The sequence below is a fragment of the Sphingobium sp. AP50 genome, assembly GCF_900109095.1.
Taxonomy (GTDB): Bacteria; Pseudomonadota; Alphaproteobacteria; order Sphingomonadales; family Sphingomonadaceae; genus Sphingobium.
This window is the reverse complement of sequence record NZ_FNYZ01000009.1, coordinates 168,455-220,151: the sequence shown is the minus strand read 5'-3', so window position 1 is coordinate 220,151 and position 51,697 is coordinate 168,455. Positions and strand designations below refer to the sequence as shown.

Here is a 51,697-nt window from a genome sequence, read left to right as displayed (position 1 = left end):
GTCCGCAGCGTATCCTGCGCCTTCGCCACACCGATCGACACCGCCACGACCTCGGTCGCCACGCCCTTTTCCTTCAGGCGAATGGCTTCCTCGACTGCGATCTCGTCAAACGGGTTCATGCTCATCTTGACGTTCGCAAGCTCCACGCCCGTCCCGTCAGACTTCACGCGCGGCTTCACATTATAGTCAATCACCCGCTTCACGGGCACAAGGATCTTCATGGGGCCTCCATTTCCTAATGGTCGGACCATTAAGAATATCGATGGGACTGTCAATAGGGTTCGGTCCGGCCATTGCACCTTTGAAGACGGCCATTATAGATTGGCGCTATCATTTGGAGCTCATGCCATGGCGCCCACGCCTTCGACCAAACCCAGTTTCGCCCCCATCAAGACGCAGCGGGCGTTTGAAATCATCTGCGAACAGATACGGGCGCAACTGGCTGCGGGCACGTTGAAGACAGGCGATAAATTGCCGGCCGAACGGGAACTGGCAACAGAATTTCAGGTCAGCCGCAGCGCCCTGCGGGAAGCGTTGCGCAGTCTGGAGGTCGCGGGCATCATCCGCAATGTGAAGGGCGTGAAGGGCGGGGCCTTCGTGCAGACGGCCGAGCCGGATCGCATCGTGCAGGCGATGCAGGATTATGTGCATCTGGGCGATATCTCGCTGGCCGAACTGACAGAGGCACGGCTGGCGCTTCAGGATATCATCGTGCGACTGGCATGCGAGCGGGCGTCCGAGGCCGATCTGGCCGATCTGGAAGCGATCGCCGCGCGGACGAAGCAGGAAAGCGATGTCGAAGCGCGCTATCAATGTGCGGTGGAATATTATGCGGTGCTGGCCCGTGCGACGGGGAACCGCATTTTCGGCATTTTCGTGGATTCGCTCTCTGCGATCCTGCACGAGTTTGTGCAGGGGCCGGATTATGAGATGCTGCAACAGTCGCTGATCGAATCTCGTTTCAAACTGGTGCGCCATCTGCGCGCCAAGGACAGCGATGCAGCCGTCGCGGAAATGCGCAAGCATCTGGAGCGCGTGCATCGCCATGTTCGCAAGAACAGCAAGGCAGCCAGGGGCTGATAGCCGCCATAATCCAGTAATCGGGCTTGGGCCTTTCCGTACCGCCATCTGGCAGTTGACCCGTCTCGCGCCTCATGTGATAGGTAGGACCATTAAATATTAAGTCCTAATCATGGGTGAGGATATGGCGGAAAACGGGATGGCGGTCAGCACAGGGGCATTGGACGGGGTGCGCGTGCTGGATTTTACCAGCGTCATGGCGGGGCCCTTCGCCACGCGGATGCTGGCCGATCTGGGCGCGCAGGTGATCAAGGTGGAGTCGCTGGAGGGGGATCAGGTGCGGGCGCGGCCGCCGCTGCGCGAAGGGTTCAGTGCCTATTTCGGCAACCTCAATGCCGGCAAGCAGAGCATCGCCTGCAATCTGAAGTCGCCCGAGATGGTGGCGCTGATCAGGCAGATGGTTGCAACCTGTGATGTGCTGGTGGAAAATTTCAGGCCCGGCGTGATGCAGCGGTTCGGGCTGGATTATGCCAGCCTGCGGGACATCAATCCCCGCCTCATCTATTGTTCCATCTCCGGCTATGGCCAGACGGGGCCAAAGGCGCTGTTTCCGGCCTATGCGCCCGTCATCCATGCGGCCAGCGGCTTCGACATGGTCAATCTACGCTATCAGGACGGAGCGGACCGACCGGCGACCAGCGGCATATTTGTCGCGGACGTTCTGGGTGGCACCCATGCCTTCGGCGCGATTCAGGCCGCTCTCTATCAGCGCGAGCGGACGGGCAAGGGGCAGTATATCGATGTTTCCATGTTGGAAGCGATGGTCGGCATGCTGGTGTTCGAAACGCAGGAGGCGCAATTTCCCGGCGACGCCCGGCGTCCGCTCTATACGCCGCTCAAGACGCGCGATGGGTTCATCATGGTTGCGCCGACATCTCCGCGCAATTTCGAACAGCTTGCCGATGCGGTGGGCCATCCGGAATGGAGGGACGATCCGCGCTTCCGCACCAATGCCGATCGTAACGCCAATTGGGCAGCCCTGCTGGCCTTGACCGAAAAATGGACGGAGCAGCATCTTGCCGAGGAAGCGGAAACGATCCTTTCGCGCCACGGCGTCCCCTGCGCGCGCTATCGCGAGATAGGCGAACTGCTGGACGATCCGCAACTGGCGGTGCGTGGCGCCTTTGCCGAGATAGGCGATGGCGCCGGGCGCTACAAAGTGTCCAATCCGCCCTTCCGCATGAGTGGTTCCCGGGTCGAGGCGCGCGATCATGTGTCATGTCTGGGGCAGGATGGTGCAGCGCTTCTGGCCGGGCTTGGGCTGGATGAAGGCCGGATCGCAGCCTTGCGAGAGAAGGGCGATCTGCTCTGACAGGAAAAAAGGGCGGGGATATCCCGCCCCCCGTAAAGATCGAATGGCGGGAGGCGTTGCGCGTCCCGCCCTTCATTTTATCGCAGCAGTTCGCGCGCGATCGTGTTCTTCTGGATTTCCGAAGATCCTTCATAGATGCGGGTGATGCGAATGTCGCGATAGAGGCGTTCGACCGCAAAGCCCCGGCAATAGCCGGTGCCGCCGAAGATCTGGACCGCCGTGTCCACTGTGCGACTGCCCGCTTCGGTGGCGAATAATTTGGCCATGGACGCCAGTTCGCGGCGCTTCTCGCCCTGATCATAACGCCAGGCGGCGTCGAGCAGGATCAAGCGAGCGGCCCGCATGTCGGTTGCCATGGTGGCGATATAGTGGCGGATCGCCTGGAAATCGGAAATCACGCCACCAAAAGCCGGGCGTTGCTTCGATTCCTCGATCGCCAGTTCCAGCGCATATTCGCCCATGCCCACCGCGGTCGCGCCGACATTCATGCGGCCTTCGTTCAACCCTTCGAGCGCATAATGAAAACCGCGCCCCAGTTCGCCGATCAGGGCGTCGGGGCCGACCTGGCATTCATCGAAGCTGAGTTCGAAGACGCCCGGTGTTGCGGTGCCCATCAGTTCGATCGTACCGGTGACCGAGAAGCCGGGCGTGTCGGCCGGCATCAGGAAGGCGGAGATGCCGCCGCGTGCGCCTGCCGATTTGTCCGTATAGGCATAGACGATCACATATTTGGCCTTCTTGCCATTCGATATGAATGTCTTGCTGCCGTTGATCACCCACCCGTCGGCGTTGCGGACGGCGGTGGTGCGCATCGAACCCGGGTCCGAACCGCTATTGGGCTCGGTCAGGGCGAAGGCGATCGGAATTTCGCCGGTTGCCATGCCGGGCAGCAGGGCTTCGCGCTGCGCTTCCGATGCATGATACATGATATTCTTGGCGCCCGGCCCCATCAGCGGGCGCAGTTCGGTCCAGAATTGCGGAGGCAGGCGCGCAAGTTCGATCTGCACCGCCGCCTGCGCGAGGGCGCCAAGGCCAAGCCCGCCATATTGTTCGGGCAGGGCCATGCCGAAATAGCCATTGTCGACCAATGTCTGGCGGACGATCGGCGGGACATTGCCGGTTTCCTGAAATTCGATCTCATAAGGCAAAAGGTCGCGGACGATAGTGCGCGTCACCTCGCAAAATTCCCGGACATCGTCTGGCAGTTCAAAATCCATGGGCAACCTCCTTGTCACTCGAATCCGCAGCATGGCTATGCTGTTGTTCGAAATGGTCCTACCATTTATCAAATGGTCAGTCCATTAAAAGCTTTGATGCTATTGGCGGGTGCGAAATCATCCTCTAGGAGTCGTAGGCAAGCCTGACAGCCCGGAAAGGGCGCGGGTGGAGGGTAACAAGAGTAAGCGGCATGGCGACCGATCCGTTCGACCTCAATCTGCGGCACCTGCGCGCTTTGCTGGCAATACGCGAACATGGCAGCATCACGGCCGCGGCCGATGTCGTGAGCCTGTCCCAGCCGGCCCTGACCCAGGGATTGGCCAAGCTGGAGCGGCAGTTCGGCTATAGTTTTTTCGAAAGGCGATCGGGCGGAATGGTCCCCACGGCGATGGGGGAGATCGTCATCGAGCGGGCCAGCGCAGCGCTGGACCATTTGTCGCAGGCGGCCAAGGGTCTGTCAGGCGTGTTTCAATATCCCGAACGGCTGATGACGATGACGCAGTTGCGGGCATTTCTGGCGCTGGCAGAAGCGGGCAGTTTTGCGGCGGCCGCCCATGGCAGCACTTTGTCGCAAACGGCCGTGCACCGGGCCGTCGGCGATCTGGAACATATGATCGGCGGCAAGCTGGTGGAACGGCGGGGGCGGGCGGTATGGCTCAATTCTGCCGGCAAGAAGCTGGCGCGCGGTACGCGCTTGGCTGTCGCGGAGATCGTGGCGGCGCTGGCCGATATCGGGCGGGATAGTGGCAGCGGCAGTGAATTGATCGCCTTTGGTGCCCTGCCGCTGTCTCGCCCCTATCTGGTGCCGGCCGCCATGGCCCGGATGGCGCGAAGCGATCCGCGCGCGGCCTTCAAGGTGCTGGAAGGCAGTTGGCGTGAACTGGTCGAACCGCTGCGCGATGGCGTGATCGACATCATCGTCGGCGCGTTGCGTCCTTATGAGATCGCCGACCTTTATCAATTGCCGCTGACGGAAGATCGGCTGGTGATTGCGGCCGGCAGCCAGCATCCGCTTGCCGGCGTGGAGAAGCCGAGCATGGAGCAACTGGCGGCCTATCCCTGGATCGTCGCGCCCGCCAACACGCCGCTGCGCGAGCAATGGGAGACGCTGTTTCCCGAAGGGATGATGCCCGCCACGCCTGTCGAATGCGGATCGGTCATGATCATCGGCCGATTGCTGACCGAAGCCAATTTCCTGACATTGCTCTCGCCGGATCAGGTCGCGCTCCAGATCCGAAGCGGATTGCTGACGCAGGTCGGGCCGGCGCTGGAAGGCACGAAGCGCGTGGTGGGCATCACGACCCGGCGCAGTTGGCGGCCCACGGCCACCCAGCGTCGGTTTCTGGAAATGCTGGGCGATGCGGCCAAGGGCGAACGGGCGGAGGGCTCTGGTCCCGATCTGCGCGAGTCCGGCTGGGTCTAACTCACCGGGGCGCAGATCAGAAAGTCGGTGTCAGTCGAGCTTCATCCAGACAGCCTTGGTTTCCAGATAATCCTCAATATGGTGCGGCCCGGATTCCCGGCCAAAGCCGCTCATCTTGTAACCGCCGAAGGGCACCGCCGGATCAAGCATCTGATAGCAATTGACCCAGACCGATCCTGCGCGAATGCCGCGCGCCATGCGATGCGCCGTCGCCAGATCGCGGGTCCACACGCCGCTGCCCAGGCCGAATTCCGTCGCATTGGCGCGGGCCAATACCTCTTCGATCGTGTCGAAGGTGAAGGCGGACAGGACCGGGCCGAAAATTTCCTCGCGCGCGATGGTCATGTCGTCCGCGACCCCGGTGAAGATGGTCGGTTCGATGAAATAGCCGGCATCATAGCCTGCGCCGCGCATGCGGTTGCCGCCGGTCAGCGGCTGCGCGCCTTCCTTGTGCGCGCTGTCGATGAAGGCCAGAATCTTGTCCATCTGCGGGGCAGAGACGACCGGGCCGATCTGGGTTTCCGGATCGAGCGGATCGCCGACACGGATCGTTTTGGTATAGGCGGCGAGGCGCTCCATAAATTCGTCATGGATCGTGGATTGCACGAAAAGGCGCGTGCCGGCCGAACAGATTTGCCCGGCATTGGCGAACACGGCCATGGCGGCGGCGGGAACCGCCTTGTCCAGATCGGCATCGGCAAAGACGATGTTAGGCGACTTGCCACCCAGTTCGACGGTGACGCGCTTCATGGTCGGTGCGGCGGCATGGAGGATTTTCTCGCCGACGCCGGTAGAGCCGGTGAAGGCGATCTTGTCGACATCGGGGTGGCTGGACAGGGCTGCCCCGGCATCGCCCAGTCCTGTGACGATGTTGATGACCCCTTCGGGCACGCCTGCCTCCAGGCACAATTCACCAAAGCGCAGGGCCGACAGTGGCGTCTGCTCGGCGGGCTTCATGACAAGGGTGCAGCCGGTGGCCAGAACCGGCCCGGCTTTCCAGACGGACATGCCGATGGGACCGTTCCAGGGGTTGATCGCGGCAACGACGCCGATCGGTTCCTTGAGCGTGTGGGAGATGACATCGCCCGGTGCATTATTGTCGATGGTGTCGCCGGTGATCAGCATCGCCTGCCCCGCATAATAGCGCAGCAGTGCGCCGGCCCGTGCCTTGCCCATGATGGTGCGGCTATAGGGCGCGCCAAGGTCCAGCGTGTCGAGCATCGCCAGTTCCTCGAAATGCTCTTCGACCAGATCGGCGAGGCGCAGCATGATGCGTTGGCGCTCGACCGGCTTCATCCGGCGCCAGGGGCCTTCAAAGGCAGCACGGGCAGCCTTTACCGCACGATCGACATCCTCTGCGCCACCTTGCGCCACCGTGCCGAGCAATTCACCCGTGGCGGGGTTGCGGGTCTCGAAACGCTTGCCGGACAGGGCGGGCACACGCTTGCCGCCGATCAGCATATCTTGCTGCGGTGTGTCGAGCAGGGCTGGGCGGGGCGGGATGGTCATCATGTTCATGGCATTCTCTCCGATGCCGCGATCAGGCGGCGATATTCGATTGATGGGCGTCTTCCAGAATGAAGCGCGCCGCCCGCTCCGCGATCATCATGGTGGGCGCGGATGTGTTGCCGCTGATGATCTCCGGCATGACCGAGGCATCGACCACGCGCAGGCCGGCCACACCGCGGACGCGCAGGCGCCCGTCGACCACGGCCATGGGATCGTTGTCCGGTCCCATCTTGCAGGTGCCGGTCGGGTGGTAGGCGGTGTTGACGATCTTGCGCAGGGCAGCGTCAATTTCCGCGTCGCTTTGATATTGCGCGCCCGGTTCGATCTCCGCGCCGGTCATGGCGGCGAGCGCAGGCTGGGCGAAGATGCGCCGGGCTTCGCGGAAGCCGGCGATCAGGGTCTTCATGTCATAGGGATCGGCGAAGAAATTGGGATCGATCACCGGCTTGTCTTCCGGCCGGTTGCTGGCGAGGCGCACCGATCCGGCGCTTTTGGGGCGAAGCAACTGGATCAGCGCCATATAGCCGTGGCGGCGGGGAATAGCGCGAGCGTCGATCTTCAGCCCGACCAGAAAGGTGATCTGGATGTCAGGCCGACCGCTCCCGTCGGTGCAGAGGAAACCGCCGCATTCGGCGACGTTGGACGCCAGCATGCCGGTGCGGTTGGCCAGATATTTCAGCGGGCTGGCAAGGATGCGGGGCAACGCCTTGGCCGAGATGGCGTAGGATTCTCCCGAAGGATTTTCCATCGCGACATGGACTGTCGGATGGTCCTGAAGATGCTGCCCGACACCGGGCAGATGGTGGACCAGATCGATCCCCATGTCCTTCAGATGGTCCTGCGGGCCGATGCCGGACAGCATCAGCAGTTGCGGCGAATTGGTGGCGCCAGCGCACAGGATGATCTCTCGCCGGGCGCTCACCGTGCGACGCGCGCCGTTCTTCTCGATCTCCAGGCCGACGGCCCGGCCGCGATCGAACAGGATGCGGCGCACCATGGTTTCGTCCAGAACCGTCAGGTTGGCGCGTCCCAGCGCGGGATGCAGGAAAGCGCGCGCGCTCGACAGGCGCGTGCCGTTGCGCTGGTTGAGGTCATAGCGGCCAAAGCCGTCCTGCCGTTCGCCCGCAAAATCCTCGTTGTGATGATGGCCTGCCTGCGCCGCCGCATCGACGATGGCGCTTGCGATCGGATTCCAGCTTTTGGGTTTCTGGACGTCCAACTCGCCACCCTTGCCATGCCATGCTTTGTCAGGCCCGGCATAATTTTCCACGGCCTTGAAGGCGGGAAGCACGTCGGCATAGGACCAGCCGCCATTGCCGGCATCGGCCCAGGCGTCATAGTCTGCCTTCTGGCCCCTTATATAGACGCCGCCATTGATCGCGCTGCACCCGCCGAACAGCTTGCCGCGCGGGAAATTGATCTGGCGGTCGTGGACGGCGGCATTGCCGGACAGCGACTGTTTCCAATTATATTTCTCATGGGGCAGCAGGAAGATATTCCCCACCGGCATGGCGGTCTTGATGTTGACCGGCCATTTCCTGTCGGACGGTCCGGCTTCGATCAGGGCGACGCGATTGGCTGGATCGGCGGACAGGCGATTGGCCATCAGGCTGCCGGCTGAGCCGGAACCGATCACGATATAGTCGAAGGCGTCGCTCATATGTGCATGTCCTTGCGGCCGAGCCGGGGGATATGGCCCCGCACGGCGATGAAACCCAGGGCGTTGACCAGCATCAATGCGGCCAGGGCGCCAAAGAAGCCCAGATTGCTCCAGCCGATCAATAGGGCGCCGGCTATCGCGCTGACGATCGCGCCTGCCCGCCCGGCCGCGCCCATCAGCCCAAGGCCCCGCGCGCGCAAGGCGGTGGGAAAGGCATGGGCGCCGACCGCGAACATGGCGGATTGGGCAGCGCTGGCGAAGAGGCCGAGCGCACCGAGGCAGGCGAGTACCGCCGCTTCATTGCGACCGCCATCGATCGGCAGCAGGGCCAGTGTCGCGCACACGCTCGCGCCGACGACAGCCATCAGGATCAGGACCGGGCGCGACCCGAAGCGGATGATGGCAAGGCTGGCGATCATAGCGCCGATGGTGCCGCCCATGTTGAAGCTGGTCAGGCCAAGGCTGGCCGTCTGAAGGCTGAACCCCGCGCTGGTCAGCATCGTCGGCGCCCAGTTGAACATCAGGTAGATCATGAACATGCCCGAAAACATCGCGATCGACAGCGCCATTGTATCGCGCAGCAGCGCCGACCCGAACAGGTTACGCATGGGTTCGTAATGCGCGGCTTCGCGCGTTGCGTGCGCCTGATGCGCGACCGATGCCGGATCGGGATGACCGATGCGGCGCAATATATGGTCCAGTTCGTCGGCACGATCAGGGCGTTGCATGAGATAGCGGGGCGATTCCGGCAGCACCGACCATAGCCAGGTAACGAAAATCAGCGTCACCGTGCCACCAATGTAGAAGAGCCAGCGCCAGCCAAGGCCGGGCAGGATCAGGGCGGCGGCGATCCCGCCCAATATCCCGCCGATGGAGACGCAGACGACGCCGAATGTCACGGCGATGCTGCGCCAGCGAACCGGGGTGAATTCCGCGATCATCGCGCTCGCCGTGCCCGGCACGCCGCCCAGTCCGACGCCTGCCAGCATCTTGAGCATCGCCACCTGCCACAGAGCATCGGTGAAGCCGGTCAGCAGCGTGGCGACGCCGAAGATGGCGACACCGATGATCAATGCACCGCGTCGCCCGAACCGGTCACCGACCCAGCCCGACGTCAAGGTGCCCACGGCCATGCCGACAAACCCCAGCGCAAACACCGATCCCAGCGCTTCCCGACCGATGCCCCATTGCTTGAGCAAAGACGGCGCAGCCAGACCGAGCATCTGGTTGTCGAGCCCGTCGAGGATGACGGTGGCGGCAATCATCAGCACCGACCATAGCTGGAAAGCCGACATCGGCAGGTCGTCCAGCATGGATTGCGGGCTGCTGCTGTCTATCGTGGCAACCGCCAAGACATTCTCCTTACACTTGGGCCGTTTTCGACCGCTTATTCATTTTCTGGTCCGGCATTTGAAAACCGGAATTTCGATTTTTAGATGTCGAGCACTAGCGTTGCGGTTTTGGAACCCGAACAGCAGACCATGATCGATGTGTTGGCGGCCTTGTCCTCATCGGTCAGGAAATGGTCGCGATGGTCGGGGACGCCGCCCAGCACCCTTACTTCACAGGTGCCGCAAATCCCCTCGGCGCAGGCAAAGCCGATATCGACCCCGGCGCTCAGCAGAGCGTCCAGCATGGTTTCGCCTTCATCGACACTGATGGTCTTGCCGCTCTTGGCCAGTTCCAGTGTATAGCCGCCCTCGGTGGCGACTTCCGTTTCTGCGGAGAAATATTCGATATGGGCATGGCCCTTGGGACGGTCGCAATTGGTGGCGACGAATGCGTCGAGCATGCCGCCGGGGCCGCAGCAATACAGATGCGCATCGGCAGGAGCGGCGGCACAGATGGCGGCGAGGTCCAGCCTGCGGCCACCGGGGATGCCGTCATAGGCGATTTCCACCCGATCATGGTCGGACAGGCGATCGACATAGGCCGCACGATCCGGGCTGGCGGCGACATAATGGAGTTCCCAGCTACGCCCCAGCTTTTCCAGCCGGGCGATCATCGGCAGCATCGGGGTAATACCGATGCCGCCCGCGATCATCACCGTGTGGCTGGCATCTTCCACCATCGGGAAATTATTCTTCGGGTCCGAAATGTCCAGAATCTGGCCGACGCGCCATTGTTCATGAATGTGGCGCGATCCGCCCCGGCTGTCGATCGCATGATGCACCGCGATCTCATAATAGCCGCGAATGGCCGGGTCGTTGACCAGCGAGTAGCTGCGGGCGAGGCCGGCTGACAACTGGACATCGACATGGGCACCCGGTTCGAATGCGGGCATCAGGCCGCCGTCCACGGGTTCCAATATATAGCTGTTGATCCCTTCCGCTTCCCAACGGATGTTCTTCAATCTTGCGCGCATCTGCCTCTCCATCCGGTGCGATGCGTGTCTTGGCAGGGCCGGACCGTCATGGATCGACGGACCGGACAAGCCGCAAAGCATTTCGTCACCCTCATATCCTTGTTCAGGAGGCCGGCGCATGGATCGCGCCGACCCCGATTGTCATTCTATTCCGCCGCCTCGACCTGTTCGGGCCAGCGCACCGCCTTGGCCAACGCGGCTTCATAGGCGTTGGCAAGCGTGTCATTGGGATCATGCAGGAAAGATCCGGCACGGGCACGATAGAAGATGCTCGGATCTTCGATGCCCGGCGGCAGGATGCCCTTGTTCGCCAGCGCACGGGCCGCCAGCAGCACACGGCGGCGCACACGCGCGATCATCTGGTCGGTCGGGGCCAGATTTTCGAAACTATGGTCCGTGATCGGTCCCATGCTCTCCGTCACCGCCTGATCCTGCATGGTGATATTGGGGATGCCGGTGAACTGCGTGCCGTTGCGCTGCGATTCCCGATCGATGGCCCAGTCATTGGCCTGGCTGTCGGGCGATCGCCAGCGGCCATACCAGTCGGTCGTGTTGGGCGCATATTCCAGCGGCGCGAACAGTGGCGTCCCGTCCTTGAGCGTCGAGGTGTAGGCCGGATTGCCGGCATCGACGCCACAGGTGATGTCGAACAGCATGGAATGCTCGTCGTCCATCGGCACCCAGGCGCGGGCAATGGCGCGGGTGTGGAAGCGGTTGTTGGGTGTCTGCGTCCAGAAGGGAAACATATAATGGGCGACGCGCCAGCTCATCTGGCCATCGTCGTTCGGGCGATAGCCGCCATACATCACGCCCCAGTCGGACTGTGCGACCTCATATTCCGGTGCGCGGTTGAGCACGGTCGGGCGCATCGGATGATCTTCATCCAGATCGTCCGCCTCAAGCGAACCGACATGGAGGAAGCCGACATGGCTGGTGTCGATGTCGCCCTCCAGCGCCTGAAGCCAGTTGCAATCGCGTTGCAGGCACCAGATTTCCGCGTCGGGATGCATGGTCGCCTCGATTTCGGGCAGCGGCGGCGGGCTGGCCTGATTTTCGCCCATATAGACCCAGATCAGGCCATTGGCCTCATAGGTCTTGTAAGCCTTGGCATGCACCTTTTCTTTGAAATCCATGCGCGCCGGGACGGACGGCATGTCGACGCATTTGCCGTCCACATCGAATTTCCAGCCATGATAGACGCAGCGAATGCCATTCTGCTCGTTGCGACCGATGAACAGCGATGCGCAACGATGCGGGCAGCGATGGTCCATGATGCCGACGCGGCCTGAACTGTCTCGGAAAGCGATCAGCTTTTCGCACAATATCATCAGGCGGACCGGGTCGCCATCCGCCGTCACTTCGGACGACAGGCAGGCTGGCAGCCAATATTGACGCATCATCGTGCCCATGATCGTTCCCGGTCCCACCCGGGTCATGTCGGCGCTATCACTGGACTGCATGGCTCAGCCTCTTCCTTGTCTTTGTTGTTGTACCCTGGCCGTGATCTTGCTGGGTCACGACACATGAAATCTTGTTCCTCCTAGCTAGAGGGTCGCTCGCGGTGACCCCAATCGGAATGTGGTCGGACCATTCAATAATCGGGACGATGTTATTGCACGTCTCTTCCTTTTGCTGCTTCACGGTGCCCAGGCGGCACCAAGCCGCGTCGTTAAGGGAGAGTATGGGTATGCCTTTCAGCTTCAAATCCTCGGTCGCAGCATCGGCCATCATTGCCATGATGGTCGCCGCGCCGGCCTGGTCACAGACGGATCAGGGCGCGCCGCAGGATGCCGCCCCGCAGGCCAATATGCTGCCCGAAGATATTGTCGTGACGGCGGAGCGTCGCGAATCGACCGTGCGTGAAGTGCCATTTTCGATTGCTGCCTTTGGCGGGGAACTGCTGCGTCAGTCGCAGGTGTTCAGCCCCGCGGCGCTGACCCAGCAGATGCCCGGCATCACCGTGAACACGGCGGACAAGTCGCTGTCGATCGTCGCGATCCGCGGCAATGTGTCGACCTTCCGCACGGCCACGCTCGATACGCCGGTCGCCTATTTCATGGACGACGTCTATTATGTCTTCAACAATGACCTGAACGCCAATTTCTTCGACACGCAACGGGTCGAGGTGCTGCGCGGGCCGCAGGGTACGCTGTTCGGTCGCAATGTCGTGGGTGGTGCGATCGCCGTCATCAGCAATAATCCGGAGATGAAGGAAGACTGGTTCGGTCAGGTAACGGCAGGCAATGGCGCCTATGTCCGCACCGAAGGCATGGTGAACGGCGTGCTGGTGGACGACAAGCTGGCCTTTCGCGCGGCATTCAGCACGGAAACGTCGAACGGGTTGATCGATACGCCCAACCAGAAGGGCAGCTATGGCAAGACCGATGGCGTCGCGATGCGCGGCAAATTGCTGTTCCAGCCGACCGATACGCTCAAGATCGTCCTGTCGGGGGACTATAGCTATACGCAGGGCAATGGTGGCGCGATCAGCCTGGGCATCGGCGGCAATCAGGTCGTTCCCGCCACCTTTGGCGACTATGACGACAGCAAGTGGACAAATAACGACTTTGCCCGCTCGCCTTATCGACAGCGGCTGCGCGGGGGCTATCTGCGCGGCGATCTGGATCTGTTCGGCGGCACGCTGACGTCGATCACAGGCTATCGGATGAATGATAGCCATGCGATCAACGACGATGTGCCGGTCGCCACGCAGGTTCCCGTCTTCGATCGTCGTCAGGTCGTGAAGAATCGCAGTTTCACGCAGGAAGTCCGCTTCGCCTCCGCGCCGGGCCGCCTGTCCTATGTGGTGGGCGCCTATTTCCTGTCGGCGGATGTCTCGACCACGAACATCTTCTACTACAGCCCGCTGCCCGGATCGGCCGTCAACGCGACTGTCCGGCGCAATCCGGGCGTGACCAACATCACGCGCGAGCAGGAAGGCAATGTGCGCAGCCTCGCAGCTTTCGGTGAGGCGACGTTCGAGGTCACCGACGGCCTGTCGCTGGTTGCGGGTGGACGCTACACGTCGGATCGGAAGAAGATCGACTATCACGCCTTCTCCACCACCGACGCGGGCGCGATTCCCGGATTCGGCTTCCCCGGCGAAGTGTTCGCGTCGGGCGGCAAGACATGGAATGCCTTCACGCCGCGGGTGACGGTCAAATATCGTCCGATGCAGAATGTGAATCTCTATGCCACCTGGGCAAAGGGCTTCAAGTCGGGCGGCTTCGTCGACAATGCCTATCGCAACCCGACGATTCCGCTGGAGCCGGAAAAGGCGCAAAATTACGAAATCGGCGCGAAGACGCGACTGTTCGACAATATGCTCGATTTCAACGTCGCGCTGTTCAAGCAGAAGACGAAAAACCTCCAGAATTTCTCCGGCGCGGGTGGCATTGCCCATACCTATAATGGCACGTTGAAGATGAAGGGGATCGAGGTTGAATCCGTGCTCCGGCCGGTCGACGGTCTGCGCCTGACCGGCAACTGGACGCATCTTGTCGGCACTTACAGCGACTTGCGCGATCCGCTGGTCAATCTCGATTATTCCGGCAATCCGGCGAAATTCGCGCCGCGGGACAGCTTCACGGTCGGTGCCAGCTATGATCTGGCGATGGCGAACGGTGCCAAGATCACGCCGCAGGCCGATTTCAACTATTCCGCGCGCATCTCGACCGACGACGCCAATACGCTGCGTCTTTACGACAGTCTCTATAATGACACGAAGGGGCGGACGCTCAACGCGCGGCTGAACTATGAAAGTGCCGACGGGCGCTGGACGGTCGGCGTCTGGGGCAAGAACCTCACCAACAATTATCAGATCGTCAATGCAGACGACATCACCGCCTTTCTGGCGGTGCCGGGCAACGGCACGACTTATTGGAAAATCTTCACCAACACGCCGCGCACCTATGGTGTGACGCTGTCGCTGCGCCCCTGACGCCGATGCAATCGGGGAGGGGCCTTGGCCTCTCCCCTCCATTTTACAGGATGAACGATGGCCGAAAATTTCGAACTTCCCGCCAATGGCAGCTTCTCCTTTGCCGGGCGGGCTGCGCTTGTCACGGGAGGCGGACGGGGCGTCGGCGAAGCCGTGGCGCGGGAAATCCATGCCGGCGGCGGGCGGGTCGCGGTCAGCGATGTGGACAGTGACGTGGCGCAGGCCGTTGCCCACTCCCTCGATCCGTCGGGAGAGACGGCGATAGCGCTGAAGCTGGACGTGCGCGAAAAATCGAATTTCCTGGCGGCCAGGGACCAGATCACGGCGCTCTGGGGCAAGACCGATATAGTGGTCAACAATGCCGGCTTTGCCAAGCGGACGCCGACGCAGGACATCAGTCCGGAGGAATTTGACCTGATCGTCCAGATCAACATGCGCAGCGTATTCCTGAGCTGCCAGATATTTTCCGAACATATGCGCGAAAATGGCTATGGGCGGATCGTCAACATCACTTCGCTCGCCGGGCAGAATGGCGGCACCGTGGCCTCGCCCCATTATGCCGCGTCAAAGGCCGGGGCGATCATGCTGACCAAATATTTCGCGCGCTATCTGGCCGGGACTGGCGTTACAGTAAACGCCATCGCGCCGGGGCCGATCGACACGGCCAAGGCGCGCCTGTCCCCCGAACAGATTGCCAGGGTCGAAGCGGAAGTGCCGGTGGGGCGCTTCATGGCCGTGGGCGAAATCGCAGCCGCCACGGCGCTGCTGGCATCCGACCGGGGCGGCTTCTTCGTCGGGGCGACGCTGGACATGAACGGAGGCCTCTATCTGCGCTGATCCCGGTTCGCGACGTTCGTTTCCCGTTTTTCTTATGGCTTTATGGCATTGCGATTGGCGCCCGCCGCTTGGGCCTCCATAATCGCAACCAACAATAGGGTAGCGCCGGAACCGTCGAACGGGCCGGCCGAACAGATGGAGAGCTTATGTTCATTTACAACGCCTGGTATGTGGCCGCCTTTGCCGCCGATATCGAGCCCGGCAAGACGCTGGGACGCAGGTATCTGAACAAGGCGGTCGTGCTGTTTCGGACCGAAGATGGCGAGATCTCGGCGCTGGAAGATCGGTGCAGCCACCGGGCCATGCCTCTGTCCGCCGGCCATGTCGAAGGCAATATCCTGCGCTGCTGCTATCATGGCGTGGAATTTGACGGTCGCGGCACCTGCACCCGTATTCCCAATCAGGCCCGTATTCCGGCATCTGCCAATGTCCGCCACTATCCCGTGGTCGAAAAGGATCATCTGATCTGGATCTGGATGGGCGAACCGGCGCTGGCCGACCCCAGCGTGATCGTCGACAGTCCCGAACATAATGATCCGGCCTGGACCTGGCGGCCCTATACTTTCCCGGTGAAGTCGAACTGGCAGTTGATCATCGACAATATCATGGACCTGACCCATGTACCCTATATCCATGCGCGCACGATCGGGGGCAATCCGGAGCAACATTATAACGCGGATACCAAGGTCGAATTTGACGGCCGCCGCGTGACCTTGCTGCGCAAGATGCCCAATTCGATCCCGCCCAAATCCTATATCGATGCCGGTGGTTTCAAGGGGCGCGTCGATCGCTGGCAGGAAGTGCGGTTCGAACCGGGTATCGGCATGACCTGCCGGGTCAATGCCGGTGGCTGCGATGCGGGGACCGGCGCCTATGAAGGGCGTCGCGACAACGGCTTCATGTTGGCGAACAATCATTTCATCACGCCGGAAACGGAAACGACCAGCCACTATCTCTGGACGATCTGCACGACTGCGCCGAAGGAAAGCGGGGTGCCCGCCACGCTGTTCGATCAGTTTTTCGATACCATCACCGAAGATGAGGAAACGCTGGAGGCGCAGCAGCGCCGGATCGATGATGAGCCCGGACGGCCTTTCGTCGGCATCGCCAGCGACGGCGCGGTCAACCAGGCACGTCGCCTGCTGAGCAATATGCAGGAAGCGGAAGAAGGTGGAAAGGTCGCGGCCTGATGCCACGCCCTTGCGTATGTCGCTAACATAGTGGCTTGCTCCCGCCGCTGCCCCATGCTGTAGCGCATCTATGAAGATGCGCGAGCTGGAGCAGCGGACCGGGGTCCACAGGGAAACGATCCGCGTCTATCTTCGCGAAGGATTGATTCCAGAGCCGGAAAGGCCACGCAAGACCGTCGCCGACTATGGCGAGGAGCATGTGCAGGCCATATTGGCGGTGCGGCGGTTACAACGCGAAAACCGGCTGACCCTGGCACAGATCAAGGCGATCATCGCGGGGGAAGGCACCGAGGCACGGGTAGAGGCCAGCGCCTTCGACCAACTGGAACAACTGGTCGCGCACCGGGTCGGGGCTGACGGGCCGCCGGTGACCGTCGCCTCTCTGCTCGATCGCTATCCCCATGCGGCAGAGGATGCGCGCACGCTGGCGAAGATCGGCATATTGGACATCATCGATACCGAACAGGGGGAAGCGCTCAGCATCACCTGCGCGCAGCTCGTGCGGCTATGGGGCGATATGCGCAAGGCCGGGTTCGACCAGCAGCTCGACTATAGGCCGGACATTCTGGGCTTCTACACCGAGGCTGCGGATTTCGTCGGGCGATGGGAAGCGACCACCTTCATGGAGCGGGTCGAAGGGCATATCGATGTCGAAAAGGCTGCGACCATGGTCGAGCATGCTTTGCCGCTCATGCTCGATTTCTTCGGTCTGATGCGTCAGCGCGCTTTCTTCCGCCATGTCGAGGCGATCCGTGCCGGCGAAGAAACGGATCGCCCCACACAGGGCATCAGGCCATCGTCAGGACAGCCTTGACGCACCGCCCGGCATGCTGGTCGGCCACGGCCTGGTTGATATCCTCCAACCGGTAGCGAGTGATCAGCTTTTCGAACGGGAAAAGCCCCTTTGCGTTAAGGGCAACCAGTTCGGGCAGGAATGTCTGCGGATCGGCATTGCCTTCCGTCACGCCGCAAATGCTGATGCCCAGGGACAGCATGTGCAGGATGTTGAGGCCGATCGCTGCGTCGAGCGTTTTGGGGACGCCGACCATGGCCAGGCGCCCCAGGGGGGCAAGCGCCGCTATGCCGGAATGGATGGCCGGGACGACACCCGACGTGTCCAGCACGCAATGGACTCCCTGTGGCTGGACCGCGCGTAATTGTTCGGCAGTGTCGCCCGCCGTCACATCGATTGTGCCGGTCGCGCCCAGATCGACGGCCATGGCGCGGCGACTCTCCAGAGGATCGGCCACGATGATCTGGCCGGCGTCCAATGCCCTGGCGGCCATGACGGCGCTCAGGCCGACCGGACCACCGCCGATGATGAGGATCGATTCGCCCGCTTGCAGCTTGAGCGCGTGCATCACCGCCCCGGCGCCCGTCATGATGCCGCAGCCTAGCGGACCCAGCAGTTCCAGCGGCGCGTCGGTCGGCATTTTCACCAGATTTTGCGCGGCTATGATGGCGTAGGTGCCGAAGGAGGACTGGCCGAAGAAATGGCTGCTGACGGGGGTCTGGCCGTCATGCAGGCATGTTGATCCGTCAGTGCGGTGGCCGCCGAAATTCAGCGGGGCGAAGTCGCGGCAATAGGCAGGCTGACCGGCATCGCATTGCGGGCAGGCGCGGCAGGCGGCAAACCCCATGACGACAGCATCACCCGGCGCAATCGATGTCACGGCATCGCCCACAGCCTCCACGATACCGGCTCCTTCATGCCCCAGCACGGCGGGCAGGGGCACCGGCAATATCTGGTCGCGTACGACAAGGTCGGTATGGCAAAGGCCCGTCGCGACGACGCGCACCAATGCCTCGTTTGGGCGCAATTCTCCCAGTGTCAGACGTTCGACACTGAAGTCCCCGCCTGCGGTCCGGGCGACGGCTGCCTCTATTTCCATGTACATCCTCCTATTCAAACTTGGTGTCGTCCATTCAAATGCAGGGACGGATAAGGGATGACTGATGGATGTGATCCGCAGAAATCCGTCATTTCCGTTCGCCGAAAGCCTGAATGGTCGGACCTGTTTTTACGATTGACCGACACCCTTGTCCACTATTACGTAATAGGCATACGCAATACGCAAATGTCCTGAGAATGGCGTAACCGGAGAGGGTAGATTCATGGCGACTTCGCTGGATGCTGACACGCGTCCCATCATTCCAGACGATATCGCGCGGATCGTAATCGCGCCGAAAAGCTACACGGATGACGCGACCATCTATCGCGCGTTCAAATGGCTTCGCGAACATATGCCTTTGGGGATTGCACAGGTGCCCGGCTATGACCCGCTCTGGATCGTGACCAGGCATGCCGACATTCGAGAGATTGAGCGGAACGCCAAGCTGTTCCACAATGCCGATCATAACCCGGTTCTGAACGATCAGGCATCCGATGCCTTCACGCGGGAAATCACCGGCGGCACGACGCGGCTCCTGTCGTCGCTGACCTATATGGACCCGCCCGAACATGCCTCCTACCGCATGCTGACGGCCAACTGGTTCCTGCCCGGCAAGGTCAGCAAGCTGGAAGAGCAAATCCGGGTGCTGGCGCGCCAGTCGGTCGACAATCTGCTCAGCTTTGACGGCGAGTGCGATTTCGTGCGCGACTTTGCGCTGCATTATCCGCTGCGGGTTATCATGACGCTGTTCGGCGTGCCGCCCGAAGACGAACCGAAGATGTTGAAGCTTACGCAGGAATTTTTCGGCGTCCATGATCCGGAGGAGCAGCGTCCGGAAATGGCGGCGGACCCGGTCGTCGCGGCCAGACAATGGGCGGCTTCGATAGAGGATTTCTACGTCTATTTCGACAAGCTCAGCGCCCAGCGCCGCGAGCAGCCAACCGACGATCTCCTGTCGCTCATCGCCAATTCCCGGATCAACGGCGCGCCGATCCCGCGCGATGAAGCCAATGGCTATTATGTGGCGATTGCGACGGCTGGCCATGACACGACATCGTCGTCCACGGCGGGCGGCCTGCATGGCATGATGGTCTATCCGGAAAATTGGGCGAAGGTGAAGGCCGACCCCGGCCTCATACCCGGTCTTGTCGACGAAGCGATCCGCTGGACCAGTCCGGTCAAGCATTTCATGCGCAACGCCACTGCCGACACGCAGGTTCGCGGTATGGACATCCGCTCCATGGAACGGCTGATGATCTGCTATCCGTCCGGCAACCGCGACGAGGATGTCTTCACCGACGCCGACCGGTTCGACATCACCCGCTCGCCCAATCCGCATATCGCCTTCGGCTTCGGCCCGCACATGTGTCTGGGCCAGCATCTTGCCAAGCTGGAGATGCGTATCCTGTTCGAGGAATTGCTGCCGCATTTGCAGTCGGTCGAGATGGCGGGTGATCCCCGACTGGTCGAGACCAATTTTGTCGGCGGTTACAAGGCGCTGCCGATCCGTTTCAAGAAAGCCTGATTTTTCAAGGCCGGGACATCGCTCAGGCGGGACCGGCACATGGCCCAGGGGTGGAATATCCGGGCGACAATGGGAGGAGTCTGAAATGCACAACAGGATGATCTTGCTGGTTGCGAGCGTATCGGCGGTCGCGCTGCAATCACCGGCCTTTGCACAGGCCGATACGGTGCCCCAGGCGCAGCAGCCGGTGGGCCTGGGCGATATCGTCGTGACGGCCCAGAAGCGGGAGCAGGCCATCAACGACGTGCCGCTCTCGATCACGGCGGCATCGGGCGAAAAGCTGGCCAGCCAGGGCGTCGCCAATGTCGCTGATCTGGTGAAGATCGTGCCCGGCTTCAACTATACCGAAAGCGCCTTTTCCACGCCGGTCTATACGCTGCGCGGCATCGGCTTCTACGACACCAGCCTTGCCGCGAAGCCGACGGTCAGCATCTATCAGGATCAGGTGCCGATCCCCTTTTCGATCATGACGCGCGGCGCGACGCTGGATCTGGAACGGGTCGAGGTGCTGAAGGGACCACAGGGCACGCTGTTCGGATCGAACGCGACCGGCGGTGCGATCAACTATATCGCGGCCAAGCCGACTTCAACTTTCAAGGCCGGGCTGGATGCCGGGGTGGACAGTTTCGGACAGGTCAGTGGTGGCGGGTTCATCAGCGGACCGATCAGCGACACGCTGACCGCGCGGGTGGCGGTGCGAACGGAGCAGGGCGGCGCCTGGCAGCGCAGCTATACCCGTGATGAAAAGCTGGGCGATCGCAATTTTACCACGGGTCGCATCCTCCTCGATTTCGAGCCATCGGACGGCGTGCGGTTTTCGCTGAACCTCAATGGCTTCATCGACAAGAGCGATGGGCAGGCTGGGCAGTTGATCGGCGTGGTGCCCCTGGGCAATCCCGCGCGACTGGGGCCGCTCGCCACCTATCCGATCGCGCCACGCAACAACCGCGATGCCGACTGGACGCCGGAGCAGAAGCCCAAACGCGACGACTGGTTTTATCAGGCCGCTTTCCGCGGTGACATCGACCTGACCGATGACATCACCCTGACGTCGATCAGCAGCTATTCCCAATATCATAACGATCAGGACATCGATCCTGATGGCGTGGCGCTGCGCGATTATTTCTACAACACCACGGGCAAGATTACGGCGCTGTCGCAGGAATTGCGGTTGCAGGGCCGTGTCGGCGGCCTGACCTATATTCTGGGCGGCAATTATGCGCGGGAAAAAACCTATCAGCAGGATGATGCCGGTCCCTATGATCAGTCCACGCCGGCCTATAATTTCGTCGATGCCGGCCTTGGCATCCCTTTCTTCGTCTATAGCCAATATGCGCGGCAGAAATTCGTGAACAAGGCGGTGTTCGCCAATCTCGATTATGACATTGGCGACACGATCACCCTGCATGGCGGGGTGCGCTATACCAAGACCAATATCGATTTTGTCGGTTGTACGGCCGATCGCGGCTTTGCACTGGGGCAGGGCATCCAGAATCTGGTCAACTTCATTCGTAGTGGCGCAGGGCTGGCGCCCATCTCCATCGCGGAAGATGCGTGCGTGACCATCGACGGGTCGACACTGACCGTGGGAGAAGTGCAGCGCACGCTGAACGAGGATAATGTCTCCTGGCGCGCGGGTATCGATTATAAGCCGAGCAAGGATGTCCTGCTCTACGCATCGGTCAGCAAGGGCTACAAGTCCGGCAGTTTCCCCATGCTGTCGGCCAGCGATGCGAACCAGTTCAATCCGGTCACGCAGGAATCCATCACCGCCTATGAAATTGGCGCGAAGCTGACGGTTCTGGAAAATACCGCCCAGATCAATGGTGCGCTCTTCTATTATGACTATAGCGACAAGCAGTTGAAGGGGCGGGTGATCGCCAATCCCGACGTGTTCGGGCCGCTGGAAGCTCTGGTAAATGTTCCCAAAAGCCGGGTGCAGGGCGCGGAACTGCAACTGGATCTGGCGCCCACGGATGGATTGCGCGTCAGCATCGGCGCGACCTATCTGGACACCAAAATCAAGGGCAGTTTCGTCAACTATGACAGCTACGGCAATCAGGTCGATTTCGGCGGCTCGGCCTTCCCCTATACGCCCAAGTTCCAGATCGTGACCGACGCGCAATATGACTGGGCTTTGAGCGACGATGTGGAGGCCTTTGTCGGCGCGAACCTGAATTTCCAGAGCGATACCAAGGCCGTTCTGGGTAATGCCCGCGCCACGCCATCGGCCGATCTTTCCGCGCAGGGCGGACTGACGATCGAGGATTACACGCTGATCGATCTCCGGGCGGGGCTTTCGTTCGACGACAAGCGCTACAAGATCAGCGCCTTCGTCCGGAATCTCGGCAACGCCTATTACTGGACCAACGCCACGCGCATCACCGACACGACGGTCCGCTTCGCAGGGCGCCCGCGCACCTTCGGGGTCAATCTGTCGGCGCGTTTCTGAACGCTCTCCCCTGGGCCGCGCCATGAAAGGCGGCGCGGCTCCTTCTTGTTTGCTGGAGAAAAGACGATGAATGCACCCATGTTCGCCGCCCATCGCCTTCATGGTGACGTCGGGCATCAGGTTCGCCTGCCCACGACCCGCATGCTGATCGGTGGCGATTGGGAAGAGGCGGCGGATGGGCGTAGCATCGATGTCGAGGACCCTGCGACCGGACAGATATTCGCCAATGTGCCGGCGGGCACCGCAGCGGATGTAGACCGGGCCGTGAAGCGCGCGAGGGCCGCGTTCGAATCCGCCGCATGGTCGCGCATGCGGCCGCTGGATCGGGGCAGGATCATCGAGACGATCGCGCGCAAGATCGAGGAAAATGCGCAGGAACTGGCGCTTCTGGAAAGCTATGATAATGGCAAGGCGGTGCATCATGCGCTGGCGGTAGACGTGCCGGCGGCCGTGGATATCTTCCGCTACATGGCGGGATGGACGTCCAAGATCCATGGGCAGGTCAATCCTATTTCCGGCGATGGCCGCCAATATCACAGCTATTCGGTGCGCGAACCGATTGGCGTGGTCGGCCAGATCGTGCCCTGGAATTATCCCCTCGCCATGGCCGCGTGGAAGATCGCCTCGGCGCTCGCGGCAGGCTGTACCATCGTGCTCAAGCCTTCCGAAGTGACGCCCCTCACCGCGCTGCGACTGGCGGAACTGGCGCTGGAGGCAGGGCTGCCCGAAGGCGTGCTCAATATCGTGACGGGCTATGGCCATGAGGCCGGACAGGCCCTGGTGGAGCATCCAGGCATCGACAAGATTGCCTTCACCGGATCGACCCGTGTGGGCAAGCAGATCGTGCAGACCGCGGCACGAGATCTGAAGCGCGTGACGCTGGAACTGGGCGGAAAATCGCCGTCGCTCATCTTCGCCGATGCGGATATCGAAAAGGCGTCACTGGGCGCAGCGCTCGCCATATTCTTCAATTCCGGGCAGGTCTGCCTTGCCGCATCGCGCCTCTATGTCGAACGGTCGGTGTTCGATCAGGTCGTGGACGGCGTGGCGCAGGCGGCGAAGCAGTTCAAACTGGGGAACGGTCGTGATCCCGACACGATGCTGGGCCCGCTGGTGTCGCGGGCCCAGCAGGGCAGGGTGCTCGACTATATCGAACAGGGGCGGGCGAGCGGCGCGGAACTGGTGACGGGCGGCAAGGTCGGCGCAGATGCCGGCTATTTCGTCGAGCCGACGATCTTCGCCAATCCATCAGCGGACGCATCGATCGTGCGCGAGGAGATTTTCGGTCCCGTGCTCGTCGCCACGCCCTTTGACGATGTCGAGGAAGTCATCAGGACGGCGAACGATACCCGCTATGGTCTGGCCGCCAACATCTGGACCCGCGATCTCTCACGCGCCCATCTGACCGCGCGCAAGTTGCAGGCCGGCACAGTGTGGATCAACACCCATGGCATGAATGATCCCTCCGCCCCCTTTGGCGGCGTCAAGGAAAGCGGCTGGGGGCGCGAAGTCGGCGAAGAAGGGGTTCTCCACTATACCGAAACGAAGACCGTCACGGCACTTCTGGCTGATTGACTGACCATAGAAGGTCCAGACTGACCATAATGCTCAATGTCATTGTTCTTGTCGGCGGGAAGCCCGCTGTGACTTGCCGATAAGTTTCAGCAGATATCTCGCGCAGGCAGATTTGGAACCGGTGGCGGCTGATGGTGCATTTCTGAACGCAAGGCTCGAAGGGAGAAACCTCCCTTTGCCCGTTTCGATCGAGGCTTGATCAAGAAGAAACGGTGATTGGCGCAATTGCCGATAGTATCACTGTGGCGAGCATGGGATGTCCCGTGCGCAGATATGCATGAAAGGGCAGGGGCTTGAGCCATTCGGTGCCGTCATGGCGTCGAACAAATCGGACTGGCTCTGCGGCGAATGGAAACCGCGTCATCAGTCAGGCGCAAACATCCCGGTTTCATGAACTGAGATCATAACCTCGTCCGCAAATCATGATCTAATCGGGCGCTGACCGCTGCCCTAAATGGGGACGACATAACGCATTTCTCATCGGGAAGAAGCAATGCCCGTCTCGACATTGGCTCGCGATACCGTGCTGCCTGATCAATCGCCTGCCACTGTGATCCGCTACCCCCTCCGGATAATGGCCGTTCTCACAGGGCTGCTTGCTGCACTGGCAGGCTGGACGGGCTGGGGCGGCCTTGTCGGCCTGTTTTCCGCTGCTTGGCTTCAGTGCACTTAATGGCCTAATCGTTGCCAATTCGCTCGCTGGTGCGCTGGCTGTCTGGCCCGATCGGGCCGGCGCCGCTTCCGCGCTGGTCGGATCGATTCAATATGGCAGCGGCATCATCGGCTCTGCACTGGTCGGCCTGCTTGCAGATGGGACGCCCTGGCCGCTTGGTCTGGTCATCGGTGGTGCTGGCATTGGCTGCATGTTCTGCACATGCCTTCTGCCCAGAGACTGATCAATTTCCAGAAACAGGGGCAACTGCATCGTTCAATGAAAGGAACAGGCACATGAAAACACGTCAATTGGGCACCAGCGGACTGCATGTCTCCGCGCTCGGTTTTGGGTGCATGGGGCTGGATTTCAGCTATGGTCACAAACTCAGCCGGGACGAGGGCATCGCCCTGATCCGCCAGGCGGTTGATCGCGGCGTCACATTCTTCGACACCGCAGAAATCTATGGTCCCTTAACGAATGAGGATATGGTGGGCGAGGCGCTGGCGCCGGTCCGCGATCAGGTGGTCATCGCCACCAAGTTCGGCTTCGACATCGATCCGGCTACCGCGCAGGTCAATGGTGTCTCCAGTCGGCCGGAAGGCATTCGGGCAATCGTAGAGCGCTCACTCAAGCGACTGGGGATCGAGACGATCGATCTTCTGTACCAGCATCGCGTCGACCCCAAGGTGCCGATCGAAGATGTTGCCGGCGCGGTGAAGGCGCTTGTCGACGAAGGCAAGGTCAAGCATTTCGGCCTATCCGAACCGGGCGCCCGGACATTGCGTCGGACCCATGCGGTCCTGCCGGTTGCGGCGGTTGCATTCCGGGAATATTTGTCTGAACCGCTGATCGCGGCGATTCCTGTTGGAAATGACCTTCTATTGAAATCAGAAGTCGTCATCAGCGATATCGATGATCAGCCATTCATCATGTATTCCCCCGATGCTGCACGATATTTTCATGATATTATTACCGCGCTTTTCGATCAGTCCCAAATTGCGCCGCGCGTGGCGCACCAGATTGGCCAGATGCATTCGATGCTGGCGCTTGTCGATGCCGGTTTCGGCATGGCGCTCGTGCCAGAAGTGGCTTCCCGCCTTCGTTTTCCCAATGTGGCCTTCCGCCCCATCCCATCGATTGCCCAATGGCCCGCGAAGCTGAATCTCATCTGGCGGGAGGACAACGAAAATCCGGCGCTTAAGCGTTTCATGGATAGTATGAACGACAATTGGTGAGGGCGCGGCAGGCCATTATCGAATTTGGGTCTCCCGCAACGGCATGGGCCTGACCTTCACAAGAATTGAGATAATTTTCAGCGTCGATAGCAGAAACCCGATCCGCCTCCGTATCCACCATTGAAAGTTAGAAATTCAATGGGGGCCCAATAATGGCAAGAACATATCTGCATCTAGCTGGATGCGCTGCGACCGTGATCGTCGCGATGAGTGCGCAGGCTGCTTCAGCAGCGGAACCGGTACAATTCAAAATTCCCGCGCAGTCGATGCAGACGGCATTGACCCTGTTTGCCAAACAGTCCGGCATGCAGGTTCTCTTCCCCTATGATCAGGTCAATGGTCTTGCGGCAAGGACTGTCAGCGGCAAGATGACGCCGGACGCCGCGCTGACCCGCCTGATTGCCGGCAGCGGGCTGAAGGTCACCCTGTCGAACAGCAATGTCGTCGCGCTTTCCATGCCCGGGCACACAAGCCGCAGTCGCGCAGTAGAGGTCGCCAGCCTGGGCGTGACCGGCCTTCCTTTTGCCATGCAGTCGGCAGGCGCCATTCCCGCCGCCGGGGCCCTGCCGCAAGCGGCCGCAGAGGAAGCGCCGGCCAATATCGTCGTCACCGGTTCGCGCGGCCTGGCCCGCACGGTGGAAGACAGCCCGACGCCGATCGACGTGATCAAGGCGGACGAACTGACCAAGACCGGCAAGCCTGGCATTCTCTCCGCACTCAATACGCTGGTCCCTTCCTTCAACGTGCCCGCCCGTGCAGGCGGCGGCACCTCGACCGTCATTTCGACCGGCGGTCTGCGCGGCCTGAACCCGGACCAGACGCTGATCCTGGTCAACGGCAAGCGTCGCCACAAGACATCGCTGATCAACGCGGTGTCCTCGCTCTATAACGGCTCCGTGCCGGTCGATCTCGACATGATCCCGACGTCGGCCGTCGACCATATCGAAGTGCTGCGCGACGGTGCGGCGGCGCAATATGGCTCTGACGCGATCGCTGGCGTCATCAACATCATCCTGAAGGACGCCGATCATGGCGGCACGGCCAGCTTTTCGGCCGGCCAGAATATGGACCGCTCCGACGGCGAGATCTTCCAGGCCGACGCCAGCATCGGCACGAAGCTGGGCGAGAGCGGCTTTGCCGACTTCTTCATCAGCGCCAAGAAGCAGATGATGTCGAACCGCGCCCGTGCCATCGGCGAATGTACGGCTGTGGGCGACAGCGACTGCCTCTATCTGCCCGTCAATGGCGCGATCGATCCGCGCGAAGCGACGGCCGACCGCATGGTTACGAAGAATTACGGCAACTTCCCGGCCGAGGCGATCACGCTGGGCTATAATGCCGGTTACAATCTGGGCAGCGTCGAACTCTATTCCTTCGGCACTTTCGGGCAGCGCGATTCGCAGCTCGACTATACCTTCCGTCGCCCGTCCGCTGCGGAATCGCTGCCGGAAGTCTATCCCAACGGCTTCCGTCCGCGTCGCAACATCAAGGAACAGGATTTCGAATTCGAAGTCGGCGTGAAGGGTGAAATGTCCGGCTGGGACTGGGACCTGAGCAGCGGCTATGGCAAGAACCGATCGCGCCAGCTCGGTTCGCTGACGATCAACTCCTCGCTTGGCCCGACGAGCCCGACCGAATTCTATATCGGCTCGCTGATCTCGTCGGAATGGAAGACGACGTTCGACATCACCCGTGGCTATGATGTCGGCAGCGGCAACCTTCAGGTGTCGGCCGGCCTTCAGCACCGCCGCGAAACCTATGAAGTGGTCGAGGGGGACGAGGCCAGCTCGGCACTGGGTACCTACAGCTATGTCAACGCTGCGGGCGTGACGGTGACGCCGGAAACGGGTGGTCAGGCGGCCAACGGCTTCACCGCCGAAGACGCCGGCAAGATGGCCCGCAACAATCTGGGCGCCTATGTCGATGTCGCTTATGATCCCAATGAGAAGATCACGATCGGTGGCGCCGTCCGCTTCGAACATTTCGATGATGACTCGGGCGACACGCTGATCGCGAAGCTGAATGGCCGTTATGCCGTAACGCCCTGGCTGTCGCTGCGTGGCGCGGTCAGCACCGGTTTCCGCGCGCCGGGTTTGGCCCAGCAAATCTATGCCACCACCACCGGCCAGTTCCGCGTTCTGGAAGGCATTGAAGATCCGGTTCGTCTCCAGATCAAGACGCTGCCCGTGGGCTCTGCCGCCGCCATCGCGCTGGGTGCCAAGCCGCTGACCCCGGAGAAGTCGACCAACTTCAGCGCCGGCTTCGTCCTGACGCCGTTCCGCAACTTCACTCTGTCGGTCGACGCCTATCAGATCAAGGTCAAGGACCGCATCGCGATCACCAGCACGCTGACCGGCGATGCTGTCTCCGCGATCTTGGTCGAAAATGGCCTGTCGCCTTACATCAGCGCGCAATATTACACCAATGCGATCGACACCCGAACGCGCGGTGTCGATGTGGTGGCGACCTATCGCCACACTATCGGCAGCTTCGCCAAGATGGACTGGAGCATCGGCTATAATTACAACAAGAATATAATCACCCGCATTGCCGACAATCCGCCCGAACTGGCGGCGCTGGGCGCGAACTATGTCCTGTTCGACCGCGTGTCGCAGTCGAACCTGACCGAAAATCTGCCGAAGACGAAATTCTACATCGGCAACCTGCTGAGCGTCGGCGACTTTTCGCTCAATACCCGCGTGGTCCGCTATGGCGCGGTCGCCTCGCTCCAGAACCAGACCAGCCGCGACCGCTATTTCGGTGCGAAGTGGCTGACCGACGCGGAACTGACCTGGAAGGTCAACGACACGCTGGGCGTCAGCATCGGCGCGAACAACCTGTTCAACGTCTATCCGGACGAAAATGGCATCGCCAGCGCCGCCAACGGATCGGGCTTCTATCCCACGACGATCCCCTACGGCTTCACCGGCGGCTATTATTACGGCCGTCTGACGATCTCTTACTGAGGAAGTGGGCGGATCGTGCGTCAGAAAAGCATGTGTGACAAAAGGGGTTTGAAAATGCGTTCGGTATCAGCGGGACTGACGCTGGCTCTGGCAACGCTGGCCGTGGGGGCTTCGGTCCCCATGGGCAGCGGGGTGCAGGCCCAATCGAAAAGCAGCTTCGGCGGCGGCGAGATATTGTGGGACAGCTTCGGCGTGCCCCATGTCTATGGCAAGACGGAGGCGGGCGCCTTCTATGGCTTTGGCTATGCGCAGGCGCATAATCATGGTGACATTCTGCTGCGCATGTACGGGGAATCCCGTGCGAAGGCGGCCGAATATTGGGGCGAAAAATTCGCCAAGCAGGATGAGTGGCTGATCGGCAATGATGTGCCGGCACGCGGCCTTGCCTGGTACAAGCAGCAGACGCCGCAGATGCGGTCGAACCTGGATGCCTTTGCCGCCGGCGTGAACGCCTATGCCAAGGCGAACATCAACAAGATCGATCCTGAAGTTCGTCAGGTTCTGCCGCTGACCGGCGTCGATATCATGACGCATGCTCACAAGCTCATGAACTTCCAATATATCGCGTCCGACCGCCGGGTGCTGGTCAATCCGGAAACTAACGAAGCGGGCGGGTCCAACGCCTGGGCCGTCGCGCCTTCGCGCACGAAGAGCGGCAATGCGATGCTGCTGGCCAACCCGCATTTGCCCTGGGAGCCGGGTCCGCTGACCTATATGGAGGCGCATATCAATGCGCCGGGCATGGCCATCTATGGCGCGACGCAGGTCGGCCTGCCGGTGATGCGCTTCGGCTTCAACAATGATCTGGGCTTCACCAACACGGTGAACACCATGCTGGGGTACAGCAGCTTTGCCCTGACCCTGACCGATGGCGGCTACAGCTTCGACGGCAAGACGCTGCCGTTCAAGACCGCGCAGAAGAGCTACAAGGTCAAACAGGCCAATGGCTCGCTCAAGACCGTGACCTTCACCCAGCGCTATGCGGTGCAGGGTCCGGTATTCGACCTGCCCGGCGGCAAGACGACGATCGCGGTCAAGGTCGCGGGGCTGGATCGCCCCGGCGTGCTCCAGCAATATCTGGACATGGGCAAGGCCCATGACTGGGCGGGCTTTGAAAAGGCGCTGCGCCAGATGCAGGTGCCGATGTTCAACATCGTCTATGCCGACCGTGGCGGGCATATCCTCTATCTCGACAACGGCATCCTGCCCAAGCATGCCGAGGGCGACGTAAAGATGTGGTCGAAGCCGGTGGCGGGCGACACGTCGAAGACGCTGTGGACCGATGTGCACAGCTATGACGAGATGCCCAAGGTGCTCGATCCAGTGTCCGGCTTCGTCCAGAACGCCAATGATCCGCCATGGCTGTCGACCTGGCCGCGCGTGCTCGATCCCAAGAAATTCCCGGCCTATGTCGCCAATGTCGGCCCGGTCAGCCAGCGCGCGCAAATGTCGGTCAAGCTGCTGAGCGAAGGCCCCAAATTCAGCTTCGAGGAATTTGTCGCCAAGAAGCATGAAATGCGTTCGCTGATGGCCGACCGGATGATCCCGGAACTGGAACGGGCGGCGCAGGGCAATAGCGATCCTGACGTCCGCAAGGCGATCAACCTGCTCAAGGCGTGGGACCATCGCGATACAGCCGATGCGCGCGGCGCGTTGCTGTTCGAGACCTGGGCATCGATCTTCTCGCCCAATAACTTCACCGACCAGCGCAACTATGCGGTGAAATGGTCGATCGACGATCCCCTCCAGACGCCGCGGGGGCTGAAGGACCCGGCCGCTGCCGTCGCGATGCTGAAGCAGGCCGTCGCCAAGACCAAGGAGCTTTATGGCGCGGTCGACCGCCCCTATGGCGAAGTGTCCCGCTTCCGCGTGGGGAATACCAGCCTTCCGGGCAATGGCGGCTTTGGCAATACCGGCATCTTCCGCACCATCACCTGGGAGCCGATGAAGAATGGCGAGCGCAAGCCGCGCGCGGGCGAAACCTGGGTCGCGATGATCGAGTTTTCGACCCCCCTAAAGGCGCAGGGCCTGATGAGCTATGGCAGTTCCAGCCAGCCCGGATCAAAACATATGGGCGATCAGCTGCAACATCTGTCGGAAGGCAAGCTGCGCACCCTGTGGATCGACCGCAAGGATGTGGAAGCCCATGTCGAAGACAGGACGGCCTTCTGATGCGCGGCATGATCCTGACGGCCTGTGCCGCATTGCTGGCGGGCGCTTCTGCGCCCGCCTTCGCCGAACCCTATGACAATAGCGCCCTGACCGGCAGCTATCATTCGGTCCATGCCAAGAGCTTCTGGAGCAACGACCAGTTCCCGAAGAATTTCAGCCTGACGATCGAAGTGACGTTCACGGCTTCGGGCATGGACTATAAATCGGCCAACGACAGCAACAAGGGGCAGGTGCACGGCAACAGCTTCCATGTGGCGCTGGATGACAGCATCACGCCGCTGCCGGGCAAACCGCGCTATAATCAGGTGCGGATGAAGCAGTTGGGGCCGCGCCAGTTCCAGATGCTGGAAAACAAGGATGGCGATGTGATCGTCGGCCAATATTGGCAGTTTTCCGAAGACGGGAAGACGCTGACCCGCTGGGGCGTGGGCAAGGCGCCCGATGGCGTGTCCAAGGCGTTCCTCGAAACCTTCGAACGGGTCGAGAAATGACATCCGCCTTGCTGAAAATCACGGTGGCCGGTCTTGCGCTGATGGCGGCCGGGGCTGCCACGGCGGCTGCGCCTGATGCCCGCAAGGCGCATGAGGGCATGATCGTGCTCGACACCCATTTCGATACGCCCGCCAATCTGGGGCGGCCGGAATGGAATATCATGGACCGGCATGTCGAGGCGACCGATGGCGATCAGGTCGACCTGCCCCGCATGATCGACGGCGGCGTGGATGGCGGCTTCTTCGCCATCTTCACCGCGTCCGGCCCGCGCACGTCCGAAGGCGACCGCGCGGCGCGCGACTTCGCTATCCGGCGTGGCGTGCAGATTCGCGAGATGATCGCCAAACATGCCGATACATTCTCGCTCGCCATCACCGCCGATGACGCCGAAGCAGCGGTGAAGCAGGGCAAGCGCTTCGTGTTCCTGAGCATGGAGAATGGCTATCCGTTCGAGCGTGACATCAGCTTGATGTCCGCCTTCCGCAGCCTGGGCGTCACGATGATGAGCCCGGTGCACACGAAGAATAATGATCTGGCCGATAGTTCGACGGATAAGCCGGAATGGAATGGCCTGTCCCCCGCTGGCAAGGCCTATGTGGCGGAGGCCAATCGGCTTGGCATCCTGATCGACCTGTCGCATGCGTCCGATGCAGTGGTGCGCCAGACGGTGGCCCTGTCCAAGGCGCCGATCATCCTGTCGCATTCGGGCATGCGCGGCGTGTTCGATCATCCGCGCAACATTCCTGATGCGGAAGCCAAGCTGATCGCGGAGAAGGGCGGCGTCATCCAGATCAACGCCTTCAACGCCTATATGATCGCGACGCCCAAGATTCCGGAGCGCGAGGCGGCGCTCAAGGAACTGATGGCGGGTTTCATGTCGCGGGCCAATATGAGCGCGCAGGAACGGCGCGACCTGATTGCCAGGCGCAAGGAAATCGACGCCAGATGGCCGGTCCCGCAGGCGACCTTCGATGATCTGATGAAGCATATCCTGCATGCCATCAAGCTGGTCGGGATCGACCATATCGGCATCAGCGGCGACTTTGACGGCGGCGGCGGGATCGAGGGATTCCGCGACATTACCGACTTCCCCAAGGTCACGGCTGCGCTGCTCAAGGCGGGCTATAAGGCCGAGGATATTGCCGGCCTGTGGGGCGGCAACGCCTTGCGCGTGCTGCGCGCGGCGCAGGTCGGCGCAGAACCCGGCACCGTCCCTGCCATCCCCTTCACCAACTGACCCAATTGCGACGATAAAGAGGAACTGCCGTGAATAGCTCCAGCACGATGCGCGCGAAACTGGCCCTGCTGCTCCTGTCGGGCGCGGCGATCGCGGGTGCGCCCGCCATTGCGCAGGCCCCCGAAACCGGTCAGCATTTCGAGGCGATCCAGCGCGACCTGTTCGATGAGGCGGGATCGCTCTCCAACGCCTGGGCCGATTTCGACAAGGATGGCGACCTCGACTTCGCGGTCACGATGAAGAGCGGCGCGATCCATCTCTATCGCAACGACAACGGGACGTTCGTGCGGGTTGGGGAAGCGATGGGCCTTCCGACCGCGGGCGGTGAATTCCGTGCGATCAGCTGGGCCGATTATGACGGGGACGGCTGGCTGGACCTGTTCGCCGGCTCCTCCCTGCCCGACAAGCCGAGCGCGCTGTTCCGCAATATCGAAGGCAAAAGGTTCGAGAATGTGGCGGAGAAGGTCGGCCTGACCATGGTCAATCCCGGTCGCGCGTCGCGCCAGAATAACTGGATCGACGTCGACAATGACGGGAAACTCGACCTCTACGCCACCGACCGCATCGGCAAGAACCGCCTCTATCGCAATGATGGCGGCGCTTTCAGCCAGATCATGGCCGACACGGACCCGACCGTGTTCAAATCGACCGTGGGCGCCTGCTGGCTGGATTATGATCAGGACGGCAAGCTCGACCTGTTCCTGGCCAACCAGTCGGGCAAGACCGACTCCCTCTACCATAATGAGGGCGACCGCTTCGTCGATGTCGCGCCCAAGCTGGGCATGGACATGCCCGGTCGCGGGAAGGAAGATGGCGGCGTCGGCTGTGCCGTGGGCGATTTCGACAATGACGGCCTGCTCGACATCTTCGTGCCCAATTATGGCAAGAATGTCCTGTGGAAGAATGACGGCAAGGGCGGCTTCATCAATGTCGCGGCGCAGATGGGCGTCGATGTCGAGAATCATGCCGTCGGCGCATCCTGGGGCGACTATGATAATGACGGTTTCCTCGATCTCTATATAACCTCCTATCATGGCAAGACGCCCAATCAGGTGCCGGCTGTCTCGCTCTTCCACAATGAAGGCGGCAAGCGCTTCGTCAATGTGATCGACCAATATCCGATCCTGAACGATGGCGACCATGGCGTGGAATGGGTGGATTATGACGGCGACGGCGCGATCGACCTGACCGTGACGCACGGTTACAGCGCGGTCGGCGGCCATTTCATCTTCCGCAACGTCATGCCCGCCGCGCAGGCCGCGCGCGCGATCAACATCATGCCGCTGGATGCAAAGGGGCGTCCCGCCAAGCCTGGCACCGAAATTCGCCTGTACGACAGCAAGAAGCGCGTACTGGCGACCCGCATGGTTTCGACCGGTGGCGGCTATGGCGCGCAGAGCGTGACGCCGCTGCACTTTGGCCTCAAGTCCATGGACAAGGTTTCGGTGGCCGTCACCTGGCTGACGGCCAAGGGGCGCAAGGTGCAGTGGCTCAACAACGTTCGCCCCGCCGATTATAAGGCGAAGGTGCTGACGGTTCAGCAGAAAAACTGAACCCATCGGCGTGAATGGCAGGAACTGACCAGTCCGGGCGTTCCGGGCCACGTCGTCTTGACCATCAGAACTGCATGACTTGTCAGCCAGCTCGGGCGTCTGGCTGACAAGCATGTTCGCGAAATCTGCTCCGTCTTATATGCCGGAGCAGGGCTGTCGGCTGCTCGAAGGCTGCATAAGCAGTAATATTCTGGTCCCTGCCGTGCTTCGGTTAGCCCAGCAACTGCTCGTCCGGTTCCAAATGATCGGCTGAATATATTGCCGACAGATGTGAAGCAGGCCCTTTGTTCCGGCCGATCTGAAAAATCGAATCCGAAATCGGAATCCTTGCATCAACCTGTAGCCACCGCCGTTTGTTCGGGCGCTGCGGGCTCTTTTGACGTCTTGAAGAACGCGCGGCGATCCCCTGCGCAGTCCCACGTCAATGGCTGCATCAGGGAGGAAAAAGGGATCGACGATGGCCGCTGAGATTATCGACAAAATGACGGGCGCAGTCGCGCAGACTTCAGTTGAAGCCATCCGATTGGACCATCCCAGCATTGTCAGGCTGGATTTGAGCCCCGATGCCATCTCTGCTTTTGAACAGAGTGACAACGCGCTGCTCATCCGGCTCAAAGATGGCCAGATCATTAGAATCGAGAATTTCTACCAGCATTTTGATGGCGTCGATAACAATCTGGTCCTGCGTGACGATGAAGGTACGCAATGGCTTGCCCGATCGGGAAGCCGCTCTCCCCATTTCTCGATCCTGGACGACATTGACGATCTGATCGCCGCAGCCGGTGGTGGAGCGCCCGCATCGGCACTTGTTCTGCCTGTCCTCATCAGCGGTGTCGGCATGGCAGGCCTCGCTGCCACCGCTGATGATCGGGATGATAGTGATGCAGATGCAGATGCAGATGCAGATGCAGATGCAGATGCGGACGCTGATGCCGATGCGGACGCTGATGCAGACGCGGATGCCGATGCAGATGCGGATGCGGATGCGGATGCTGATGCTGATGCTGATGCTGATGCTGATGCTGATGCTGACGCTGATGCTGACGCTGACGCTGATGCTGATGCAGATGCAGATGCGGACGCTGACGCTGACGCTGACGCTGATGCCGATGCCGATGCTGATGCTGATGCTGATGCCGATGCGGACGCTGATGCAGACGCGGATGCCGATGCCGATGCAGATGCGGATGCAGACGCAGATGCAGATGCAGATGCAGATGCTGACGCTGACGCTGACGCGGATGCAGATGCAGATGCAGATGCAGATGCCGATGCCGATGCGGATGCCGATGCCGATGCAGATGCAGATGCTGATGCAGATGCAGATGCCGATGCTGACGCTGACGCTGACGCTGACGCTGACGCAGATGCAGACGCTGATGCGGACGCTGACGCTGACGCTGATGCAGATGCAGATGCAGATGCTGATGCTGATGCTGACGCAGATGCGGACGCTGATGCAGATGCTGACGCTGACGCTGACGCTGACGCTGACGCTGACGCTGACGCTGACGCTGACGCTGATGCAGACGCAGATGCTGACGCGGATGCCGATGCCGATGCGGATGCAGATGCAGATGCAGATGCAGATGCAGATGCAGATGCTGATGCTGATGCAGATGCAGATGCAGATGCAGATGCTGATGCTGATGCTGATGCGGACGCCGATGCAGATGCTGACGCTGACGCGGATGCAGATGCTGATGCAGACGCTGACGCTGACGCGGATGCAGATGCCGATGCGGACGCTGATGCCGATGCGGATGCCGATGCCGATGCAGATGCGGATGCAGATGCAGATGCAGATGCTGATGCAGATGCTGATGCTGATGCTGATGCTGATGCAGATGCAGATGCGGATGCGGATGCGGATGCGGATGCTGATGCTGATGCTGATGCTGATGCTGATGCTGATGCTGATGCTGATGCTGATGCGGACGCCGATGCAGATGCTGACGCTGACGCGGATGCCGATGCAGATGCAGATGCAGATGCAGATGCTGACGCGGATGCAGATGCAGACGCTGATGCAGATGCCGATGCGGACGCGGATGCCGATGCAGATGCAGATGCAGATGCCGATGCAGATGCAGATGCAGATGCAGATGCAGATGCAGATGCAGATGCAGATGCAGATGCCGATGCCGATGCTGACGCTGATGCAGACGCGGATGCCGATGCCGATGCGGATGCGGACGCAGATGCTGATGCTGATGCTGATGCTGATGCTGATGCTGATGCCGATGCTGACGCGGATGCTGATGCTGATGCTGATGCTGATGCTGATGCTGATGCCGATGCGGACGCTGATGCAGACGCAGATGCCGATGCGGATGCTGACGCTGACGCTGACGCAGATGCAGATGCTGATGCAGATGCAGATGCCGATGCCGATGCGGATGCTGACGCTGACGCTGACGCTGACGCAGATGCAGACGCTGATGCGGACGCTGACGCTGATGCAGATGCAGATGCAGATGCAGATGCTGATGCTGATGCTGACGCAGATGCGGACGCTGATGCAGATGCTGACGCTGACGCTGACGCTGACGCTGACGCTGATGCAGATGCAGATGCAGATGCAGATGCCGATGCCGATGCCGATGCCGATGCCGATGCGGATGCTGACGCTGACGCTGACGCTGACGCTGACGCTGACGCAGACGCTGATGCGGACGCTGACGCTGACGCTGATGCAGATGCAGATGCAGATGCTGACGCTGACGCTGACGCAGATGCGGACGCTGATGCAGATGCTGACGCTGATGCAGACGCAGATGCTGACGCTGACGCGGATGCCGATGCGGATGCCGATGCAGACGCTGACGCAGATGCCGATGCCGATGCGGACGCTGATGCCGATGCGGATGCTGACGCTGACGCTGACGCTGACGCGGATGCAGATGCAGATGCAGATGCAGACGCTGATGCTGATGCGGACGCTGATGCCGATGCAGATGCTGACGCGGATGCAGATGCAGATGCTGACGCTGACGCGGATGCGGACGCTGATGCAGATGCAGATGCAGATGCAGATGCGGACGCTGATGCAGATGCAGATGCGGACGCTGATGCGGACGCTGATGCTGATGCTGACGCTGATGCTGATGCTGACGCGGATGCCGATGCGGACGCGGACGCGGATGCCGATGCCGATGCCGATGCAGATGCGGACGCGGATGCCGATGCTGATGCTGATGCAGATGCAGATGCGGATGCCGATGCTGACGCTGACGCTGACGCAGATGCAGACGCTGATGCGGACGCTGACGCTGACGCTGATGCAGATGCTGATGCTGATGCTGACGCAGATGCGGACGCTGATGCAGATGCAGATGCAGATGCTGACGCAGATGCAGATGCAGATGCAGATGCTGACGCTGATGCAGATGCAGATGCAGATGCAGATGCAGATGCCGATGCTGACGCTGACGCTGACGCTGACGCTGACGCTGATGCTGATGCTGATGCTGATGCTGATGCTGATGCAGATGCGGACGCTGACGCTGATGCAGACGCAGATGCTGACGCTGACGCGGATGCAGATGCCGATGCGGATGCCGATGCAGACGCTGACGCAGATGCGGATGCGGATGCGGATGCGGACGCAGATGCCGATGCGGACGCTGATGCCGATGCGGATGCTGACGCTGACGCTGACGCTGACGCGGATGCAGATGCCGATGCAGATGCAGACGCAGACGCAGATGCTGACGCTGACGCGGATGCGGACGCTGATGCAGATGCAGATGCCGATGCGGATGCGGATGCGGACGCTGATGCTGACGCTGATGCTGATGCTGACGCTGATGCTGATGCGGATGCGGACGCTGATGCAGATGCGGACGCTGATGCGGACGCTGATGCTGATGCGGACGCTGATGCAGATGCTGACGCTGATGCAGACGCTGACGCTGATGCAGACGCAGATGCTGACGCTGACGCGGATGCCGATGCGGACGCGGACGCGGATGCCGATGCCGATGCCGATGCAGATGCGGACGCGGATGCCGATGCTGATGCAGATGCAGATGCCGATGCAGATGCGGATGCCGATGCTGACGCTGACGCTGACGCTGACGCAGATGCAGACGCTGATGCGGACGCTGACGCTGATGCAGATGCAGATGCAGATGCAGATGCAGATGCAGATGCTGATGCTGACGCTGACGCTGACGCAGATGCGGACGCTGATGCAGATGCTGACGCTGACGCTGACGCTGACGCTGATGCAGACGCAGATGCTGACGCTGACGCGGATGCAGATGCAGACGCTGACGCAGATGCGGACGCAGATGCCGATGCCGATGCGGACGCTGATGCCGATGCCGATGCGGATGCTGACGCTGACGCTGACGCTGACGCTGACGCGGATGCAGATGCAGATGCAGATGCAGATGCAGATGCAGATGCAGACGCTGATGCTGATGCGGACGCTGATGCCGATGCAGATGCTGACGCGGATGCAGACGCAGACGCAGATGCAGATGCAGATGCTGACGCTGACGCGGATGCGGACGCAGATGCCGATGCCGATGCGGACGCTGATGCAGATGCAGATGCAGATGCGGACGCTGATGCGGACGCTGATGCTGATGCTGATGCTGACGCTGATGCTGATGCTGACGCTGATGCTGATGCTGATGCTGATGCAGATGCAGATGCGGACGCTGATGCTGATGCTGACGCTGATGCAGACGCTGACGCTGACGCTGACGCTGATGCAGACGCTGACGCTGATGCAGACGCAGATGCTGACGCTGACGCGGATGCCGATGCGGACGCGGACGCGGATGCCGATGCCGATGCAGATGCAGATGCGGACGCGGATGCCGATGCTGATGCAGATGCCGATGCAGATGCGGATGCCGATGCCGATGCTGACGCTGACGCTGACGCTGACGCTGACGCAGATGCAGACGCTGATGCGGACGCTGACGCTGACTCTGATGCAGATGCTGATGCTGATGCTGACGCAGATGCTGACGCTGATGCAGATGCAGATGCAGATGCAGATGCAGATGCTGATGCTGATGCAGATGCAGATGCAGATGCTGACGCTGACGCTGACGCTGACGCTGACGCTGACGCTGATGCAGATGCAGATGCTGATGCTGATGCTGATGCAGATGCGGACGCTGACGCTGATGCAGACGCAGATGCTGACGCTGACGCGGATGCAGATGCCGATGCAGATGCCGATGCGGATGCCGATGCAGACGCTGACGCAGATGCGGATGCGGATGCGGACGCAGATGCCGATGCGGACGCTGATGCCGATGCGGATGCGGATGCTGACGCTGACGCTGACGCGGATGCAGATGCCGATGCCGATGCAGATGCAGACGCTGATGCTGATGCTGATGCGGACGCTGATGCCGATGCAGATGCTGACGCGGATGCAGACGCAGATGCTGACGCTGACGCGGATGCGGACGCTGATGCAGATGCGGATGCGGACGCTGATGCTGACGCTGATGCTGATGCGGATGCGGACGCTGATGCCGATGCGGACGCTGATGCGGACGCTGATGCTGATGCGGACGCTGATGCAGATGCTGACGCTGATGCAGACGCTGATGCAGACGCAGATGCTGACGCTGACGCTGACGCGGATGCCGATGCGGACGCGGACGCGGATGCCGATGCAGATGCGGACGCGGATGCTGATGCAGATGCAGATGCCGATGCAGATGCAGATGCGGATGCCGATGCTGACGCTGACGCTGACGCTGACGCTGACGCAGATGCAGACGCTGATGCGGACGCTGACGCTGATGCAGATGCTGATGCTGATGCTGATGCTGATGCTGACGCAGATGCGGACGCTGATGCAGATGCAGATGCAGATGCTGACGCTGATGCAGATGCCGATGCGGATGCCGATGCAGACGCTGACGCAGATGCGGATGCGGATGCGGACGCAGATGCAGATGCAGATGCTGATGCTGACGCGGATGCAGATGCAGATGCTGATGCAGATGCAGATGCAGATGCCGATGCGGACGCTGATGCAGACGCGGATGCTGATGCTGATGCTGATGCCGATGCCGATGCAGATGCTGACGCGGATGCAGATGCTGACGCAGATGCTGATGCAGATGCAGATGCAGATGCCGATGCGGACGCTGATGCAGATGCAGATGCAGATGCCGATGCGGACGCTGATGCAGACGCTGATGCTGATGCTGATGCCGATGCAGATGCTGACGCGGATGCAGATGCTGACGCAGATGCTGATGCAGATGCCGATGCAGATGCAGATGCAGATGCAGATGCCGATGCCGATGCCGATGCCGATGCCGATGCCGATGCAGATGCAGATGCAGATGCAGATGCAGATGCGGACGCTGATGCAGATGCGGACGCTGATGCCGATGCCGATGCTGACGCTGACGCTGACGCTGACGCAGACGCAGACGCAGACGCAGATGCCGATGCAGACGCAGATGCTGATACCGACGCACCGTCGCCGCCGATTGCCCGGTTGAATGCGACGGGCACGATCTTGTCCGGCACGGCCGAGGCCAATGCGACGATCGAGATTCGCGATGCGGACGGCAATCTGCTTGGGACTGGTTCAGCAGATGGCGATGGAAATTATGCGATTGTCCTGGGAACGGCGCTCGACAATGGCGAGACGGTCAGCGTTACGCAGATCGATGCGGCTGGTAATATTTCCTCGCCGACGCTTGCTATCGCGCCTGATCTGACTCCTCCTGCGGCACCGGATGCCGTGCTGGACGGCACGAACAGTGTTACCGGAACGGGCGAGGCTGGCGCACTGATCACGGTTTATGATGCGGCTGGCGGGGTGCTGGGAACGGCCCAGGTTGGCAGCGATGGTAATTTCCAGGTGGCGCTGAGCACGCCCCAGAATAATGGCGAGACGTTGACCGTGCGGCAGACGGATGGGGCGGGCAATGTTTCCGATCCTGTCGAACTCATCGCGCCGGATGGCACTGCGCCGCTGGCACCGACAGCTCTGGTCACGGGTGATGGGCTGACGGTTATCGGCACGGCCGAAGCCGGGGCTACGGTTCGCATCTTCGATGCTGCTGGCGTCCTGATCGGAACGACGATTGCGCTGGGTGACGGCAGCTATTCCGCACCGCTGGACACGGCGCAGGCCAATGGCCAGTTGCTGACGGTTATTCAGTCGGATTCTGCCGACAATGCATCCCCGCCGACCGTCATCAGCGCGCCCGATCTCGATGCGCCGGTCGGGCCGGTCGCGAGTGTGACGGCTGACGGAATCGCGGTAACTGGTACAGGCGAAATTGGCGCCAGTGTCGAAGTGCGCGATTCGCTGGGTGGCCTGCTGGGCAGCGGCACGGTTCGTCCCGACGGCAGCTTCAGTATCACGCTCAATCCGCCGCTGACGAATGGCGAAGCACTGTCTGTCACGCTGACCGATGGTGCTGGCAACGAGTCCGATCCGACACCGATCGTGGCACCGGACCTGACTGCGCCCGATGCGCCGACCGGCGTGATCGCGGCCAATGGCGGATCTATCAGTGGGACCGGTGAGGCCGGTGCGACGATCAGCGTTACCGACGCCAGTGGCACGGTGATCGGCACGGCGATCGTGGATGGCGACGGCGACTATGTGGTCTTGTTCGATCCGGCGCTGGTCGATGGACAGGTGCTGGGCATCGTTCAGAGCGATCTGGCCGGCAATGTGTCCACCGGGATCAGCGTGACCGCGCCCGACTTTACCCCGCCGCCTGCACCTACGGCACAAATTGACGGCACCGGTACTGTTGTGACGGGATCGGTGATCACGGGCGAAGGCGTTGCTGGATCGACGATCGAGGTGCGTGCAGCCGATGGGACGCTGCTGGGCACTGGCATTGTCGATGCGCAGGGCAATTATACCGTCACCTTGAATACGCCGCAGGTGGATGGCGAAGCGCTGGCGGTGACGCAGGTGGATGGGGCGGGCAATGTGTCCGATCCGACACCGATCGTAGCGCCGGACCTGACTGCGCCCGATGCGCCAACCGGCGTGATCGCGGCCAACGGCGGATCGATCAGTGGCACCGGTGAGGCCGGTGCGACGATCAGCGTCACGGATGCCAGTGGCACGGTGATCGGCACGGCGATCGTGGATGGCGACGGCGACTATGTGGTGCTGTTTGACCCGGCGCTGGTCGATGGACAGGTGCTGGGGATCGTCCAGAGCGATCTGGCCGGCAATGTGTCGACCGGGATCAGCGTGACCGCGCCTGATTTCACGCCGCCGCCTGCGCCTACGGCAGAGATTGACGGCACCGGTACGGTGGTGACGGGATCGGTGATCACGGGCGAGGGCGTTGCGGGATCGACGATCGAGGTGCGTGCGGTCGATGGGACGCTGCTGGGCAGCGGCATTGTCGATGCGCAGGGCAACTATACCGTGACGCTCAATACGCCGCAGGTGGATGGCGAAGCGCTGGCAGTGACGCAGGTGGATGGCGCGGGCAATGTGTCCGATCCGACACCGATCGTTGCGCCAGACCTGACGGCGCCCGATGCGCCGACCGGCGTGATCGCGGCCAATGGCGGGTCGATCAGCGGCACCGGTGAGGCTGGCGCAAGCATCAGCGTCACGGATGCCAGTGGCACGGTGATCGGCACGGCGATCGTGGATGGCGACGGCGACTATGTGGTGCTGTTTGACCCGGCGCTGGTCGATGGACAGGTGCTGGGGATCGTCCAGAGCGATCTGGCCGGCAATGTGTCGACCGGGATCAGCGTGACCGCGCCTGATTTCACGCCGCCGCCTGCGCCTACGGCCGCGATCGATGGCACCGGTACGGTGGTGACGGGATCGGTGATCACGGGCGAAGGCGTTGCGGGATCGACGATCGAAGTGCGTGCAGCCGATGGGACGTTGCTGGGTACTGGCATTGTCGATGCGCAGGGCAACTATACCGTGACGCTCAATACGCCGCAGGTGGATGGCGAAGCATTGGCGGTGACTCAGGTGGATGGCGCCGGCAATGTGTCCGATCCGACACCGATCGTAGCGCCGGACCTGACTGCGCCTGATGCGCCGACCGGCGTGATCGCGGCCAATGGCGGGTCGATCAGCGGCACCGGTGAGGCTGGCGCAAGCATCAGCGTCACGGATGCCAGTGGCACGGTGATCGGCACGGCGATCGTGGATGGCGACGGCGACTATGTGGTGCTGTTTGACCCGGCGCTGGTCGATGGACAGGTGCTGGGCATCGTCCAGAGCGATCTGGCCGGCAATGTGTCGACCGGGATCAGCGTGACCGCGCCCGACTTCACCCCGCCGCCGGCACCTTCAGCCACGATCGATGCTAGCGGTGCGGTTGTGACTGGCGTTGGCATCGCCGGATCGACCATCGAGGTACGCGCGGCTGACAATAGTTTGCTGGGTACTGGCATCGTCAATGCCCAGGGCAATTACACGGTCATGCTGACGCCGCCGCAGGTGGACAGCCAGCCCTTGACCGTGACCCAGCTTGACGCGGCGAACAATGTCTCTGCGCCGATCAATCTGACGGCGCCGGACCTGACCGCCCCCGAACCGCCGACGGCGATCATCGCGGGCGACGGCGCGTCGATGACCGGCACGGGCGAGGTGGGCGCGACCATCAGCGTTCGCGATCCGTCCGGTGTGGAGATCGGCACGGCAACGGTGGATCCGGATGGCAACTGGAGCAGCGCGCTGACGCCTGCGCAGGTCCATGGCGAGCCGCTGACGGTCGTGCAGAGCGATCTTGCCGGCAATGAATCGGCAGAACTGCCGGTGACTGCGCCCAATCTGAACACGCCCGACGCACCCGATCCGGTGACGGCCATCGTGACGGCAGGTGGCGTGGCCGTGACCGGTACCGGCGAAGCGGGGGCGACGGTGACGGTCACTGGCCCTGGCGGCGTGCCGCTTGGTTCCGCAATCGTAGAGGCTGATGGCAGCTACAGCGTCACGCTGGACCCGGCGCAGGCCAATGGCGAGACTCTGGTCGTCATCCAGACCGATACGGACGGCTTGTCTTCCGTGCCGGTAGTCGTGACGGCCCCGGACATCACGCCGCCCGCCATACCGACGGCGCAGATCGATGCGACGGGTGCGGTCGTGAACGGTTCGGGCGAGAAGGGTGCGACCGTGACCGTGCGCGACGCCGACGGCGCGGTGGTCGGCACCGCGACCGTCGACGGGCAGGGCCATTATGTGGTGATGCTGTCGCCGGCCCAGGCCGATGGCACCTCGCTCCGCGTTACGCAGAGCGACGCGACGGGCAATGAATCCGGTCCTGCGATCGTGGTGACGCCTGACCTGACGGCGCCCGATGCGCCGCTGGGCGCGGTGACTGGCGATGGCGCAGCGGTGACGGGTACTGGCGAGGCCGGGGCGACGATCACCGTCACCAATGCAGCAGGAACGGTGCTGGGTACGACGACGGTTGCCGCGAATGGCAGCTATAGCGTTGCCCTCACTCCGTCGCAGGCCAATGGCGAAACGCTGACGCTCGTTCAGGCGGATAGCGCCGGGAATCTGTCCCCCACCGCCACTATCACGGCGCCCGATATTACGGCGCCTGACGCGCCGACGGGTACGGTTACGCCGGACGGCACGGCCGTTATCGGATCGGGTGAGGCCGGTGCGACGATCAGCATCACGAACGCGGCCGGCACCATAGTGGGTACGGCGGTCGTCGGTGCCAATGGCAGCTATGTCGTGACCCTGGCGAGCCCGCAGGTGAATGGCGAGACGCTGGGCGTGATCCAGACCGATGGCGCCGGGAATCCGTCTGCCGAAGTCGATGTGGTTGCGCCGGACATCACCGCGCCCGATGCGCCGACCGGCACGATCACGCCGAACGGCGCGATCATAAGCGGTACGGGTGAGGCTGGTGCGACGATAAGCATCACTGATGCCGGCGGTACCTTGCTGGGTACTGGCGTCGTTGCGGCCAATGGCACCTATTCGGTAACGCTGACCACGCAGCAGGCCAATGGGCAGGCGTTGTCGTTGGTCCAGACCGATGTTGCTGGCAATATATCGCCGACCCTGCCGATTACAGCGCCGGATATCACGGCGCCCACTGCGCCGACCGGCACGGTGGCTTCCGATGGCATCGTGGTGACCGGCACCGGTGAGGTCGGCGCGACGATCAGCATCACCGATCCTGCCGGTGTCGTGATCGGCACGGCGATCGTTAGCGCCAATGGCAGCTATTCGCTGTCCCTGGCGACGCCGCAACTGAACGGGGAAGTGCTGGGCATCATTCAGACGGACGGCGCCGGGAATCCGTCGGCGGAAGTCGATCTGATCGCGCCTGACAGCACGGCCCCCATCGCGCCCACCGGCACGATCCGTGGCGATGGTGCCGTGATCAATGGCACAGGCGAAGCTGGTGCCACGATCAGCGTCACCAATGCCGCGGGGACGGTGCTGGGCACCGCTACGGTCGCGGGCAATGGCAGCTATAGCGTCACCCTGACGCCGGCGCAGACCAATGGCGAAGCCTTGACGCTGGTCCAGTCCGACGCTGCGGGCAATGTGTCGCCGCAATTGCCGATTGTGGCGCCTGACACGACTGCTCCGGATGCGCCCACCGGCACGGTTGCGTCGGATGGCGCGACCGTTACGGGCACGGGTGAAGCGGGCGCGACGATCAGCATCACCGATCCGACGGGTACCGTCATCGGAACGGCAATCGTTGGCGCCAATGGCAGCTATGTCGCGACGCTGACCACGCCACAGCTCAATGGCGAGACGCTGGGCCTGATCCAGACCGATACGGCAGGCAATGCTTCGGCCGAGGTCGATCTGATCGCGCCGGATGTTACCCCGCCGGCGGCCCCGACCGGCAGCGTTACGCCTGACGGTACAATGGTGATCGGCACGGGCGAGGCTGGTGCGACGATCAGCATCACCGATCCGGCTGGTACGATCATCGGCACGGCGACGGTCGCGGGTGATGGCAGCTACAGCGTGACGCTGACCACGCCACAGGTGAATGGCGAGACGCTGGGCATCGTGCAGGCTGACCCTGCCGGCAATATCTCGCCCAGCGTGCCGACATTGGCGCCCGATATCACGCCGCCTGCCGCGCCGACCGGTGCGGTGACGCCCGACGGCCTGACCGTGAACGGTACAGGGGAAGCTGGCGCGACGATCAATGTGACCGACCCCTTGGGCACGGTCATCGGCACCGCCGTCGTCGCCGCCAATGGCAGCTACAGCGTGACGCTGAGCACGCCGCAGGTGAATGGCGAGACGCTGGGCATTACCCAGCGGGATGTCGCGGGCAATTTGTCGCCGGTGGCTTCGGTTGCCGCGCCGGATAGCACGCCACCCGCCGCACCGACCGGAGCCGTCTCGATCGGCGGGACGATCGTGACCGGCACCGGTGAACCGGGTGCGACCATCCGCATCAGCAATGCGGCGGGTGTGTTGCTGATCACGGCGATCGTTGCGGCTGATGGCAGCTATAGCGCGACGCTGCCCACGGCGCAGACCAATGGTGAGAGACTGAGCCTGATTCAGGTGGATGCCGCAGGCAATGGCTCGACTGAGGTGGCCTTGATCGCACCGGATACGACGCCGCCTGCCGCCCCGACGGCTGCCATTTCCGCCAATGGCGGAATAGTGACCGGTCAGGGTGAAGCCGGTGCGACAATCACCGTACGCGCCGCCGATGGATCAGTCCTTGGCAGCGCCTTGGTGGCCGCCAATGGCAGCTACAGCGTGACTCTGAATGCGGCGCAACTCAACGGCCAGCAACTGAGCGTCGGCCAGTCGGATGCGGCGGGCAACGCCTCGGCCAATGTCGGCGTGACGGCTCCCGATCATACCCCGCCCGATGCCCCGACGGCGGCGATCTCCGGCACCGGTACGGTCGTAACCGGCGTGGGTGAGGCAGGTGCCACCGTGACGATCACCAACGCCGCCGGCGTCATCATCGGCAGCGCGGTCGTCGCGGCGAATGGCAGCTATAGCGTGACGCTGACCCAGGCGCAGGCCAATGGCGAAACCGTCGGGATCATCCAGACCGATCCGGCGGGCAATGTGTCGGCCCAGACCAGCATAGTGGCGCCGGATATCACCCCGCCGCCTGCGCCGGCCAATCTGGCGGTCGATGCGACCGGCCTGACGCTGACCGGTATCGGCGAAGCGGGGGCGACGGTCCGGGTGCGGGACGGCAATGGCACGCTGATCGGAACGGCGCAGGTCGGTACCGACGGTCATTTCTCCGTCACCCTGTCCAGCCCGCAGATTGGCGGCGAAAATCTGACCGTGACGCAGACCGATCTGGCCGGCAACCCGTCGATCGCCGCCACAGTCGGCGCCCCGTTCGACATCGCCGCGTTCGACAATAGCGCGATCGCCCTGATCGACCTGTTGCCGGTATCGACATCGGTCAACCATGGCACGGCCAACTATACGGCGCTCGTGTCGCTAGACCTGCTGAACCTTAACCTACAGGTTCTGGGAACGCCGAGCGTCGGCTTTACCGTAGCGGACGGCCATAGCTTCAACGCGGTCTTCACCTATGATGCGACGCTCACCATCGGTGCGCTCAGCGGCTATACCGTCGCGGTGCAGCGCTGGAACGGATCGCAATGGGTCGCTGTAAATGGCGGCAGCGGCGTATCGCTGGTGCAACTCACCCTGCTGAACGGCAATCTGGTCAGCACGGAAACGCTGGGGCCGGGGCAATATCGGGCCTTTGCCGCTTTTGAAGGCACGCTTGGCCTGGGTCTGATAGGGGAACTGCATGTAACGGGCACTGATCTCGACTTCACCGATATCGGCGGCATCGTGCCCCAGCAGATCCACGGCAATGTCATCACCGATCCCAGCGCCGACGGTCATGTCGACATCGTCAGCCCGCAGACGCAAATTCAAAGCGTTACGGTCAATGGCGTGACAACGGCGGTCAATGCCGATGGCACGGTCGTCAACGGCGCCTTTGGTCGACTGGTGATCAATCTGGACGGCAGCTACAGCTATACGCCGTCCGCCAGTGCCGCAGCGATCGGGAAGACCGACATCTTCCAATATCAACTGATCGACCGGAGCGACGGCGAAACGGAGACGGCCAATCTGATCATCTCCATCGGCAGCGACGATATTACCGCCGCACCGATCGCCAATCATGACATTGCAACGGCGGCCGTCCAGTATCAGAATGTCGTGACGACAGTGCCGACGGCGCAGGAGTTCAGCTTCAGCACGCCGACGCTGGCAACCCGGTCGGGCAGCGACAGCTTCTCGGTCGCGTCCAACAGCCTGGCAGACATCACCATCACGGTGATCCGGGCCGGCACGATCGCGGTGTTGCCGAGTTACACGATCACGGTGCGCAATGCGGCGAACGCTGTGGTGGGCACCTATACGGCGACGGCCATTGCCGGATTGCCGCTGGGATCGGGCATCAGCCATACGTTCGAGGATCTGCCAGCGGGCAATTACACCTATACCGTGTCCAGTACCAATACGCTGGGTCTGACCTACAACACGACCGTCTATATCGGCGAGACGATAACCCATCTCGACCAGTATAGCGTGTCCGGTGTGACGGGTACGCAGGGTGAGTTGCTGGCCAATGACACGACGGGTACGGCCTTCGCCACGGTGAAGGTGGGCACCGGCACCGGCTTTGTCGAGGTGGGCGAAACGCCGATCGTGATCAACGGCACTTATGGCAAGCTGACCGTGAACGAGACGGGGCATTATAGCTATACGCCGGGAACGACGATCGCGCATTCGACCGTCAATCTGGTGGATAGCTTCACCTATCAGATCGTGCAGCCCAATGGCGTGTCGGCAACGGCCACGCTGGACGTGACGATCAATGTTGCCAGCGGATCGGCATCGGCGCTGATGTCGGTCGAGCAGACAAGTCTGCTGGTCGAAGATACGGTGGTGGCCAGCGATGATAGTCATGCCGCCGCCACTGCATCGTCCGATCAGACGGCACCCACGACGGATGAACCGGCGTCGTCCGACGAGATCGCATCGCTTTCGAGCGGTGACCTGATCCTCGCGGCGACGCAATCCGATCTGGTCGATCCGTCCGACAATATGCAGGATGCAACGACGGCGGACACTGATCCATCCGGCACGGTTGTCTCGGATGAAGTGCTGGGCGAACTGGCCTATCAGATGTTCGAAGGGCAGGGTGCTTTGGAAGATGTGCTGTCGGCCTATCTTGATAGTCAGCCATCGTCCGAGCAGGCTGATCCGGTCGAAGGCGCCGCTCCTGTGCCGGCTAGCGCTGATCTTACACCGGTAGATTTGCCTGAGGATCCGCTATCCTATCTGGCAACTCCTGACGATATCGACAAAAATAATCAGAATAATGGACATCAATTTTGATGTAATTTACAAATAAAATTATGTAATTTTATCCGTTGCGATGACGGAATAATATTAAAATCCATGTGTTAGCTTGTTCGTAACCAATGGAAATCATTCTCATCATAAACGGATGAGGATATGACCGGGATGGAAACAAGGTTCCATGGCGGCAAGTTCTATCTACTTGCCTTTGGCGCGATGCTGAACGTATCGGCCGGGGCGGTAGCGAATCCCGCAGATCGGGTGACTCTGGAAGAGGCCGCCCGAGAGGCTGTCGCCTGGCACCCTGTGCTGAGCGAGGTGGCCGGCGAACTCAACGCGCGCGGGACCGAGGTTGATGTGGCACGCGCGGGCTATTCGCCCCAGATCAGCGCGGGCGTCGCCACTGGCTATGACAGTCGCCTGACCAGTTCCTGGCGTCCGCGGCCGCAGATCAGCGCATCCCAGATGATCTATGATTTCGGGAAGGTGTCCAGCGCCGTCGAGTCCGCCTGGGCGGGCGTACGGATCGGGCAGGCGCAACTTTTGAGCGCGGTCGATGATCTGGTTCGCGACACCGGCTATGCGATGATCGAGGTGCAACGGGGCGAGGCGTTGCACCAGATCGCAATCGAGCAACTGGACCGCGTCCGCGCCATCAGCGATCTGGTCGACAACCGCGTGACCAAGGGCGCTGCGACCCAGTCCGACGGATTACAGGCGCTTGCCCGTGTCGAGGCAGTGATGGCCACCCTGTCGCAGATCGAGGCCGTTCGCCGTCGCTGGTCCAGCAATCTGGCCTTTCTGCTCGGCCGCCCGGCGCCCGCCGGGACCGTGGACAAGGATGTGCCGGGGTGGCTGATGGCCGCCTGCCGCCAGCCAACGGTCGACTGGAATGATGTCCCGGCAGTTATGGCTGCTGAAGCGCGCAAGGATCAGGCCAGGGCCGATCTGCGCCGCAGCAAGGCAGAGCAGTTGCCGACTATCTCGATCGGCGGGACAGGGACGATCGACGTATCCGATCCCCTGTCGGACCGGCGCAGTGCCTATACGATCGGCCTGAACGTCACCAACAATGTCTTCGGCGGCGGAATCACCAAGGCGCGGGTGCGAGGCGCCCAATATGCGCTGGATGCGGCGGAGGCAGCGACGGACCGAGTCCGCAACGAGACGGCCCAGCGCCTGTCGGAGTCGCAGCAGCAGATTGAGAGCCTCAACGCGCTGCTCAAGACCCTGTCTTCGCGGGAGGGCAATATGAGCGAAACCGGCAAGCTCTATCGCATGCAATATCTGGAAATGGGCACCCGCACGCTGGTCGACCTGCTCAACGCCGAACAGGAATATCAGCAGGTGCGGATGGAGGCGGCCAATACGGTCCATGACCTGCGCCGGCTGGAACTCGACTGTCTTTACAGTTCGGGGCGAGTGCGTTCGGCCTTTCACCTGACCGGCATGGTGGTGCGCGGGGTGACGCTGTGACCATGATGCCGCCCATCCAGCCTACCGCCAATGCGGTCCCGGTCGATGCCTGGCTGGACCTGCTGCAACAGGTGGCGCGCCATTACGGCCTGCCCAACAGTGAGCAGGGCGCCAGGCTGGCCGGGCTATGGGCCGGGGCAGGGGGCGAGCATGCCAAGGTGCGGGACATGGCCCGCGCGCTGGGCCTTTCCGTTCGCTTCCGGGTGCCGGCCGCTGGTGAAAATCTCCTGTCCGGCTGGCGCCTGCCGATCATCGTGCGGATGGAGGATGGCGGCATGGCGCTGCTGACCGCCATTTCCGACGAGGGCGTGGCGACGCTGTCGCTTGCCGGGGATGGCGGCCTGCATATCCATCTGCCTGTCGCCGATATCGCGCAGGGGCTGGCCCTGCTGGTCATTGCCCGCCCCAGACGATCGGCGCCTGACGCTCGGGTCGATCCTTATATCCACCAGCATGACGAGAATTGGCTGCGGGCGATCCTGCATCAGGATAGCCGATCCTATGTGCCGGTCATGGTGGCGTCCTGCATCGCCAACATGCTGGGCCTGTCCGGCGTCATCTTTTCGATGCAGGTCTATGACCGGGTCGTCCCGGCGGAATCCTTTCCGACCCTCTATATTCTGGCATTC

General features: G+C 61.8%; 27 protein-coding genes and 2 pseudogenes (1 of these 29 only partly in view). 21 read left to right on the top strand and 8 right to left on the bottom strand.

Translation table 11 applies throughout. The features are described 5' to 3' along the window. Positions 1–221: pseudogene (locus BMY84_RS16175) on the bottom strand (electron transfer flavoprotein subunit beta/FixA family protein); the annotation flags it as partial. Positions 222–348: 127 nt separating this feature from the next. On the opposite strand from BMY84_RS16175, the gene BMY84_RS16170 reads away from it, so the two are divergent. Both BMY84_RS16170 and BMY84_RS16165 read left to right on the top strand, forming a co-directional pair. Next, positions 349–1,080 (top strand): FadR/GntR family transcriptional regulator, encoded by a 732-nt coding sequence (locus tag BMY84_RS16170; protein WP_093085200.1) that lies wholly within the window; start codon positions 349–351, stop codon positions 1,078–1,080. A 139-nt stretch (positions 1,081–1,219) separates the two neighbouring features. Continuing rightward, positions 1,220–2,392: a CaiB/BaiF CoA transferase family protein gene (locus tag BMY84_RS16165; protein ID WP_256215277.1), complete on the top strand. Its 1,173-nt coding sequence runs from the start codon at positions 1,220–1,222 to the stop codon at positions 2,390–2,392. A 77-nt stretch (positions 2,393–2,469) separates the two neighbouring features. Here the strand turns inward: BMY84_RS16165 and BMY84_RS16160 are convergent, their stop codons facing one another. After that, entirely contained in the window at positions 2,470–3,609 is a 1,140-nt protein-coding gene (locus BMY84_RS16160) for an acyl-CoA dehydrogenase family protein (protein ID WP_093085198.1), read from the bottom strand. A 191-nt stretch (positions 3,610–3,800) separates the two neighbouring features. On the opposite strand from BMY84_RS16160, the gene BMY84_RS16155 reads away from it, so the two are divergent. Further along, positions 3,801–5,033 (top strand): LysR family transcriptional regulator, encoded by a 1,233-nt coding sequence (locus BMY84_RS16155; protein ID WP_093085197.1) that lies wholly within the window; start codon positions 3,801–3,803, stop codon positions 5,031–5,033. 30 nt (positions 5,034–5,063) lie between these two features. On the opposite strand, the gene BMY84_RS16150 is transcribed toward BMY84_RS16155, so the two are convergent. From BMY84_RS16150 to BMY84_RS16130, 5 genes are all read right to left on the bottom strand, one after another. Then, complete coding sequence (locus tag BMY84_RS16150; RefSeq protein WP_093085196.1) at positions 5,064–6,551, bottom strand: aldehyde dehydrogenase family protein; 1,488 nt, start codon at positions 6,549–6,551, stop codon at positions 5,064–5,066. 22 nt (positions 6,552–6,573) lie between these two features. Beyond that, on the bottom strand, positions 6,574–8,202 hold the full coding sequence (locus BMY84_RS16145) for a GMC family oxidoreductase (protein ID WP_093085195.1): 1,629 nt from the start codon (positions 8,200–8,202) through the stop codon (positions 6,574–6,576). Then, a complete protein-coding gene (locus BMY84_RS16140) occupies positions 8,199–9,554 on the bottom strand; it encodes an MFS transporter (RefSeq protein WP_256215276.1) in 1,356 nt (451 codons plus the stop codon). Before BMY84_RS16140 ends, BMY84_RS16145 begins: the two co-directional genes overlap by 4 nt. An 80-nt stretch (positions 9,555–9,634) precedes the next feature. Beyond that, positions 9,635–10,567 carry a PDR/VanB family oxidoreductase gene (locus BMY84_RS16135; protein WP_093085193.1) on the bottom strand — a complete coding sequence of 311 codons (933 nt, stop codon included), beginning with the start codon at positions 10,565–10,567 and terminating at the stop codon, positions 9,635–9,637. 146 nt (positions 10,568–10,713) lie between these two features. Continuing rightward, complete coding sequence (locus BMY84_RS16130) at positions 10,714–12,027, bottom strand: Rieske 2Fe-2S domain-containing protein (protein WP_256215275.1); 1,314 nt, start codon at positions 12,025–12,027, stop codon at positions 10,714–10,716. A gap of 221 nt (positions 12,028–12,248) precedes the next feature. On the opposite strand from BMY84_RS16130, the gene BMY84_RS16120 reads away from it, so the two are divergent. From BMY84_RS16120 to BMY84_RS16105, 4 genes are all read left to right on the top strand, one after another. Further along, entirely contained in the window at positions 12,249–14,507 is a 2,259-nt protein-coding gene (locus tag BMY84_RS16120; protein ID WP_256215274.1) for a TonB-dependent receptor, read from the top strand. 57 nt (positions 14,508–14,564) lie between these two features. Next, positions 14,565–15,344, top strand: a complete 780-nt coding sequence (locus BMY84_RS16115; RefSeq protein ID WP_093085190.1) for an SDR family NAD(P)-dependent oxidoreductase — start codon at positions 14,565–14,567, stop codon at positions 15,342–15,344. A 146-nt stretch (positions 15,345–15,490) separates the two neighbouring features. Next, the gene (locus BMY84_RS16110) at positions 15,491–16,534 is read left to right on the top strand and encodes an aromatic ring-hydroxylating dioxygenase subunit alpha (RefSeq protein ID WP_093085188.1); all 1,044 of its coding nucleotides are present in this window, start codon (positions 15,491–15,493) and stop codon (positions 16,532–16,534) included. Positions 16,535–16,604: 70 nt separating this feature from the next. After that, positions 16,605–17,348: a MerR family transcriptional regulator gene (locus tag BMY84_RS16105; protein ID WP_093085187.1), complete on the top strand. Its 744-nt coding sequence runs from the start codon at positions 16,605–16,607 to the stop codon at positions 17,346–17,348. On the opposite strand, the gene BMY84_RS16100 is transcribed toward BMY84_RS16105, so the two are convergent. Continuing rightward, complete coding sequence (locus BMY84_RS16100; protein WP_093085185.1) at positions 17,323–18,426, bottom strand: NAD(P)-dependent alcohol dehydrogenase; 1,104 nt, start codon at positions 18,424–18,426, stop codon at positions 17,323–17,325. The genes BMY84_RS16105 and BMY84_RS16100 overlap by 26 nt on opposite strands. 223 nt (positions 18,427–18,649) lie before the next feature. Here BMY84_RS16100 and BMY84_RS16095 point away from each other — a divergent pair, with 223 nt between their 5' ends. From BMY84_RS16095 to BMY84_RS16025, 14 genes and pseudogenes are all read left to right on the top strand, one after another. Further along, entirely contained in the window at positions 18,650–19,951 is a 1,302-nt protein-coding gene (locus BMY84_RS16095) for a cytochrome P450 (protein ID WP_093085184.1), read from the top strand. An 85-nt stretch (positions 19,952–20,036) separates the two neighbouring features. Continuing rightward, complete coding sequence (locus BMY84_RS16090) at positions 20,037–22,403, top strand: TonB-dependent receptor (protein WP_093085182.1); 2,367 nt, start codon at positions 20,037–20,039, stop codon at positions 22,401–22,403. A 66-nt stretch (positions 22,404–22,469) separates the two neighbouring features. Further along, on the top strand, positions 22,470–23,978 hold the full coding sequence (locus BMY84_RS16085; RefSeq protein ID WP_305825969.1) for an aldehyde dehydrogenase family protein: 1,509 nt from the start codon (positions 22,470–22,472) through the stop codon (positions 23,976–23,978). Between the two features lie 948 nt (positions 23,979–24,926). Then, entirely contained in the window at positions 24,927–25,868 is a 942-nt protein-coding gene (locus tag BMY84_RS16075; RefSeq protein WP_093085179.1) for an aldo/keto reductase, read from the top strand. A 152-nt stretch (positions 25,869–26,020) separates the two neighbouring features. Further along, the gene (locus tag BMY84_RS16070; protein WP_093085178.1) at positions 26,021–28,834 is read left to right on the top strand and encodes a TonB-dependent receptor; all 2,814 of its coding nucleotides are present in this window, start codon (positions 26,021–26,023) and stop codon (positions 28,832–28,834) included. A gap of 54 nt (positions 28,835–28,888) precedes the next feature. Beyond that, positions 28,889–31,006: a penicillin acylase family protein gene (locus BMY84_RS16065; protein WP_093085176.1), complete on the top strand. Its 2,118-nt coding sequence runs from the start codon at positions 28,889–28,891 to the stop codon at positions 31,004–31,006. Then, entirely contained in the window at positions 31,006–31,497 is a 492-nt protein-coding gene (locus BMY84_RS16060; RefSeq protein ID WP_093085175.1) for a hypothetical protein, read from the top strand. Before BMY84_RS16065 ends, BMY84_RS16060 begins: the two co-directional genes overlap by 1 nt. After that, on the top strand, positions 31,494–32,735 hold the full coding sequence (locus BMY84_RS16055; RefSeq protein ID WP_093085173.1) for a dipeptidase: 1,242 nt from the start codon (positions 31,494–31,496) through the stop codon (positions 32,733–32,735). Before BMY84_RS16060 ends, BMY84_RS16055 begins: the two co-directional genes overlap by 4 nt. Positions 32,736–32,764: 29 nt before the next feature. Beyond that, positions 32,765–34,288 carry a CRTAC1 family protein gene (locus BMY84_RS16050; protein WP_093085172.1) on the top strand — a complete coding sequence of 508 codons (1,524 nt, stop codon included), beginning with the start codon at positions 32,765–32,767 and terminating at the stop codon, positions 34,286–34,288. A 424-nt stretch (positions 34,289–34,712) separates the two neighbouring features. Beyond that, positions 34,713–35,030: pseudogene (locus BMY84_RS30830) on the top strand (BapA prefix-like domain-containing protein); the annotation flags it as partial. A 121-nt stretch (positions 35,031–35,151) separates the two neighbouring features. Continuing rightward, a complete protein-coding gene (locus BMY84_RS29210; RefSeq protein ID WP_177204044.1) occupies positions 35,152–40,779 on the top strand; it encodes a hypothetical protein in 5,628 nt (1,875 codons plus the stop codon). Further along, the gene (locus BMY84_RS30455) at positions 40,776–49,628 is read left to right on the top strand and encodes a BapA/Bap/LapF family large adhesin (RefSeq protein ID WP_093085169.1); all 8,853 of its coding nucleotides are present in this window, start codon (positions 40,776–40,778) and stop codon (positions 49,626–49,628) included. Before BMY84_RS29210 ends, BMY84_RS30455 begins: the two co-directional genes overlap by 4 nt. A 120-nt stretch (positions 49,629–49,748) precedes the next feature. After that, a complete protein-coding gene (locus tag BMY84_RS16030) occupies positions 49,749–51,068 on the top strand; it encodes a TolC family protein (RefSeq protein ID WP_256215273.1) in 1,320 nt (439 codons plus the stop codon). A 2-nt stretch (positions 51,069–51,070) separates the two neighbouring features. Continuing rightward, positions 51,071–51,697, top strand: the start of a protein-coding gene (locus BMY84_RS16025) for a type I secretion system permease/ATPase (protein WP_256215284.1). It continues 1,527 nt past the right edge of the window; the window shows 627 of its 2,154 coding nt (coding positions 1–627); the start codon lies at positions 51,071–51,073; its stop codon lies beyond the right edge, outside the window.

Bases quoted from the DNA above. Each gene is read 5' to 3' on its own strand.
- BMY84_RS16170 (WP_093085200.1), top strand. From the start codon at position 349: ATGGCGCCCACGCCTTCGACCAAACCCAGTTTCGCCCCCATCAAGACG.
- BMY84_RS16165 (WP_256215277.1), top strand. From the start codon at position 1,220: ATGGCGGTCAGCACAGGGGCATTGGACGGGGTGCGCGTGCTGGATTTT.
- BMY84_RS16160 (WP_093085198.1), bottom strand. From the start codon at position 3,609: ATGGATTTTGAACTGCCAGACGATGTCCGGGAATTTTGCGAGGTGACG.
- BMY84_RS16155 (WP_093085197.1), top strand. From the start codon at position 3,801: ATGGCGACCGATCCGTTCGACCTCAATCTGCGGCACCTGCGCGCTTTG.
- BMY84_RS16150 (WP_093085196.1), bottom strand. From the start codon at position 6,551: ATGAACATGATGACCATCCCGCCCCGCCCAGCCCTGCTCGACACACCG.
- BMY84_RS16145 (WP_093085195.1), bottom strand. From the start codon at position 8,202: ATGAGCGACGCCTTCGACTATATCGTGATCGGTTCCGGCTCAGCCGGC.
- BMY84_RS16135 (WP_093085193.1), bottom strand. From the start codon at position 10,567: ATGCGCGCAAGATTGAAGAACATCCGTTGGGAAGCGGAAGGGATCAAC.
- BMY84_RS16130 (WP_256215275.1), bottom strand. From the start codon at position 12,027: ATGCAGTCCAGTGATAGCGCCGACATGACCCGGGTGGGACCGGGAACG.
- BMY84_RS16120 (WP_256215274.1), top strand. From the start codon at position 12,249: ATGGGTATGCCTTTCAGCTTCAAATCCTCGGTCGCAGCATCGGCCATC.
- BMY84_RS16115 (WP_093085190.1), top strand. From the start codon at position 14,565: ATGGCCGAAAATTTCGAACTTCCCGCCAATGGCAGCTTCTCCTTTGCC.
- BMY84_RS16110 (WP_093085188.1), top strand. From the start codon at position 15,491: ATGTTCATTTACAACGCCTGGTATGTGGCCGCCTTTGCCGCCGATATC.
- BMY84_RS16105 (WP_093085187.1), top strand. From the start codon at position 16,605: ATGAAGATGCGCGAGCTGGAGCAGCGGACCGGGGTCCACAGGGAAACG.
- BMY84_RS16100 (WP_093085185.1), bottom strand. From the start codon at position 18,426: ATGGAAATAGAGGCAGCCGTCGCCCGGACCGCAGGCGGGGACTTCAGT.
- BMY84_RS16095 (WP_093085184.1), top strand. From the start codon at position 18,650: ATGGCGACTTCGCTGGATGCTGACACGCGTCCCATCATTCCAGACGAT.
- BMY84_RS16090 (WP_093085182.1), top strand. From the start codon at position 20,037: ATGCACAACAGGATGATCTTGCTGGTTGCGAGCGTATCGGCGGTCGCG.
- BMY84_RS16085 (WP_305825969.1), top strand. From the start codon at position 22,470: ATGAATGCACCCATGTTCGCCGCCCATCGCCTTCATGGTGACGTCGGG.
- BMY84_RS16075 (WP_093085179.1), top strand. From the start codon at position 24,927: ATGAAAACACGTCAATTGGGCACCAGCGGACTGCATGTCTCCGCGCTC.
- BMY84_RS16070 (WP_093085178.1), top strand. From the start codon at position 26,021: ATGGCAAGAACATATCTGCATCTAGCTGGATGCGCTGCGACCGTGATC.
- BMY84_RS16065 (WP_093085176.1), top strand. From the start codon at position 28,889: ATGCGTTCGGTATCAGCGGGACTGACGCTGGCTCTGGCAACGCTGGCC.
- BMY84_RS16060 (WP_093085175.1), top strand. From the start codon at position 31,006: ATGCGCGGCATGATCCTGACGGCCTGTGCCGCATTGCTGGCGGGCGCT.
- BMY84_RS16055 (WP_093085173.1), top strand. From the start codon at position 31,494: ATGACATCCGCCTTGCTGAAAATCACGGTGGCCGGTCTTGCGCTGATG.
- BMY84_RS29210 (WP_177204044.1), top strand. From the start codon at position 35,152: ATGATCGGGATGATAGTGATGCAGATGCAGATGCAGATGCAGATGCAG.
- BMY84_RS16030 (WP_256215273.1), top strand. From the start codon at position 49,749: ATGACCGGGATGGAAACAAGGTTCCATGGCGGCAAGTTCTATCTACTT.